Here is a 57,671-nt window from a genome sequence, read left to right on the forward strand (position 1 = left end):
AGCCATGTTTCTATTATGTCTAGCTCAACTTTGGCTTTTGATATTGATGCTTGGCCTGAGAGCGAAGAAAAGGTGAGGCGAACCATTCGGCAGCTATGCAAGGAGATGCTGGCACAAAATATCGATACCTTGGTGTTGGCTTGCACTCATTATCCTCTGGTGAAATATTTGTTTGAACAAATCCTTAAGAATGAATGCGAGATTATTGAGCCTAGTGAAGGTGTGGTAGCCCAGGTGATTCGTCGCCTCTCCGAGTCTTATCCAGATGATATGTGCCAACTACTTAAGATAGGTATAAAGGAGCAAGGTAGTATAGAACTTTGCAGCTCCCTTGGCTTTGACAATATGCAACGTCTGTTGTCATGGGTAACATCTTCGGACGCGATTAAAGATCGAAGACACGTATCGATTTATTGATCATTTTCTGCTCTCAAAGAAAGTGATAATTCGATCTTTTTCCCACATAGCGTCTTTATAACCTAATTCTATCAAAGCTCGACAATACTGGGGCGTAAAAAGTAAGTAACTTGCCGCGGAACTAATTTTGTCTCTTGTTGAGCCTCCAGCTGCTTTTAGTAATACCCGAATATTCTTAGGTAATGTGGTTATGTAATGGTGGGCTATTTCATTGAGTTCTTCAGAAGGAGATATGATTAATGTCTCTGTTGGAAGATTCAGGTGATTGGCTTGTTTGTCTTTTGGTAAATCTCGTATTAGCCGATTCATTATTTCTAACTGGTAGATGTCATCTTCTAGATTATCGATAAACGCACTGTTTAATAGTTGACCCAGAATTTGTGCCATACTTGGCGCACCGCTATTGATGTCTTTTTCCTGTGTTGCCCATTTTTGTGCGCTTCGGTTACCGCTTACCCCAATGATGAATAATTTATCTGCACCTAGTTTAAGTGCTGGATAAATCGCTGATTTTTGACGTATTGCGCCATCGCCATAATAATGATTATGTATATTATGGGCTGGAAATATCGTCGGAATAGCACTGGAAGCTAGAAGATGATCAACATTTAAAGCGGTTTTTACCCCTTTACGTCTGTTTCCTTGCCAAGGTTGTAAATCTAAGGCGCCTTGAAAAAAAGTGGTAGACTCTCCTGTACTGTAGCTCATAGCTGTAATCGCCAAAGCTTTGAGTTGCTGCTTGTCGATTGCATCGCCAATTTTCGAAAAGTCTAAATGATTCGTTAATAGTTCTTTTAATGGCGTGTTATCCATCAGGGCAATGGAACTATTTTGCTTGTGGAGATGAAATAAGGATAACAAGGTTTTGGTTAGGGAGCTTGCCACAGGCCATCGACCGATCGTGTAAATTTGGTCGGGGGTTAAATGACGCCAAACAAACGCAAGAGACGACACTGCTTTAGAGAAATTGTCGGCATAAGAAGCAAGCATGGTGGCATTTAATGCACCGGCTGAAGTGCCGCACAATATAGGGAAGGGTAAGGGTGAGTGTTTGGGAAGAATTTTTCCCATTGCTGATAACACACCTACTTGGTAGGCCGCACGGGCTCCACCACCAGATAAAATTAATGCGTTATTATTGTTCATAAAAGCTCGCTTATTTTGAGATGTTCATCGCTCAATGTATCTCATAGCTACGGGTTTTTTCTATTAAAACAATTAGTCACTTATTGGGAAGTATGATCTATTTGCTCAAAAAATCCATGACTTGATATAAGTATTTTGGATAATGTTATGCCTTAGTTATTACTAATGGTGGACTGTATAGGCAATCTATTCCACAATTCCATCTATACTCTTTAAAACAGTCGATACACAAGAAACACGTAAATATTTTTCGAATAATAAAAAAAGGATAATTCCATGAATGCTTCTGTTGTCATTAGCGGAGTTGGTCTATGGACTCCAATACACAGTATTACTAATGAAGAATTAGTAGACAGTTATAACGCCTGGGCTGATCAATTTAACGCCAAAAACTCTGATGCCATAGCGGAAGGCGAGATAGAGGCCAAGCCGCTTTCAAGTGCGGCTTTTATCGAAAAAGCATCAGGCATAAAAAGCCGGTATATTTATTCAAAAGAAGGGGCGTTAGACATCAATCGTATGCGTCCCGTACTTGAAGTGCGTAGAGATGATGAGCTTTCTGATCAGGCTGAAATGGCGATTGCCGCTGCTAAGAAAGCACTCACGGCGGCAAATAAAAACGCTAATGATATAGATATGGTAATTGTGTCTTGTGCTTATACGCAGCGGTCTTATCCTGCTATTGCCATTGAAGTGCAGTCGGCTCTTGGAATTGAAGGTTTTGGCTTTGATATGCTGGTTGCTTGCTCTGCTGCTACCTTTGGCCTTCAACGGGCCGTTGATGCAATAAAAGCAGGCTCCTCAAAAGGGGTTCTGGTGATCAATCCTGAACTCACATCACCTCAAGTGAATTATATGGATAGGGATTCGCATTTTATCTTTGGAGATGTAGCAACCGCCGTAGTAGTTGAAAACAGCGAGACGTGCCAATCAGCTCATTCTTTCGATGTATTAAGCACTAAATGCATTACCTCATACTCTAATAATATTCGCTCTAATTTTGGTTATACGACGCGTGTAACTGATCAAGACCCTTATTCGGACGATATGCTATTCCATCAAAATGGTCGAAAAGTTTTTAAAGAAGTTTGTCCAATGGCGGCGGAGCACATTGAAAGTCATTTGAATAGCCAAGGCATCCAGGTGGAAGATTTAAAGCGTTGGTGGCTACACCAAGCTAATATCAATATGAATTTATTAATCAGTAAGCGCTTGTTAGGTCGTGATGCCACGATTGAAGAAGCGCCGGTAGTTCTTGATGAATACGCAAATACGGCTTCAGCAGGCTCTATTATCGCCTTTGCGAAGTATCATGATGATTTGTCGGCTGGTGATATCGGTGTAATTTGCTCATTTGGCGCGGGTTACTCTATCGGCAGTTTAATTCTTCGTAAGCGTTAATTACTTATTGTTTGCAATCCGGAGCAAATTGTCTAAGTTCAGTAATAGCCAAGTTAAGTCATTGAAACTGGTGTGATTATAAGGGAGACTAATTAGACCAGTATTCATGACTTAATAGGGCATTTTTAATATGGCAATTCATCCTCAAGCAGGGCAGCTTGCTTCTCACGATTTACTAGTGAACCTACCAGAGCTTATGTCGGCTTATTATTTAAGAAAGCCCCGCGTGACAACTCATCCAGACGAACGAGTTAGTTTTGGAACGTCAGGCCACCGTGGTAGCGCCTTGTTAAACAGCTTCAATGAAAATCATATACGGGCGATAGCGCAAGCCATTGCTGAGTACCGCCAAGCCCATAAGGTAACTGGCCCTTTGTACTTGGGTAAAGATACTCATGCCTTGTCCGAGGCGGCTTTTCAAACAACAGTGAGCGTGCTCACAGCAAATGGTGTGCGGGTTCGTGTTCAATTAAATGGTGGCTACACTCCTACGCCTGTTATTTCCCATGCTGTGCTAACGCATAACAAAACAGAATTGGATATGAGCGATGGTATTGTTATTACGCCATCTCATAACCCTCCGGAAGACGGTGGTATTAAATACAATTCCAGCAAAGGTGGCCCAGCAGATAAAGACATTACCGATTGGGTGGCGAAAAGGGCGAACGCATTACTAGAAGTCGATCTGGAAGGAGTTAATGTTTTTACTCCAGAGGAAGCGGGCGCTAGTGGCTTAATTGAACCTTTTGATTATATTAATCATTATGTAGACGATCTTGAAAATGTCATAGATATGAAAGCCATCGCCGATGCGAAGATTCGTATTGGTGTTGACCCTATGGGCGGTTCAGGTATTCACTACTGGCAGCCCATTGCAAAAAAGTACGGATTGGACATTACTGTGGTGAATAGCGAAGTGGACCCCACTTTCCGTTTTGTACCGAGAGATAAAGATGGCCGTATTCGTATGGACTGTTCATCACCCTATTCAATGCGGGGACTGTTGACTTTAAAAGATGACTTTGACATCGCAGTAGGTAATGATCCTGATTATGATCGACATGGAATTGTTTGTGCTCGGTTTGGGTTAATGAATCCAAATGCATATTTAGCGGTGGCGATCGAATATTTGTCGCAACACAGAAAACAGTGGCCACAAGATATTCAGTTTGGTAAGACGCTGGTTTCCAGTGGCATGATTGACCGCGTAGTTGCAGGGCTTGGTCGTAAACTTTGCGAGGTGCCGGTTGGATTCAAATGGTACGTAGAAGGTTTATGCAAGGGTTCGATGGCATTTGGCGGTGAAGAAAGTGCAGGGGCGTCGTTCTTACGTAAAGATGCGAGCGTTTGGACGACTGATAAAGACGGCTTCATTATGGCCTTGCTTGCCGCAGAGATTCTGGCGGTAACAGGTAAGGATCCACAGGCGTTTTATGAGGCTCAAGTTGTAAAGTATGGAAAACCTTTCTATAAACGTATTGATGTAACTGCAACATCAGCACAAAAAGCATTGCTCGGTGCGTTAGACGCAAAAGACGTGACGCAAACAGAATTAGCAGGTGAAGCAATTGTGTCTGTATTAACTCATGCTCCGGGGAATGGTGCTGCCATTGGGGGACTAAAAGTCTCTACCGAAAATGGTTGGTTTGCTGCTAGGCCATCGGGCACGGAAAATGTCTATAAAATTTATTTAGAGAGCTTTGTTTCAGAAGATCATCTTGTTGAGTTAGAAAAAGAAGCTAAGAGCTTAGTTGACCACGTTCTCAATTCATAACCCCCTCCATTTCTATAAAAAATGCCGCTTATGCTAGCGGCATTTTTGTTTCTACGAACCTCAATCCCTGCTAATAATCTGCGAATAATGATGAAATGTAGGTTTTCCTACATTTTCTTTACATTAATTTGAGAGAGAGTGTTGACTGCTAGCTATAAATGTAAATAATAACCGAAATCATTTACACCATTCCTACTAACTTTGTAAGTTGTATTTAATTAAGGTTTCTTAACGTGAATAAAAATGTAAGCAGTAGTTTATTAGAAAATACTTGTCGCCACCCTTTAATGCTAACAGGAATCGCTATTGCTGTTTCCGCTGCATTATCGAGTCAAGTAAGAGCGGAAGAAGCGGATCTAAATACCCTAGTGATAGAAGAGACAGAGCTGGCGAGTGATGCGAACCCTTATGGTGAGCAAGGTGCGCCATATAAAGCTAAAAAAATGTCTGACTCTAAATACACCCGTGATATCGCAGAGACACCAAAAACGATTACCGTATTAACAAAAGATGCGATTGAAGAGTCTGGTAAAACAGATCTAGAGAGTATTTTGAGCGCCCAACCAGGTATTACTTTGGGAACAGGTGAGGGCGGTAACTCTTTTGGTGATCGTTACATTATTCGTGGTTATGAAGCGCGTAGCGATGTTTATACCGATGGTTTACGTGAGCCAGGTTTGATTTCTCGTGAGACCTTTGCCCTTGAGCAAGTAGAAATTTCTAAAGGCCCAAGTTCAACATTTGGTGGCCGTGGTACTACCGGCGGTGCGGTTAACTCTGTAACTAAAAAGCCTTCTTATGATGAAGATTTCTCTATTATTAGCGGTACACTTGGAACGGATAATAAGCAACGATATACCCTTGATACAAACAAGGCGATTAATGATGAAGTCGCTGTACGCTTTAACGCGTTGTATTCAGAGGCTGATGTCCCAAATCGTGCACCAGCAGGGATTGAGCATAAAGGGTTCTTATTATCTGGTGTTTATGAGCCAAATGCGGATGTTGCCATTAATGCTGATTATTACTATTTCCGAGGCGATGATAAAGAAGATGTTGGACATGCTTTTAATCGTACAACAGAATCATTTAATAAGTATGATTATGTTGGTCAAAAAGGGCTAGATTTCAAAAAAAGTGAAGCGGATGTCGCAACGATAAAAGTGAGTGCTTATCTTACCGATGACTTACAAGTAGAAAACAAAACTCGTTATGGTGAGACAAAAAATGACTATGTTGTCTCTGCTTATCAAAGTGGGTGGTCTAGAGGTGTAATTACAAACCTGCGTAATTTCGATGCTTGGCAAGAAAATAAATATCTTGGAAACCAGACGAATTTTATCTGGGATACGGATTTATTTGGTAAGCGCAACACTATCGTTACTGGTGTTGAGTATGCAAATGAACAAACTAAGATTGGTGATCACGACTATAATTCAACAAATAGCGCTACTCTTGATGATCCATATAATGCAGATAACAATTTGTTTCAGGGGACAGTGACTAGAAACTCAGCTTCTAGCAAATTGACGCTTGAAACTCTTTCTGTTTATTTAATGGATACAGTAACCTTATCTGATGATTGGGAAGTTCACGGTGGTGCTCGTTATGACTATTTTGATTACAAATTGAATGATATTGACAATAGTACAAAATATCAATATTCAGATGGTGTTTGGAATGGGCATTTAGGTGCTGTCTACTCTCCATGGGAGCATGGTAATGTGTACGCTACTTGGTCGACTTCCTCCAATATTAATGGCGGTGAAATTGACGCAGGAACAAGTTGTGGCTATGGCGGCTTGTGTAGCGACGCAAATGGCAATTATAAGGTTGCTAAACCAGAAACCTCAACGAATTTAGAGTTGGGCACAAAATGGAACTTAATGAATCACAAGTTGCTACTCACTGCAGCTTTGTTTCAGATTACTAAAAGTGATGTTATTGAATCAGGAGTTGATTCATATAATTCTGGCGGAACGTTTAATACTGGCGAGAACAGAGTTCGCGGTGTTGAGTTAGGCTTGTCTGGTAATCTTACTGAGAAATTAAGTGGTCAGGCTGGTTTAGCGATTATGGATTCTGAAACACTGAAATCTTACTGGGATGGGACTCATGCAAGTACAGGTCGTGGCGGTGCTATCTCATACCCTAACCGCGTAGGTGGCGCAAAAGCAAACTTTGCAGAACAAAGTTTTAATGTCCAACTGAAGTATCAATTCACGCCTGCTTTTGCATTTGGCGCCATTGCCACTCATTCTAGCGAAATGCTTGGTGGACAGCCTGATGAAGGGTCATTGGATACTAATGTAATTAAGACTCCTGCATATACTGTTTACGATGTTTTTGCGACCTACCAAGTGAACAAGAATTTCGATATTCAGGCTAACGTACAAAACTTAACGGATAAAGAGTACTATACAGCCATTTATCGTGGCGGCAGTATTGCTTATCTTGGTGCCGGTCGCTCTGCTAGCGTGACAGCAAAATATAAGTTTTAATAACTTTATAATTATAAGCTCTAACCATAAACACAATTAGGAGTGATCCTAATTGTGTTTATCTGTTTCTAGTGAGAGGAAGTATGGTCATCACGATTCCTAAGGTATTATCTGAGCATGAGCTCAAACAATACCGAGAGCATTTGCAGTCCGCCGATTGGGAAAGTGGTTTAAATAGTGCTGGCGAGCAATCGGTTCATGTTAAACAAAATCTACAGCTGAACCCGGAAGGAAAATTAGCTCAACAATTAGGCGAGCATATATTGCAAGTATTATCCGAAGCGGCTAAATTTTTTTCAGCGGCGTTACCTCTGAAAATATCCCCTCCTATGTTTAATTGTTATCAAAACAATGGCCATTATGGTTGGCATGTTGATAATGCCATTCGCATTATTCCTGGAACGCCAGTTCGCCTTCGAACTGATTTATCGGCAACCATATTTTTGAATGACCCGAGTGAATACGAAGGTGGTGAACTTTGCATTAAAGATACCTATGGTGAGCATCAGATAAAATTACAGGCAGGTGATATGGTTTTATATCCTTCTACCAGTTTGCATCAAGTATTACCTGTAACAAAAGGCCAGCGACTTGCCAGTTTTCTATGGATTGAAAGCATGGTGAGAGATCATGAACAACGTGAGATTTTATTCGATCTTGATCAAAACATTCAGGTGTTAGGCACTGAGCACGGTTTAGATAACCCTCAAGTGGTTAGTTTAAGTGCTTTATACCACCGTTTAATTCGACTACATGTAGATACTTAAATGACAGCTTCGACTATTCCAAATGACGTTCTTTGTGTCGCTGACTATCAGCGGCTTGCAAAAGAAGTATTACCTCATTCAATTTATGAATATATTTATGGTGGTGGTGGCGATGAGCTGACGCTCAAGCAAAATCACTCCGCGCTTAACGCGATTCAACTGTGGCCTAGAGTGCTAAACGACGTCACTCAAGGCACGACCGCGACAACCGTACTTGGCGAACTTTGGCGCTCGCCTATTATGCTAGCGCCAGTTGCCTTTCAAACCATGGTGCATCAAGAAGGTGAAATTGCTACGGCAAGAGCCGCAAGCGCTTTAGATGTGGGAATGATGGTAAGTACCTTGGCTAGCCATTCTATTGAGGGTATATCTGAGTGCCTATCTAGCCCAAAATGGTTTCAGTTGTATTGGCAATTGGATCGAGGCTTCAATTTAGAACTTGTTCGTCGAGCGGAGCAGTCAGGTTATACCGCTCTTGTTGTCACTGTAGATTCGGCCATTCACGGAATCCGTAATCGTGCACAAAGAGCACATTTTACTTTACCAGAAGGGATTACGGCTATTAATCTTGCTAATCGCCCTCCGTTACCCTCTAACTCTTTTACACCGGATCAAAGTATTGTTTTTCAAGGTATGATGAGCGAAGCCCCAACTTGGGAAGACATCGCTTGGCTAATAAAACAAACTGAATTACCGGTAGTTGTAAAAGGTATTTTACATCCTTCTGATGCAATTAAAGCTAAGTCTATAGGGGCAAAAGGTGTGGTTGTATCAAATCATGGTGGTCGAACATTAGACTGTGTGCCAAGTGCGATTGAAGTTTTACCCGATATTCGTCAAGCGGTAGGAGAGAGTTTTACGCTCTTAATGGATGGTGGTATACAGCGTGGAACCGATGTTTTTAAGGCTGTTGCACTCGGTGCTAATGCTGTTTTGATTGGGAGGCCACAGATTTATGCATTGGCTGTTGCGGGAGCAGCAGGGGTTGCGCATATGTTGCGTATTCTTCGAGAAGAATTAGAGGTTGCCATGGCGTTAGCTGGGGCGGCCACAATTGAAGACATTTCTCCTGTGTCCCTGTACAAGCGTCGCTAGTTTAAAGTGAATGAATTAAATGCCAGCTTCCTTATTAAGGTAGCTGGCATTTTTATCGCACTATTGGAAAGAGCGATGGTCTTACTTCCAGCCACCCTTATTCATTAACTCTACGGCCAATCTATTGTTTTCACCCAACACATTTAGTGACAAAGTGTCTGCTTTAAATTCGCCAAATGGTTGTAAGCTTTTAGGTGGCGCTATTCCTTCAACGACAGGGTATTCGGTATTCGCTTGAGCATACCAAGTTTGGCTTTCCTCATTTGTTAGGAAGTCAACTAAGCGACGAGCGTTACGTACATTGGATGCAGATGCCGTCATAGCAATACCACTCACATTTACATGGGCTCCGCGCTCGTTTTCACCTTGATTGGGCCAAAATAACGCAACTTTATTATAAATTTCACGTTCTTTCGCGTCACTACTTTGTCCAAGTCGGCCGTAGTAGTACGAATTAGCCAGGGTAATATCACAGACGCCGACAGATACCGCATTAAGTAAATCGGTATCGCCACCAAAAGGAGGACGAGATAAATTGCTAACAAATCCTTTGATCCACTCTAAGGTTTTTTCTTGGCCGTTCGCCGCTATCATAGAGGCAACCAGAGATTGATTATAAATATTAGAAGAAGATCGAGTGCATAAGCGGCCCTTCCATTTTGAATCCGCTAGGTCTTCATAAGTAGATAACTCTTCTTTGGTCACTTTTTTAGGGTTGTAAAAAATGATTCTTGCTCGCTGTGATAAGCCATACCAATAACCTTCGGGGTCTTTTAGGTGGGCAGGGACTGCTTCATCTAATGTATCCGTTTCAAAGGCTCTTAATACACCTGCTTCTTTTGCACGATAAAGTCGTCCAGCATCCACGGTAATGAAAATGTCAGCAGGACTTGCGTCGCCTTCGGCCTTGAGTTTATTTAACAACATGTCAGCATCACCAGTAATAAGGTTGACATTGACTCGGTATTTTTTTGAGTAGGCATCCAGTGCTGGTGCAATAAGTGCTTCTTTTCGGGCTGAATAAATATTTACTTCACCACTAGCAAATGAAATAGAGGGGAAAGCTGTTAATAATGCTGTTCCTAAAGTTGTTATAGCAGGAGCGCAGAAGCGAGAGGTGCGTTTAATTTGTTTCATATTAATATTAAGTGCCGTTAATCTTTAAAATAAAATTAATTGATGTGAGCATTGACTGATGACATCAATTCACTTAGATAATTCTAAATGAAAACTATTTGTATTCAATAGTCGTTTCGCTCACTAAGGCGGTTTATTTTATAAATACGGTGAAATTAAGGCTAAAACTACTTAAATATCCTTACTAAATGCCAGATAAACGAGAAAGCCATTTTGTTAACTGAAATCCCATTTTATCGCTGAGCTTTTGCGCGCTGGCCTTGAGCTCTTTAGCGTTATTGTGGTTTCTTGATTTACCTGCAATGACTACCCAGTTACCGCTTCCTGTATCCAATGCTCGAACATCGTTAAAATGCTGTTTGATAATAGCGGTGAGATCATGGTTGGTTTTTTGGTCTATCCAGCAATTTAATGCCAGCCAACCATCTTCTTTAATATTTTTCGCGCAATTTTCAATAAAGCTTGCTTGGAGAACAGAGCGATCCATTCCTTGTGTGTTATAAAGATCCGTCATCAGTAAATCAACTTTTTTAGGCAGTCCTTCTGCCATGTAATCGATGGCATTGGCAACATCTAAATTGATGCGTTTGCCTGTCGGCAGTTTAAAATACATTTGCGCTGCATCCATTACTTCTTGACGCAATTCAACTGCAGTTAGGTGAATAGCAGGCACGGTATGATGAAGAGCACTCAATAAGGTGCCACCACCAAGTCCCAATATACAGGCTCGTTTTGGAGAGCAAAATAATAAAGGCAACATCATAGCTTGAGTGTATTCGTGTTGCAGTATATGAGGCGTGGAAAGGCGAATTCTGCTCTGTTCGTCACCTTCAGCAAAAGACAGAATGCGATATTGGCCATCATCAAAAATGCGAATAGGGCCAAGCTCATCGGCGCTGTCATGTAGTAAATTTTGGTGACTCATAGTGTCCCTTTTAAAAATAAAATAGCTGAATTATATAAAAGAGAAGGCTCGGAATTCCGAGCCTTCTTCATGATACTCGATTAAGAGTATGTATTAATCTACCCGTGCTTCTCTGAGATGTTTCAAAAGTGCCTGAACTGGGTGGGGGATGGCAACATCATCAAAACGCTTTGTCTGGCTGCGACAAGAGTAGCCAGTTGCTACTAATTTTCCGAGTAACCCTGGATCCGTTACTTTTTCTTTCCATGACAAGGCATAAATTGTTTTAGAGTTCTCTTTATTTACCGTTTCATGGCCATAGGTTCCAGCCATACCACAGCAACCTACGTTTTCGACTTTTAGCTCAAGACCAAGAATACTGTAGACCTTTTGCCAATCTTTAATAGATGCTGCAGCATTCGTTTTTTCTGTGCAGTGGGTCATTAAGTGATAAGTTGAGCTGTCACACATTAAAGGTTGCTTAGTAAGGTGTTCGCTTTTTTTTATTAGCCACTCTTGCATCAAATGGATGTTAGGGATTTGTCGAGAATCGCTAAAGGCTTTGGTGTACTCCGCTCGGTAGGTTAGTGTCATCGAAGGGTCAATACCTATAAAGGGTAAGCCGTAGAAAGCCAAACTTTGAAGCATGTCTAAGTTTTTACGTGCGGTGCGATTAAAAGCCTTAATGAAGCCATGTACATGCAACGGCTTGCCATTAGGCATATAAGGCGCAAGGTAAGCTTGGAAACCTAAACGACTGAGTGTTTCCATAGTATCCAGTACTAGCTCGGTTTCAAAATAACTAGTGAAAGCATCTTGCACAACAATGACAGCGCGGGTTCTGTCTTTTGGACTTAGGGCTTCAATGGCTAATGGTGTAGCTAAACGAATACCACGGCGAGACATTTCTTTTTTTAGGTTGAGCTTGCTCAGTGCTGGGTTATCAGTCAGGCCTATATATTTACTGCTAAAGTGATTAACCCAACGACGGCTTACTAACCAATTGTAAGGCTGCGGCAATATCGCCATGGTGGGCATCATAAACTCTAACGAGCCGATCAAGTAATCTTTGGCTGGTCGAAGATAGCGGCTGTAGTAAAGTTCCAAGAATTTTGCTCTGAAATCTGGTACATCAACTTTTATTGGGCACTGTCCTAGGCAAGATTTACAGGCCAAGCAGCCCATCATAGATTCGTGGACTTCGTTGGAGAAATCATAGTCTCCGCGACGTTTCGCTAGCGTGTTTTTAAGCCTCGGCAAGAAGTTGAAAAAAAAGTTGCTGTCTTTGGCGTCTTTGCTTGCTTTCACGGTATCAATGCCTTGTTGGCTCATTCCGCGCAGCCATTCGCGCATTAAAGAGGCACGCCCTTTTGGTGAGTGACGGCGATCTCGTGTGCCTTTCCAAGAAGGGCACATGGCATCATTTGGATCGTAGTTATAACATGCACCGTTGCCGTTGCAATACATGCCTTCTTGAAACTGGTCACGGTTTTGAAGTGGAATCTGGCGATCAAATTGACCACGCAGCGGCACCTCATCGATTTTTAATAAATCTGCACCGAGTTCAAATGGGGTGGCAATTTTCCCAGGGTTTAATTGGTTTCTTGGGTCAAAAGCACCTTTCACTTGTTGAATGCTTGAATACAGCTCACCGAAAAAAGCTGGCGCGTATTCAGAGCGGACGCCTTTGCCATGTTCGCCCCACAGTAAGCCATTATATTTTGTGGTGAGTGCGACTACCTTGTCGGTGATCTCTCGGATCATAGGTTCTTGTGATTCATCTTTAAGGTCAAGCGCAGGGCGAACATGCAATACACCGGCATCCACATGACCGAACATGCCATATTCCACATTGTAGCTGTCTAGCACAGCGCGAAATTCCATAATATAGTCGGCAAGATTTTCTGGCGGCACCGCGGTATCTTCTACGAAGGGAATCGGGCGTTTTTCACCCTTAGCGTTGCCTAACAAGCCAACAGACTTCTTGCGCATCGCCCAAAGTTTGTTGACGCTGTCGTGTCCCATAGCAATGGTATAACCAAGAGCGCTACTACCGCCTTGTTTGGCTAAGGCATCTAGCTTATCGGTTAGGATCTTAATTTTATCGGCAACTTCTCGTTCATCATTACCTGTGTATTCGACTAGGTTAATGCCTTGAATATTTTCCCCTATGTTTTCTGGGAAAAATTCAGATACAGAGTTCCAAATAATGTCGCCTTTAGCGAGCCCGAGAACTTTAGAGTCGACTGTTTCGATCGATGTTGGCTTAGCCGTAAGTAGCTCACGAGCATGACGAAGGGAATCTTCAAAGCTGTCGTAACGAATATTGACTAATGCAGCATAGGCTGGAATAGGCAGAAGGTTTACTTTTGCCTCTACAATAAAGCCTAACGTCCCTTCTGATCCGCAAAGCACTGAGTTTATATTGAATTGGCCAGTTTCTGTGCGAATGTGGGCTAAGTCATAACCAGTTAGGCAGCGGTTTAATTCAGGGAAAGTGTCTGTAATTTCTTGAGCTTTGTTTTTTTGAATAGTATCGACAACCCGGTGAGCATTAGCAGAATAATCGCTGCCGCTTTGGATGTCAGTAAGAGTCTCGTCATCAATAGGGGAGGATTCTAGGAGATGCCCATCTAATAAGACGGTTTTGAGAGAAAGCACATGGTCGCGGGTTTTTCCGTACATTACCGAGCCTTGTCCGCTGGCGTCGGTATTGATCATACCGCCAATGGTAGCTCGGTTGCTGGTAGACAGTTCAGGTGCAAAAAATAAGCCGTGAGATTGAATCGCTTTATTAAGTTGATCTTTTACCACGCCAGCTTCGACACGAGCCCAACCTTCTTTGGCGTTGATTTCCAATATGCGGTTCATGTGCTTAGATAAATCAATCACTAAGCCGCCGGTTAATGATTGACCGTTGGTACCAGTACCACCGCCTCTTGGACTTAACACAATATCGTTAAATTTTTCTTGATTGGATAGTTCGGCCAATAATTGAATATCTTGCGTATTCTTTGGGAAAATAATCCCTTGAGGTAATACTTGATAAATAGAGTTGTCAGTTGATAAAACCACGCGGTTGGCATAGTCAGGGGAAGTGTCTCCTGAAAAACCTGAAGCTTTCAATTGCTCGATAAAATGAAGGTATTTAGCCTGAATCGGCGAAACTTCAGAAAGCTTTGGAATCATATTCCATCTCCACAAATGATGAGTACGTAGATTTTAACAAAGAAACGCTTATTGGAGTGATTTTTCTAAGTTGAAAAAAGTGTGTGATAACACTCTAAAAACTCATGTTACTATGCAGCGTCTCTCTATTTTTTGCCACTGGGTCTATTTGTGTCTTTTATTCAGCCAATTACCTTACCGTCAGCTTGTCTGCAACCGTTCAATATTCAATATAAGTTAGATATTTATCGTGGAGACCTTGAGCACCCTAATGCTCCTGGGAATAAATGGCATAAGTTACAACATCATCTCAAGCAAGCTGAAAGCCAAGGGGCATCTGTCATCGGGACCTTTGGTGGGCCGTTTTCAAATCATCTACATGCTTTTGGAGCAACGCTTAAAAGTATGCCATTTAAAGCAATCGCAATCGTTCGAGGTGAGTTACAACCTCAATTAACGCCGACATTAAGAGATGTGGTAGAAGATGGTGTTGAGTTATGGCCTTCATCAAGAGCCGATTATCGATTTGGAATGGATGCTCAAATAGTGAGTGAGATAAACCAGTGTTATGGCAATGTTTACTGGATTCCAGAAGGAGGTGGCGGTGTGCTTGGTGCTATGGGCTGTCATGATTGGGCAAATGATATTAGCACTATTGATGAAGAGTACGATGCATGGGTTGTGTCGTCTGGAACAGGGACTACTGCCGCAGGGATACTATCTAATGTTAAAGCGCCGCATTTACATGTGTTCAGTGCCTTAAAAGGCGAGCCTAATCAAAGAGTATTAATTTCAACTTTGGCAGGTGAGTTGGCAGGTGAGTCCATGTCGAAAGAGCAACTTGATGCAAAATTGTTTTTTTATTCCGATTGTCACGAAGGTGGGTACGCTAAACAAAGCCCATTATTAAAAGCCTTTATGAAAGAGTTTGCCCACAACAACCCGAATCACCCACTTGACCCTGTTTATACCTGTAAAAGCATGTTTGCTGTTCTAGGTGCGATGAAAAAGGGCGCTTGGCCGTATCGCCGTACACTATTTATCCATACAGGGGGGTTGCAAGGCTGGCGAGGATATTCAAAAGATACTAATCCCTATGCGTGCTCTTAACGAGATGGCGATAGCTGTCGTCTTCATGTTAAAGTTGCGCAACTTATGTAAAACCCATGCAAAAAATAAAAACCGTGAAACTAACTTAGTGGGTTGATTTATTTACATCGACAGACGGGAAGAGAATGACACATGAGTCTTTTTAGGCGTGTTGGTATTATTGCTCGATTAGATAAACCTCAGATTCTTGATACGGTTAAGAAGCTGATGGAGTATCTTCAGGAAAAAGACATTGCGCCAGTACTTGAAGATCAATTGGCGACTATGATGCCGGGCGTTAAAGTTGCATCATCGGCATTAAAAGAGTTAGGTGACCACTGTGATATGGTTATGGTAGTGGGGGGCGATGGTAGTTTCCTTGGTGCTGCCAGAGCAATATGTAATTATGACATTCCTGTATTAGGTATTAACCGAGGTACGCTGGGTTTTCTAACGGATATTTCTCCACACAACCTTCAAGAAGAACTAGACCCTATTTTTCGTGGCGAATACCATGAAGAAAAGCGCTTTATGATTGAAGCAAAAATCAAACGCCAAAATCGCCCTAGTGGTGAGGGGATTGCACTCAATGATTTGGTTCTTCATCCTGGCAAGTCTGCTCGAATGATTCGATTTGATCTATTTATAGATGATCAGTTTGTAATGAACCAAAAATCCGACGGGTTAATTGTAGCTACGCCAACCGGTTCAACCGCCTACGCTCTGTCTGCTGGTGGCCCGATTATGCTGCCTAAACTAGATGCCTTAGTTTTGGTGCCTATGCATCCACATACGTTAAGTAATCGACCTATCGTGATTGATGCTAATGCCAGAATCCGTATTGTAGTATGTGAGTCAAATCTAACTTATCCAAGCGTCAGTTGCGATGGTCAGCTTAATATTACAGCGGCACCGGGGGATGAGATTCACATTACTAAAAAAGCCGGTGGCATCCGATTAATACACCCCAAAAATCATGATTTCTATAACGTGTGTCGTGACAAGCTAGGCTGGCAATCCAGTTACCGCCCTTAATATGGCGGGGTTTGGTTAAGTTTTAATTATTTTATAAATATATCCTCTTTAGGGGTTCCATGTATTTTGTTTATCAGTTCAAAGAAACAGAAGACCCTAAAGGGTTAACCGAAGCCTTGTGGCACCATAAAGTGGCACATCAAATTATTTTTGAAAATGGTCACAATGAATTGTGGCTTTTGGACCCCAGCCAATTGCCAGCTGTTGAACAGCTTATGAACATTTGGAAAGATGATCCGGCTTTGTTGCAACAAGCCCAAGCCGCGCCTGTTGTTAGAGCAAACTCTAGCGGTGGAATCCTTTCTCAGCTAAGACGCTCACCAGCTACATCAATCTTATTGTTGTTAACCTTACTGGTGGCAGTCATTACTCAACTTGGCGCAGACATCAAAACAGTTGGCTACTTTGCCATTAGTCCATTTGATATCAAAAATGGTCATATATACTTTTATGATTTAGCAGAAGTCTTTTCTAAAGGTGAATATTGGCGATTTTTCACTCCAGCATTATTGCATTTTAGTGTGATCCATATTGCCTTTAATACCCTATGGATCTGGGATATTGGCGGCAAATTAGAACGAATACTAGGGCCTGTTGTTTGGGTTTTTGGTGTGGTCATCACTGCTGTATTGAGCAATGTTTTACAGTATCAAATAAGCGGCTACCCTTTATTTGGTGGTTTATCCGGTGTGGTCTATGGTTTTATTGGCTTTGCATGGCTTTTGCCAATATTAAACAAGCGGTGGCCGACCCTCATCAGTAAGCCGTTGATGGTGTTCTTTGTCGTTTGGTTAGGTATAGGTTACACGCCTTTTCCCGAAATATTAGGACTTGGTAGTATTGCCAATACAGCCCATACCATTGGCTTGCTTTCAGGGTTGGTGCTGGGTGTTATTTACTGGCTCGTGACCAAATACCGTCAGAGTTAGTTGCACACGGTGTGTGCCTTATAGTTTTCTTATCAGATTTTAACAGCAGCCTGCTTAAGCGCGGGGAGATACAAAAATGAATTTTAAAGAAATGATCGACAATATGTCGCCTGAAGTTTATGTCAGGCTGAAACAAGCGGTAGAGCTTGGTAAATGGCCCAATGGTGTTAGATTGACAGCAGAGCAAACAGAGCTGTGTCTACAAGCTGTCATTACTTACGACTACAGCAACAAAGAAGAAAAAGACCGCGTTGGCTATATCGATACTACTGGCCACAAAAACGTCGAAAAGAAAGACCCAGCCAAAGAACAAGACACCATTAAATGGGTTGGCGATGGTCCTGAGGGACAAGCTTGATGTTGCAGGGCAGCCTAAAAAAAATGTTGACTGAGGTTGAAGGTGGCCAAGTCTATTACCATCTGAATCTAGAAAATGATCGTGTGCTGGTTAATGATTTGCTGGGTAAAAAAGTCTCTTTGCATCTTGATGGAAGGATTTTTTGTGTTAATTGCGGCAAGGCGACTAAAAAATCGTTTAGCCAAGGGTTTTGCTTTAACTGCTTTCGAAAGTTGGCCGCTTGTGACACTTGTATTATGAGCCCAGAAAAGTGCCACTTTCATCTGGGGACCTGTCGGGAGCCTGAGTGGGCCGAGCAGTATTGCATGCAAAGTCATTATGTTTATTTGGCCAATTCATCAGCCTTAAAAGTCGGCATTACTCGTGGCGATCAATTGCCTACTCGATGGATTGACCAAGGCGCCACTCAGGCGCGAGCCTTGTTTCGGGTACAAAATCGTAGAATGTCAGGTCTAGTTGAAACTTTATTTAAAACCCAAGTGGCGGATAAAACCAATTGGCGTAATATGCTCAAAGGATCATCAATCGAGATGGACCTTGAATATGAGCAAGAGCGTTTAATTGATCGACTTTATGAAGGACTGGACTCCTTGCAGCATGAGTTTGGTTTGCAGTCCATTACCGATTTGTCCGATGAAAATGAAACTCATGAATTTACCTACCCAGTGTTAGAATACCCAACCAAAGTGACCAGCCTTAATGCAGAAAAAACGCCACTGATCGAAGGTACTTTGATGGGAATTAAAGGTCAATATTGGATGTTAGATACTGGCGTGATAAACATTCGTAAATACACAGGTTACCAAGCGACATTGACATTTTAGGAGATAAGAACAAATGAAAGAGAGTCAGCCATCAGCGATTTATTTAAAAGACTATAAAGTTCCTCCTTTTCTTATTGATAAAACAGAGCTTACATTTGATCTAGACGAAGCAACAACCATTGTCACTTCACGTTTACATATGCGCCGAAATCCAGCATTCGGTAAATCAACAGCCCCTTTAATTTTAGACGGTGGTGAAGACGTTAAATTGATTGGTGTTGCCATGGATGACTATGCATTGCCGCCAGAAGAATACCGTATCAGTGAAGACAAATTAATTATTACTGCGACCGCTGACGAATTTGTTCTAACTTGTGAAACCTTAATAGAGCCGCAAAACAACACCCGCCTAGAAGGTCTTTATCGTTCGTCCTCTATGTTCTGTACGCAATGCGAAGCTGAAGGCTTTCGTCACATTACCTATTACCTGGATCGTCCTGACGTAATGTCTGTGTTTACCACAACTATCATTGCCGACGAAAATCGCTATCCCGTTATGTTGTCTAATGGTAATGAAGTAGAGCGTGGAAAAACGGACGAAGGTAAAACCGTTGTCGTATGGCACGATCCTTTCCCTAAGCCAGCGTACCTTTTTGCCTTGGTTGCCGGTGATTTAGCAGTAAAAAATGATGTGTTCACGACGCAAAGTAAGCGTGATATCAAACTGCAAATTTTTACCGAGGCACATAACCTTGATAAGGTTGATTATGCAATGGAGGCGCTGAAACGCTCTATGCGTTGGGACGAAGAAACCTACGGCCGAGAATACGATCTGGATATTTTTATGATCGTTGCCGTGGATGACTTCAATATGGGCGCGATGGAAAACAAAGGTCTGAATATTTTCAATTCTTCATGCTTGTTGGCCAGCCCAGAAACAACAACAGATGATACTTACTTACGTGTAGAAGCCATTGTGGCGCATGAATATTTCCATAACTGGTCAGGTAATCGTGTTACTTGTCGTGATTGGTTTCAGTTAAGCTTAAAAGAAGGCTTTACTGTATTCCGTGATCAAACCTTCTCTGCGGATATGCATTCAGAAACAGTGAAACGTGTCGAAGATGTTTCTTTCCTGAAAACAGCTCAGTTTGCAGAAGATGCTGGCCCAATGGCTCATCCTGTGCGTCCGGCTTCTTTTATTGAGATCTCAAATTTCTACACGCTGACCGTCTATGAAAAAGGCTCAGAAATTGTCCGCATGATCCATACCTTGTTAGGGGCAGAAAAGTTCCGTGCTGGTTCAGATTTATACTTTGATCGTCATGATGGGCAAGCGGTTACCTGTGATGATTTTATTGCTGCAATGCAAGATGCTTCGGGTTTTGATCTTTCTCAATTCAAGCGCTGGTACTCTCAAGCGGGTACCCCAATTGTGAAAGTGAAAGATAGCTTTGACGAAGCGACGGGGACATATCGCTTAACTATGTTGCAAGACACACCGGCTACTCCAGGCCAGCCAACAAAATTACCACTGCATATTCCTGTGCGCGTTGGTTTGCTAGATGAGCAGGGTAATGCCTTGTCTGCTGAATTAAATGGAGTGGCAGCAAAAGATCATGTGTTACATTTGCAATCTAGTGAACAAGAATTTGAGTTTAGCGGTTTAGCGGCGAAACCTGTGCCTTCTTTGTTACGTGGTTTTTCGGCACCAGTGAAATTGCATTATGACTATTCTTCAAAAGATTTGTTGTTATTGTTGTCTTCAGACACAGATGGCTTTAATCGTTGGAGTGCATCTCAACAACTGGCGGTAAATGAACTTACCACCTTGATCAATCAGGCTATTGAAGGGAAAAAGCTGTCGTTCGATTCTCAGTTGGTTCATGGGTTTAAAACGTTATTAAATGATGAAACATTAGACCCCGCTATGGTTGCCTTGATTCTTGCTTTGCCTAGTCAAGCATATTTGTCTGAGTTGGCAAATCCTATTTATCCTGCGGCAATTAAACAAGCACGCCAACATTTAAAATCGCAATTGGCTCATGCCTTGTCAGCAGATTTTGAACGAGTGTATCGCGAGCATAAGATCCAAGGTGAATACCAAGCGACCGCGAAAGATATAGCGCATCGCTCACTGAAGAACATAGCTCTATCTTATTGGGTTGAAACAAACAGTGAACTGGCTCAGCAGGAGCTTGTGGCGCAATTCCAGACAGCAAATAATATGACAGACCAATTTGCAGCCTTGTCTATAGCTGTTAACTCACAACATAAGCAAGCGGCAGAGCTATTGGCGGCTTTCTATGAGCAGTGGAAAGAAGAGCCATTGGTAGTGAATAAATGGCTGATGTTAAGTGCTAGTCAAGAGCAAGAAAGGGCATTGGCTACTGTGAAAGGCTTAATGGAGCATCCAGCTTTTGACCTGAAGAACCCGAATAAAGTTCGTTCTGTGCTCGGAGGTTTTGGGCAAAGTGTGACTGGCTTTCATAAAGCGGACGGCAGCGGTTATCACTTCTTAGCGGACCAAATTATTTTATTAAACAAACGCAATCCGCAAATTGCTTCTCGACTTTGTACACCATTAACCCGCTGGAAAAAATTGCAGCCAGAGTTAAGTGTGAAAATGAAAAGCGAACTAGAGCGTATTCTAGCGGAAGATTTGTCTAAAGATGTTTACGAAGTGATTTCTAAAAGCCTTGCTTAGCACTTAGAAGACATATAGCTCAGTAATTCAAAGCCCTTGCGGATTTTTCCTCACGGGCTTTTTTTGATTTGTTTGATACTGTTTCGAGTGTGGACTTTACTACTTCTTTGCATTCTATATTTAAATCTGGCATAAGAGTAAGGACGGTGAAAATAAGTCCTCTGTCTTTGTATGCGGATAAAAGCTTGTTATTAGAGGCGAGTACCGAATGTGAATAATGGTTTTATTATCGAGGTGCTCAACAAAGAGTTTAGGCTTTTAAATCATGCCCTACGGGTCACTCAGAGAAACTGAGCCTTAGCAGATTTATTCGCACCTTCTTTTACCTACTTGTCGACCTTGAGTTTATTAAGGAGCGAAAAATGAAAGCACGTACGACGATTTTGATTCCTCTTGCCTTTGGCTTGATGATTGCTGGATGTACATCGTCCTCACGTCAACAGACAGAGTCTCTGATTGATGAAACCACTAGCTCAGCAGAATCAGTCTCTCAAACTCCCCAAAACTCTATTGTCAGCGAAAAAGAAATCAAATTAGAAAAAGAGTTAGCGTCAAAAAGTTCTCTTATTAATTCCCTTCAACAGAAACTTGCGGATAACAAAAAGCAGCTAGCTTCATTAAATATATCCCTAGATGAAAAAGATGCCATTATCGCAAATTTGCAGAATACACCTTCTAGCGCAAAATCTTTAGCCGCATTAGAAGAGCAAAAGAAGCAACGTGAAATGCTTGAAGCTCGCTATGCAGCATTAAAGTTAGATAATAATTTATTAACTCGGCGTATTGGTCAGCTAGAAAATGAGAATACATCGTTAAAACAGCAAGTTTCTACTTTAGAAAATATGCCAACGACACAAGATGGCTTCAAGCAAAGTTATTTTAATTTGTTGGATGAAAATACTCAGCTACAAGGCAAGTACGCTAATTTAGAATCCGACAATCAAGCCAATCAAAAACGTCTAGCGGCTCTGAAAAAAGAAAACCTTATGTTGGGTGGCGCTTTATCAGAGGCGAGAGCCCAGCATCAAGTTTTGTGGGATAAAATTCATTCATTAGGTGGTGATGATTCTTCTCGCTCCGAAAAAATGCCGCAATTAGCTACTTCAATTACTCAACCTGTTGTGAATGATAATTCAGATTACGAGCGTCAAGATACACAGATGCAGATTGAGTTGGCCGATTTGAAAAATCAGCTGCTCAAGCAGAAAGCGCTTGTTGATCAATATAAGAGTGATATCTTGGAACTAGAGGCCGATCTTGATGAAGGGGCTAATTTTGAGTCGCGTTGGAAAGAGCTTGATAATAAATTGGCTCAAGCGCAACAAAAAAATGCCGCATTGACCGCTCAGCTTAATGCACTTGGAGAAGAATTGAATGCAAGTCAAACGGAGCTGAGCGTCTTGTCGGCTCGGCTTGCAAGTACAAAACAGGAGTTAGAGACAAAAGAAAATAGTGGCATTTCAGTTACCGCTGCAATAGAAGCCTTGCAGTTGCAAATGAGCTCCTCATTACACAATGTACAGTGGGAGCTACCTAATGAAATTGCTTTGCATGATAATTTTGAAATTTTGGTGTCTGCTGACGTTCGTCCGTCACTTTCTGAGCAAGCCTACCAAGCAGAATTAGTCACCGACAGTGATATTCAAATGATCAGTGACAAGACGGCTAGTGCTGTGGTTCAGAATGGGCGTTTGCAATGGCGTTGGCGTGTAGCAGGCTTAAACGAGAAGCCAGAAGCACAACTAAATTTATTTGTAAGTCAGCAAATCTCTTTTCAAAACCAAACTATTCAGCGACAAGTGTACCGAGGTAATGAAACCCTATCTTTGATAAATACTAATTTGTTTGAGAAATACGGTTATTGGGGAGGCGCTATTTTGCTTGGTTTGTTAGGTGGCTTTCTTGTGGGTCGCATGAACAAATCAAAAAGCAACCAAGATTTGAACGTTTAGAGTCACAGCTGCATGGTACAAAAAAAGCGAAGCTCGCCTTAATTGGCGCGTTTCGCTTTTTTTTCCTCGGATCATTCAACTCCTCATTACTTTTTTTCAACGCGACAACGGTGACTTTTCGGTATAGTACGTTTGCATATTCTTTTTTGAGGTGGTGAGAGTGGTAAAGTCCGATTCGTATTCTATTATTGAGAAGCGATTAGCTGAAAACGTATTGATACTAGATGGCGCCATGGGCACCATGATTCAGGGGTATAAATTAGAAGAACAAGATTATCGCGGTGAACGTTTTGCAGATTGGAATAGTGATTTAAAAGGTAATAATGACCTACTTTCCTTGACTCAGCCAAAGATTATCAAAGATATTTATTCCAGTTATCTTGCTGCTGGCGCGGACATCATTGAAACCAACACTTTTAACGCCAATTACATTTCCATGCTGGATTATCACATGGAAGACCTAAGCTATGAACTAAATTTCGAATCGGCTCGTTTAGCTCGTGAAGCCGCAGACGAATTCACTAAACAAAACCCAAATAAGCCACGATTTGTTGCTGGCGCGGTTGGTCCAACTAGCCGTACTTGTACTATTTCTCCTGACGTAAACGATCCAGGTTTTCGTAATATACATTTTGATGAGTTAGTCGACGCTTATACAACGGCCGTTGATGGCTTAATCAAGGGTGGGGTCGATATTCTGTTAATCGAAACTATTTTTGATACCTTGAATGCAAAAGCGGCTATTTACGCGGTTCTGGATTATTTTGAAAAAAATAGTGTTCGTTTTCCAATTATGATTTCTGGCACCATTACGGATGCCTCTGGCCGCACCTTATCGGGTCAAACAACGGAAGCATTCTGGAATTCTATTTCTCATGCCAAACCTATTTCTGTCGGTTTGAACTGCGCTTTAGGGCCAAAAGAATTACGTCAGTACGTGGAAGAGCTTTCACGTATTGCGGATACACATGTGTCAGCTCACCCGAATGCAGGCTTGCCTAATGCGTTTGGTGAATACGACGAATCACCAGAAGAGATGCTGGAAGAGATTCAGGGCTGGGTAGATTCTGGCTTTTTGAACATCATCGGTGGTTGTTGTGGTACCGCTCCGTCACATATTGAAACCTTTGCTAAAGCCTTCGCAGATTCAAAGCCTCGAGTTATTCCTATTGTCGAAAAAGCGTGTCGATTGTCTGGCCTTGAACCCTTCAATATCGATAGCAATAGCTTGTTTGTGAACGTGGGCGAAAGAACCAACGTGACCGGTTCGGCAATGTTCAAACGTCTTATTAAAGAAGGTGATTTCGATACTGCACTGGATGTAGCTCGCCAGCAAGTTGAAAACGGCGCACAGATTATCGACATCAATATGGATGAAGGCATGCTGGACTCTCAGGCTGCGATGGAGCGTTTCCTTAAGCTCATTGCGTCTGAACCTGATATTTCACGTGTACCTATCATGTTGGATTCTTCTAAGTGGGAAATCTTAGAAGCCGGATTGAAGTGGATCCAAGGGAAAGGCGTCGTTAACTCTATCAGTATGAAAGAGGGCGAAGATAAATTTCGTGAGCAAGCGCGCAAACTAATGAAGTATGGCGCGGCGGTCATTGTCATGGCGTTTGACGAAGTTGGCCAAGCGGATACACGTGCTCGTAAAATCGAAATTTGCCGACGCTCGTACCATATTTTAGTGGATGAAGTAGGCTATCCACCAGAAGATATTATTTTTGATCCGAATATTTTTGCCATCGCAACAGGGATTGAAGAGCACAACCGTTATGCTTTGGACTTTATCGAGGCGACAGGTGATATCACTCGTGAATTACCTTACGCCAAAGTCTCTGGTGGTGTTTCTAACGTCTCTTTCTCTTTTCGTGGTAATAACCCTGTTCGTGAAGCGATTCATGCGGTGTTTTTATACCACGCCATCAAACAAGGTATGACGATGGGTATCGTTAATGCAGGGCAGCTTGCCTTGTATGAGGATATTCCACCTAAGCTTCGTAATGCAGTAGAAGATGCCGTGTTGAACCGCACGCCAGATGCAACGGACAATTTGTTAGCTATCGCTGGAGAATTTGCGGGAACGGGTGAAGTTGCGGAAAAAGAAACCCAAGAATGGCGTGGGTTACCTGTGTCAGAGCGCCTTAGTCACGCGCTAGTTAAAGGTATAACAGAATTCATTGATGAAGATACTGAAGAAGCACGCCAAGCCTTTGCTCGACCTTTAGAAGTAATTGAAGGGCCATTAATGGATGGTATGAGCATAGTCGGCGACTTGTTTGGTTCCGGTAAAATGTTCTTGCCGCAAGTCGTTAAATCCGCACGAGTCATGAAAAAAGCCGTTGCCTACTTGATGCCTTATATCGAAGAAGAAAAACGCCTTAACATGGATACCGCATCGTCTAGTAATGGCAAGATCGTTATGGCGACAGTGAAGGGGGACGTACATGATATCGGTAAAAATATTGTAGGCGTTGTTCTGCAATGTAATAACTTTGAAGTGATTGATCTTGGTGTCATGGTGCCTGCCGAGAAAATTTTGCGTACAGCAAAAGACGAAGGCGCGGACATGATTGGTCTTTCTGGCCTTATTACACCCTCGCTTGATGAAATGGTGCACGTAGCAAAAGAGATGGAACGACAAGGGTTTGATCTGCCAGTGATGATCGGTGGTGCAACTACATCGAAAGCACATACAGCGGTAAAAATCGAGCAGAACTATAAGCGTAATCAAGTGGTACATGTTACCAATGCGTCGCGAAGTGTTGGTGTAGCGAGTGCTTTGTTAAGCAAAGACAAAGAGCGTCGTCAAACATTTGTTGATGAAATTAAATCGGATTACGAAAAAACACGTATTCGTTATAAAGACCGTGTCAAAGCGGGTCGTCGAGTCTCCTTGGATAAAGCCCGTCAGAATAAAGGCCCTATTGCGTTTGATGCTAGTAACGTAGTTCAACCTAAAAAGCTTGGTATTACCGTGCTCACTGAAAACGATATCGATCTTAAACAGGTCAAAGAGTATATAGATTGGACGCCATTCTTCCAAACATGGGAACTGGCTGGCGCCTATCCGCGGATTCTTACTGATGAAGTAGTCGGTGCTGAGGCAACACGTGTTTTTGAAGATGCATTGAAGATGCTAGATGAAGTAATCGCTACTAAGTGCTTGCAGGCTCGCGCAGTGGTTGGTTTATTCCCTGCTAACCAAGTAAATCATGATGATATTGAAATCTATACAGACGAGTCTCGTAGTGACGTCGTTGAGCGCTTGTCATTCCTTCGAATTCAGAACGAATTAACAGCGCCAGGTAAATATAACCACAGTCTAGCGGACTTTGTGGCACCAAAAGAAAGTGGTGTCGCGGATTATATTGGTGCTTTTGCCTGCGCTGCAGGGTTTGGTATTGATCCTCTTGTGGAGAAATATGAAGCAGATCATGATGATTATAACTCTATTATGATCAAGGCAGTGGCGGATCGATTGGCTGAAGCAACTGCAGAATATTTACACGAAAAGGTGCGTAAAGAATTTTGGGGTTATGCAGAAGCTGAAGAGCTAACCAATGCGCAATTGATCAAAGAGAAGTACCAAGGCATTCGTCCGGCACCAGGCTATCCAGCTTGCCCTGATCACACTGAGAAAGCCAAGCTGTGGACCTTGCTGGATGTCAAAGAAAAGATTGATATGGAGATCACTGAGAGCTTTGCTATGCTGCCTACAGCGGCAGTAAGCGGCTGGTACTTTGCCCATCCAGATGCCACTTATTTTGGTGTCGGCAAGATAGGTCCAGATCAAGTGGACAGTTATGCAGAGCGTAAGGGGATGAGTAAAGATGATGCCGAGCGTTGGTTAGCACCAAATCTTGGTTATGATCCTGAAGATGACCGCATTTAATTTTCTTCTCCGCCACTAATATTCAAATAAATCTAATCTGCGACACTCGCCATCGCAGATTAGATTTTGCTCTTTTTCAAGGATATTTTTATGTCAAAAACCATTAAAGATCCAGATCAGCATAAAAGACGCATGCAAGCAATTAAATCGCATGTTGATAAACGTATTGCTAAAGCCCAAGAGGATAAAGGAACGTTTGTTCTGCTGACTGGCAATGGCAAGGGGAAGTCCAGTTCTGCACTGGGGATGGTAGCTCGTGCTTTAGGTCATGGTATGAAGGTGGGCGTAGTTCAATTCTTGAAAGGGGAATGGAATACGGGCGAAATTGATTTTTTCAAGCAGCAAGCTAATGTGCAATGGGAAATTATGCCTGCAGGATTTACTTGGGAAACACAAAATCGTGATTCGGATATTGTTTCCTCTGAACAAGCGTGGGAAAAAGCCGCCACTATGTTGTCTGATCCAAGTATCGATTTAGTTGTTCTAGACGAGTTAACCTACTTGCTACATTACGAGTATTTACTTGAAGATACTGTGCTTGGCGCACTTATGAATCGTCCTGAGAGTCAGCACCTTGTGGTGACTGGCCGTGGCGCGTCAGATGCTTTAATTGAGCTGGCAGACACGGTTAGTGAGATAAAAGAAGTAAAACATGCATTTAAGCGCGGCATTAAAGCGCAAAAAGGGCTGGAGTTTTAATGCTGTGTCGTTTTATATTAGTCGCCCTATAGTTTTCTAGAGAATATTATAGGGCATATTCTAATAATAAAATTATGATTTTTCACACTCAATTTAATAGAGGTTTTTATGGCAACAATTGAACGCATGGAAGTTGGTCAGCGCATGAGTCGTATCGTTAAGCACAATGAAACGGTCTATCTTTGCGGACAAGTTGGTGCTGACGCAAATACTGACATTACTGAGCAAACCAAAACTATGCTGGATAAAGTAGATGTTTTGTTAGAGCAAGCTGGAACAGATAGATCCTATATTTTATCAGCAACTATTTACCTTCGTGATATGAAGGATTTTACAGCAATGAATGCTGTTTGGGATGCGTGGATCCCTGAAGGCCATGCTCCAGCTAGAGCCTGTGTTGAAGCTAGGTTGGCGCGACCTGAGTTATTGGTCGAAATATCTGTCGTTGCCGCTTTAAAATAATGATGCCAGGTAGGCTGGAGTCGTTTTGCTCCAGTCTATTTTATTTTGCGCCCTTAAAGCTTTTGTTATTTTAGTTTCTTTTTACAACTACATTGCTTTCAACCAAGGCATTACTCAATACCCGAATAGTTCTTGCCATATCGCGCGATAAGTTCATCAGCAAAATCCCAAAATCAAATGGGTATTTATCGTGAAAGTCGCTGAATAGCTGGCTGGATATTTCAAGCAGCAAACTGTCTTCAAGCGCACATAGACTGCCAACACGTTCATGCAAGGCAATCATCGATACAAAGCCAATGGCTTCCCCGAAGCAGATCGTTCTGGTTCGCAGCTTTTTCTCTCCATGTTGCTTATAAAAATCTAGCTTTCCATGCAAAACTGCATGAAAACTCTCCCCCTTACTACCATAGGAAAAAATTTCATCGCCCTTAGTGACTTTGTGCAAAACACCTTCATTTAATAAAAACTGAATAGATGTTTCTGATAGGGCGCCAAAAATAGAGCCTTCTTTTAAATGCGCTGGCGATGTGTCGTATTGTATTTCTCTTGCTTGGACGGTTTTCATTGTTTTCTCCGTCTATGTCAGTTCTTTATATATCATCGGCCAAACTCTTTATTTCTGAATAGCCGAGAGACTTATATTAGTTTTAGGCTGATTTTGGCTAAAAGAGTAGTATCGTTTTGTATTCTATTGATAGCTTTTGGACTCTGTCTGTAACAGTAAGTTCGGCTTTTTTAGGTAATAAGCAGTTTCACCCTTAAAGAGTCTACTCAATCTGTGCGATAATGTATGAATAAGCTTTGCTCTGACGGCTGAGTCCACTAAGAGCACCATTATTTACCTCATGATAAACGGAAGAATACTTTGTTAACGACGGCTAACATCACCATGCAATTTGGTGCAAAACCTCTTTTTGAAAACGTCTCTGTTAAATTTGGAGAAGGAAAGCGTTACGGTCTTATCGGCGCAAATGGATGTGGTAAATCCACTTTTATGAAAATTCTAGGTGGTGACTTGGAACCAAGCTCAGGCAACGTTTCAAAAGATCCAAATGAGCGTCTTGGTAAATTGAAACAGGATCAATTTGCTTACGAAGAGTATTCTGTTATTGATACCGTTATCATGGGTCACACAGAGCTTTGGGCTATCAAGTCTGAAAAAGATGCTATCTATGCTAACCTTGAAATGACTGAAGCGGACGGTTTACGTGCTGGCGACCTAGAAGCCGAATTTGCCGAAATGGACGGTTACACTGCGGATGCTCGTGCAGGAGAGTTGTTGCTAGGCGTTGGGATTCCTACAGAGCAACATTACGGCTTGATGAGTGAAGTTGCTCCAGGTTTAAAGCTTCGAGTCTTGTTGGCTCAAGCCTTGTTCTCTGATCCTGAAATTCTGTTGCTTGATGAGCCAACAAACAACTTGGACATCAATACTATCCGTTGGTTAGAGGGTGTGTTAGTAGAGCGTAATTGCACCATGATCATCATTTCCCATGACCGTCACTTTTTAAACTCTGTTTGTACCAACATGGCAGATTTGGATTACGGTGAGTTGCGTTTGTTCTCAGGCAATTATGATGAGTATATGACAGCGGCAACACAGGCTCGTGAGCGTCTATTATCTGACAATGCGAAGAAAAAAGCTCAAATCAATGAATTGAAATCTTTCGTTAGTCGTTTTTCTGCCAACGCGTCTAAATCTAAGCAAGCGACATCTCGTGCTAAGCAAATTGATAAAATTCAACTTGAAGAAGTTAAGCCTTCCAGCCGTCAAAACCCATTTATTCGCTTTGAGCAAGAAAAGAAACTGCATCGTATGGCCGTGCAAATTGAAAATGTTGCCAAATCATACGACGAAGAGTTATTCAGTGGTTTAAATATGATGCTTGAAGTCGGTGAGCGTGTTGCGGTTATCGGGCCAAACGGTATCGGTAAAACCACATTGCTTAAGTGTTTGGTTGGTGACACCGATTTAACCAAAGGTGAAGTGAAGTGGTCCGAAAATGCCAATATTGGTTATTATGCTCAGGATCATGCTCATGAATTTGAAAAAGACGTTGATTTGATTGAATGGATGGGGCAATGGGGTCAAGAGGGCGATGATGAGCAAGTGATTCGTGGCACCTTGGGTCGCCTTTTGTTTTCTCAGAGTGACATCAAGAAATCTGTCAAAGTACTTTCTGGTGGTGAACAAGGGCGCATGCTGTTTGGTAAGTTGATGCTACAAAAACCTAACGTTCTTGTTATGGATGAGCCAACTAACCACATGGACATGGAGTCGATAGAATCGTTGAACTTAGCGCTTGAAAACTATCCAGGTACTTTGATTTTTGTCAGTCATGACCGTGAATTCGTGTCGTCTTTGGCAACTCGTATTGTAGAAGTGACTAGTGAGGGCATTGTCGACTTCCATGGTACTTACGATGAGTACTTGGCTAAAATAGACGCTTAAACTGAGAGATCATATTCTTGGAATAAAAAAAGAAGGCCGAGAGCCTTCTTTTTTATGTGCTTATAATGGTAAAAATAGATGGGGGGTGATTTAAAGTATTTAGCCCTTACGTCTGTCTACATATAATTCTGGTTCTTTGTATTCAAGAACTTCAACCTCGTCACCCACGTGCACAGCTCCAGTGTTAAGTGCAACCATATTAAGGCCAAAAGTAATACTTTCCTTTCCTAGTAAGCGAAATTTAGCTAGAGTTTTAAGTGGTTCGCCTTTTTTACTTCGTTGGGCTGTATTTGGGTTTAATGTTGTGAAAATACAGCGGTCACAAGGCTTAACGTTCTCAAACTCCACCTCACCAATACGAATTCGCTTCCAGCTGTCTTCTTCAAACGGCTTATTGCCTTTAATTACCAAATTTGGACGGAATTGAGCCATTTTAATATCTTCAGGGCATGTTCTATTGAGCTCAGTCAGAGAGGCTTCCGTCGTCAATAAAAAAGGATATCCATCGGCAAAGCTTACAGGGACTTCAGGTCTTCTCTTAGTAAAACGCTCTGATTTTTCACCAAAATACACTAATTTTACTGTTTCTCCTGCTATCTCGCTAAACCACGCATTAGCGTTCTCTTGTGTTCGCTGCGCGTTGACTAAATTTTCCCAAACGGTGACTTCTGCATAATTACTAGAAAAGGTGGGTAAATTTAGAGATAGACCATGAATGAGATTAGGATGAGAAAGTTGCCACGCACCGTCTTTGCTAGGCTTGGCCGTTACTAATGTTAGGTTAGGATGCTTTCGCCCCGTGACGAATTCGCCATCAGGTTTTACTATCATATAGCGTCGATCTCCACAGAGCCCGGCGCTTTCGACTTCACTTGATAATAAGGAAATACCCTGAATGGACTTGATAGGATAGATGACGAGTTCACTTAGGGTATACGACATGAAAAGTCCCATTTTGTGCTGTAGATAAAAAATAGGCTATTATTGCTTAACGAGAAAGTCATTCCAAATAAAAAAGCCTCAGAAAATAAATTTCTGAGGCTTTTTTAGTTTAAGCAAACTACTTACAAGTAGTATGACGCTAAAGGTGGGAAGCCATTAAACTCTACCGCACTATAGGTTGTTGTGTATGCGCCAGTTGATAACCAGTACATACGATCGCCAATTGCCAAATTCAATGGCAGGCCATATTTGTAGTTTTCATACATAATGTCGGCGCTATCGCAGGTTGGCCCAGCGATAATGACTTCTTCTAATTCACCGCCTTTATCAACGTGAATCGGGTATTTGATCGATTCATCTAGGGTTTCAATTAAACCAGAGAATTTACCAACGTCTGTGAATACCCAGCGATTTAGTGCTGTATGTGATTTACGAGAAATCAATACGACTTCGCTGACAAGTACACCAGCGTTCGAGATCAAAGAGCGACCCGGTTCTAGAATAATACGAGGCAAATCCGTGCCAAAATCTTCTTCTAAGAAGCGTGTGATTTCTTCTGCATAAGTGGCTAAGTCATTGGTGCGAGCAATGTAGTTTGCAGGGAACCCGCCTCCCATATTGATCATTTCTAATACGATACCATCTTCTTCTTTAAGGCGTTCAAAAATGACTTTCACACTAGCAATAGCAGCATCCCATGCGCCAATATCACGTTGTTGAGAACCAACATGGAACGAGATGCCATAAGGTATTAAACCTAACTCTTTGGCAAGCACAAGCAAGTCCATCGCCATGTCAGGTCGGCAGCCGAACTTACGTGAAAGAGGCCAGTCAGCTGTCACAGTACCTTCTGTCAAAATACGAACATAAACACGTGAGCCGGGGGCGGCTTTTGCTATGTTGCGTAAGTCTGCTTCAGAATCAGTTGCAAACATGCGTACGCCTTTTTCATAAAAGTAACGCACATCTTTGGCTTTCTTGATGGTGTTGCCATAGCTAACTTGATCTGGTGAAATACCACCGATTGCAAATAGCTTATCCAATTCATAACGTGATGCCACATCAAAATTTGAGCCACGATCACGTAATAAAGTCAGAATTTCTGGCGCTGGGTTAGCTTTAATCGCGTAAAAAATATCAGCGACAGGAAAGCCTTTTGTTAGTTCTGTGTAGGCCTCATCGATAATATCTGTATCGATTACAACAAAAGGGGTGTCTTTGGTTTCTGCAAACGCTTTAAAACGGGCGAAACGCTCAGGTGTGTAGAAAGAATTGACGTCAGTAGTCATGGATTTAAGGCTCCTTAATTATGCAAAACATAAACCGATTTAATAAGTAAACGCCTTTACCTTCTCCCGTCCTACTTATGGCTGTTACTTATCCGGCATTAGAGCCTTAAGCGACGAGCGCAGCAGTTGAAGCGGTGCGGATTATGTTCAGCAATGACGCGGGCGAAATTTAAGGTGCAAGAGGTCTTGGGTCAAGCGTTTTTTCATATTTTAGATTAAAAAAAAGAGACTATAAAAGTCTCCGGATTTTTATATCTATTTTTGCGTGATCCGAGTCTGAAAATAATGTAATCCACTACCTACAATTAAGGCGGCAACAAAGTAAAAGCCCTCACTTGGGTTATTAACTAAAGCGGTTAGTCCAGGTCCTGGACAATAGCCACTAATTCCCCAGCCGATGCCAAAAAGTGATGATCCAATAATTAGTTTTGAGTCAATATGGCGCAGAGTGGGAACTTGCCATTTGCTGGCTAACATCGGAGCCATACGTTTTCGTTTTACAGCGTAACCAATCATACCGACAGTAATGGCACTTGCCATGACAATGATTAAAGATGGGTTCCATTCACCGAAAATATCTAAGAAACCCAGCACCACTGTTGGGTTGGTCATTTCTGAAAACGCTAGACCTAAGCCAAATAATAAACCCGCGGCGAGAGTAACAATTGCATACATTAGTTTTCTCCTAATTAAGAACAGCGACAGTAATTATAGCGGCAGCCATAAAAATTAAGGTTGCGATGATTGAACGGGGAGAAAGCCGTGATATACCACAAACACCGTGACCACTTGTACATCCACCGCCAAGTCGTGTTCCATAGCCGACGAGCAAGCCAGATACGATTAAAAGTATAGGGCTTCTAGTTTCAGGGAAGGCAACTGTTTTTTCGGTTAAAATGCCATAGGCACCACCACCGACAATTAACCCTGCAATGAACAAGAAGGGCAAAAAACGTTCTTTGTTAAAAAGTAATTGAGATAATATTCCACTAATGCCAATCACTTTACCAATAGCAAGAAGGTAGATTGTGGCGGTTAGGCCTATTAGTAGACCCCCCGCGAGAGGGTTGAAAATGGTATCCATAATTGGGGCTCTCTCATTAATATAAGTATATTCTAATATATATTCATGAGAAAAGTCTAATATAAAGTAAGAAACGCAACCCTGTCTTTTGTTTGTTGAGAGTTCCACAGTCTTTACCTATTGCCTAGAGGATATTAAAAGGCTCTCATTGTATTCTTATGGCATTAAGGAGTAGTAAATGAACGATTTGTGGCTGGGTGCTGGCATTGGTGAGGCTGATTATGTGTTTGTTTTGCCAAATAAGCCCGTTTTACCCAGGTTTTTTGATACGTCATTTTTAAATAGGCCTAATGTCTCTTTATTAATTGAACTAAATGGTAATCATTGGCGTAAAATCTTTACTATCATGGCAAAGTTGACGGCGCCTCGTTATGATTCGTGGAAATCATTCCGTGATAAAGAGTTACTAACCAAAGTGGGGATCGCCTTTTCTCTAGATCAACTGCATGATTACGAAGGCTTGGTTTTTGTTGTTGGTAATACATTTAGGGATGAGCTACCAGTTGATTCTTCTGCACACAAAGTAGGTAACGTACATACTTCATTTGTGTACCCACCGTATGTTTGGTGTCCATATTTAGATTACCGACAATTCCCTAATACCTTAATTGAAGCTCTACGCGAGTATATTTTGGAGAAAAAATGTTAAACGCTTTAAAAAGTCTTTTTAGTTTTCCTGTAGAGCAGGGTGAGCAAATATCTTATCAGAAAGCTGTGGCTGCTCTACTCATGGAAGTGATGCTGGCTGACAATGAAATTAATGAGATGGAAGTAAATCAAGTTAAGCGTTTTCTTCGTGAGGTGAGTGAGTTGGGAGATGATATAGATATTCTCTACGAGGAAGCTCGAACAGGTGTAGATGCTGCTAACGACCTTTATCAATTCACTAAGGTGATTAACGAAACGGCAAATTTAGAGCAGAAGATGTTACTTTTAAAAGCTCTGTGGCGTGTTGCCCTTGCTGATGGTGATATTGACTCATATGAAGATCATCGTATCCGCACTATTAGTGAATTGCTATTTATGCCTCACTCTGAATTTATTCAAGCAAAATTATTTGTCTTGGACGAGATGAAAACCGATAAATGAGAAGCAAAAAAAACGCGGCCATTGCCGCGTTTTTTGACTGGTCTTACTCAACTATTTATATAAATAGAATCAAGCTGAGAAATTTGCTGCCGCAAATTCCCAGTTAGCTAGCGCCCAGAAACCTTTTAGGTAGTCAGGGCGAACATTGCGGTAATCAATGTAGTAAGCATGCTCCCAAAGGTCCACAGTAATGATAGCTGTTTGACCGTTTGTCATTGGCGTTGCTGCATTACTTGTGTTTACGATCTCTAGAGAGCCGTCAGCATTTTTAACTAGCCAAGTCCAGCTAGAGCCAAAGTTGTTAACCGCTTTGTCATTAAATGCGGCTTGGAATTCTGCAAAAGAACCCCATTTCGCATTAATTGCTTCTGCTAAAGCGCCTGTTGGTTCGCCGCCGCCGTTAGGATTTAGGCTATTCCAAAAGAAAGTGTGGTTCCAGATTTGCGCTGCGTTATTGAAAACAGGGCCAGCTGGAGCAGATGCAATGATCTCTTCAAGTGTTTTATTTTCGTATTCAGAACCAGGAACTAAGCCGTTTAATTTGACAACATAAGTGTTGTGATGCTTGCCATGATGGTATTCAAGCGTCTCAACAGACATATGAGGCTCTAGTGCATCTTTAGCATAAGGAAGAGCGGGTAATTCAAAAGCCATTTCAATTCTCCTTGCTTTTAATTAACGAAAAATGCTTGTTATCAAGCAGTTAATGGTGCTTATATAGTAGCACTGAACAACTGAAGATAATATTCTTTAGCCTTGTTCACCGAAGAATTTCCATAATTTCTATTAATAGCGACTATATAAGATTTTCCATGCGTAGAGACGATGATGTTGAGATCCCAAGCCTGACTCTGGATCAAGATGAAGTCAGCGACAGAAGGCCACAAGGTGCGACAGCACAAAAAGGTCACACTAACCCCACCCCTGCCAAACCAGCTCATGCACCGACAGTTGTCCATAAGAAGCCTAATTTAGCGGGTATTTATATTTTGTTAATTCTCATATTAATGGCTTCTGCGGGTGCTGGGTATTGGTTATGGCAGCAAAATATGCAGCTTCGTAATGAGCTGTATGGTGCGAAAAGCGAAATAAAAAATTTAGATCACCAGCTGCTGGCTGCGGATGTTTCGGCTAATAAGCAAGGTGAAACCCTAGAAGAAACACTAAAAAATCACGAGAGTGAAATTCGCAAGCTCTGGGGTGTTGCTTATGACACCAATAGAAAATCAATAGCGAGCAATGATGCTGCTATTGACGAACTCCAGAAAAAACTGACGTCGTTACGAGATACTATTTCGACTCAATCTAAACGAATTGCAGTGCAAGCTGAAGCGTTTAATGAGGTTGAAGCTGGATATAATAAACTTGTTCCTTCTGTGGCTTCTATTGAAGAAACAGTAAAGGCTGTTGAATTAACACAGAAAGATCAAGCAACACGACTGCAATCATCTGAAAAGCAAATCCTTGCCCAAGCGGGACAGAATGAGGCACAAGCTTTGAGTCTTGATCAAGTTTTACAGGATCTAAGCGCTCTACAGAAAAAAGTGGCCGCCATAGAAAAGCGTTCTGCAGGGGCCAGTTCTACAGATGTGGCTAATATCCAAGATACTTTAGAAAAGCATCAAGATGCTATTAACTCAAGTGATGCTTTTAGGACTCAGGTGAACGGTGAAATTATTCGCCTTCGTAAGCAGATTAATCAGCTTATGTTAGAGCAGCAATTTAACTCTCAGTAAATTCCTTCTGATCTAACAAAAAAGGCCGATATCTCGGCCTTTTTTTGTTTTTAATATGGTCAGTATTTCATTCTTAAAAAACCATCCAGTGACTTGTATAAAGGTTTTACTTATAAAGCTTTTTTAATATGCATATTCTACTAAAGTCTAAATGTGGTGCTTTTTATAACCTAAAGGCATGTTATAGTTCAAAAAATGCTGAAGCCTGACAACAGAGATGGGAAATTATGACAGAGGCAAGACTTACTCACTTAAAACAGCTAGAAGCCGAAAGTATTCACATTATACGCGAAGTTGCTGCTGAATTTGATAACCCAGTAATGCTTTACTCCATTGGTAAGGACTCAGCAGTAATGCTGCATCTTGCTATGAAAGCATTTTACCCTGGCAAACCGCCGTTTCCCCTAATGCATGTGGATACTGGTTGGAAATTTAAAGAAATGATCAGTTTTCGTGATGAATTGGTTGCTAAGCTTGGTTTGGAACTTATTGTTCACCAGAATCAGGAAGGGATTGATCAAGGCATTGGTCCATTTACTCATGGTAGTTCAAAGCATACTGATGTAATGAAAACTCAGGGACTTAAGCAAGCCTTAGATAAATATGGTTTTGATGCTGCTTTTGGTGGTGCACGCCGAGATGAAGAGAAATCTCGTGCAAAAGAGCGAGTTTACTCTTTCCGTGATAAACAGCATCGCTGGGATCCAAAAAATCAGCGCCCAGAGTTGTGGAATATCTATAACGGAAAAGTGAATAAAGGTGAGAGCATTCGTGTTTTTCCATTATCAAACTGGACTGAGCTGGATATTTGGCAATACATTTATTTGGAAAGCATTCCTATTGTTCCTCTTTATTTTTCTGCGAAACGTCCAGTGCTTGAGCGTGATGGTACTTTGATCATGGTTGATGATGAGCGTATGCCTCTAAACGGTGAAGTGCCTGAGATGAAATCTGTACGCTTCCGCACACTAGGTTGCTACCCATTGACAGGAGCGGTTGAATCTGAAGCGGCATCTTTACCTGAAATTATTCAGGAAATGTTGCTGACAAAAAGTTCAGAACGTCAAGGGCGAATGATTGACCATGATTCATCCGGGTCAATGGAAGAGAAGAAGAAACAAGGCTATTTCTAAGTTTGGAGTAAAGAAAGAATGTCTCACCAATCAGAATTGATCAGCCAAGACATACTTGGTTATTTGAAACAGCATGAAGAAAAAGACTTATTACGTCTTCTTACTTGCGGCAATGTCGATGATGGAAAAAGTACATTAATCGGTCGTTTGCTTCATGATTCCAAGTTGATTTATGAAGATCACTTGGATGCTGTGAAGCGCGACAGTAAAAAGTCTGGTACCCAGGGGGAAGAAGTAGATCTCGCTTTGCTAGTTGATGGTCTTCAAGCTGAGCGAGAGCAGGGCATCACTATCGATGTGGCCTATCGCTATTTCTCTACTGAGAAGCGTAAATTTATTATCGCGGACACACCAGGTCATGAACAATACACTCGTAACATGGCAACCGGTGCATCCACTTGTGATCTTGCTATTATCTTGATTGATGCGCGCTACGGCGTGCAAACTCAGACCCGTCGCCACAGCTATATTGCTTCGCTATTGGGTATTAAACATGTTGTGGTTGCTATTAATAAAATGGACTTGGTCGATTTTTCTGAAGCAACATTTAATCAGATAAAAAATGACTACCTTAAGTTTGTTGATCAACTTGGTGATCGCAAACCTGAAGATATTCATTTTGTGCCAATGTCGGCGCTACGTGGTGATAATGTAGTAAATGCCTCTGAAAGCATGCCTTGGTATCAAGGTGCTCCATTGATGTCTATTTTGGAAATGGTGCAAATAAATCGTGATGTTAAACGTGACGCTTTTCGTTTTCCAGTTCAATATGTCAATCGCCCTAATTTAGATTTTCGTGGTTTCTCCGGCACAATTGCTGCCGGAGCAGTGAAGCCAGGAGATCAAGTGGTAGCTTTGCCTTCAGGCAAGACCTCTACTGTTGATAGAATTGTGACATTTGATGGTGATCTAGAAGCGGCAAAAGCAGGCCAAGCTGTCACTATTACCTTAAAGGACGAAATAGATATTAGTCGTGGCGGTATGCTTGCTCATGTTGGTCAACAGCCGCTAATCGCGACTACACTTCGCTCTTCTATTGTTTGGATGGCTGACCACCCACTGGTTCCCGGCAAACTCTATGACTTTAAGTTAGGAACGCAAACTGTTCCCGGTAAAGTGCATCACTTTAATCATCGTATTGATGTTAACACGCTTGAAGTGAGTAAAATTGATGCTTTGGAACTGAATGGCATTGGCGATGCGGTTATTCAGTTTGATGCTCCTGTTGCATTTGATGAATACACGGATAGTCGTTTTACTGGCGCTTTGATTATCATTGATCGTTTGACCAATGTAACAGTTGGCGCTGGCATGGTTGAAGAAGCTGTTGCTGAACTTGACCATGACACAATTGTTAGTGCAGAAGACCGTGCGGCGCGACTTGGTCAAAAGCCAGCTGTCATTGCATTGGCTGATAGCATTTTGCAACAAGGTAATGCGCTTGAGCGCTTATTGTTACGTCAAGGTGTTGTGGCCTTGGTTAAGGCTGATGCTACGGCGCAAGAAGCGGCATTAATTCGTCAAACAGGAGTGGCTTTCTTAGTAGCTGATGTCACAATTGCTGACTCTCAAATTACAGAATCCTCATTGGATGAAGCGGTAGAGTTGATTGTAGAAAGTATTCAGTTATAGCCCGTGATAAAATATAAAAAACCAGCTCATTGAGCTGGTTTTTTGTTTTTGAATCGCAGATTCTTTAAGCCGCTGTTTCTGTGTCTATTCGTTTGACTTCTTTGTGCTGGTCTTCATTACTACCTAATTTCCAGTAGCTAGAGATATAGAAATTTTCTTTTTCTACCTTTACGTCATTTTTAAAAAAAGCACGCAATGTTTTCATGCCACTGAATTCACACGCGGCCCAAACAGATACGCTGCCCTCAAGCCATGATAGTGACTGTATTTGACTCAGCAGCAAATTAGAGCTTTCTCCTGGGTGAGGGTTTACAACCCATTTTAGCTCAATGCCTTCAGGGTGCTTTAAAGGCTGAATGTCTTCCTCAGACATAACTTCAAGTATCGCATACCCTTTTGCGTCCATAGGTAGCTTTTCAAGGTTGACACTAATAGCCGGCAGGGCCGTCATGTCTCCCACGAAGATTTGCCAGTCCGTAGATTCTTCAATTAGTTTTTTGGGACCTGGGCCTCCCACTAAAATGGTGTCATTAGGTTGAGTTTGTTTAGCCCATGTTGACGCGGGGCCGCCATCGTCATGCAATACAAAATCAATGTCTATTTCATTGGCGCGTTGGTTGCGAATTGTATAAGTTCGTATTAATGGCTTTTGTTCTGCTTTTGGGAATATTAGTTTTACATAGCCACTTTCTTGGTCGGCTGGGATGGTTTGTATATTGTTGCCACCCAGTGTTATTCGTAACATGTTTGTCGTTATAAAGGATTTTCTAATAACTGTTAGTTCGCGTGGTTGTGGTTTGCTCATTGTTAACTCCTAACCGTGATTATCGCAAAACGGGGACTGATTAAGGTTATTCACCATTATTTCCGAGATGTGTATAAAGTCTTCTATCTGTTGATCTGTTAAGTTCTGCGTCATATTCTGGGCTGCAACTCGATCCAACATCGTAATTCTGGTCAATAATTCTGAGCCACGCTTTGTGAGACTCAATAATTGGCTGCGATGGTTGTCTGGGCTCCGAATTTTTTCAACGTAACCTGAACTAACTAGCTCTTTTAATACTCGAGTAATTTGAGATTTATCAAGTGAAAGTCTATCTGCAATGTCTTTGGCGCTGCAGTTTGTAATTTTATTGATGCATTTAAGTGAACGAATATGGCTAACAGGAATTAAGATACCCGATTTAGCCGCCGTTTCGCGAACTTGATGTCGGTAGTGATGCATTAATTTGTGGAGCGACTCGCCAATGTTTTCTTTCATTCAGCCTTCTTAAATTTGATAATTCATTTGAGAATCGTTATCAATATAGGGTCTTAAGTTGACTGTGTCAACTAAGGTTTTTGGCAAATTAATGAAATCGTATTTTTTGTCATTTTGTAGGTTGTATGGCAAAGGCGAAGTAATGGTTTTTCTTATTGAGGTGAATCATTACAATGAAAAAATTAAAACCAAAAGATCGAGTTGTAATGGATAAGTATGATGTACATAAAACTGTTACCTCTGCATTGTTGAGTCGCTACGAGACCGCTAAATGGGCTGCGAAACAGGCCCATGAGGCAGCGACAAATGAAGAAAGTGTGGCAGAAAATAAATATGACACTTTTGGGTTGGAGGCATCTTACCTAGCTCATGGGCAATCACAGCGAGTATTAGAATGTGAAAAGGATTGGTTGCTTTTTGATAAGAAACAGCCTGTTATGTGTAATGAGGAAGAGGGTGTTGATTTGTGGTCATTAGTAACATTGGTAGACTTGGAGTCATCCTGTGTTTGTGAAAAGTACTTTTTTATTTCCCCTTGTGCCGGAGGGCTCAGCGTCGAAATAAGTAAAAAGATAGTTTATCTTGTGACACCTTCTAGTCCAGTTGGAAAGGTATTACTTGGTAAAATGGTCGATGATGAGGTCGAATTACGTCAAAGTGGGAAGCAAATGGCTTACGAAATAACCACTATTGAATAAAGCGAGCATTGTGAAGGACAAATTTTGCTCCAGCTCTAGAGAGTCAGGGTTTGTTCGCATATAATGTTTTGCCTTTAAATATTCTGTTCTTCTATTTGATGTATAAAACTCAGTTTACATTACTGATCAAATAGAAAACGTTCTAAGAAAAAATCACTCTCTTACTGAGAAAGTAATAGGAAAGAAATTATGCGCAGCCATTATTGCGGCGAGTTAAATGCTTCTAACATTTCACAAGAAATTACCCTTTGCGGTTGGGTTCATCGTCGTCGTGACCACGGCGGTGTTATATTCTTAGACGTTCGTGACCGCGAAGGGATTACTCAAGTTGTTTTTGATCCTGATCGTGCCGAAAGTTTTGCCCTTGCCGACAGTGTTCGTAATGAGTTTGTTGTTAAGCTGAAAGGTTTGGTTCGAGCGCGTCCAGAAGGCACAGTGAACCCGAATATGAATACGGGCGAAATTGAAGTGCTTGGTACAGAGCTTGAAATTTTAAATGCCGCACAAACGCCGCCATTTCAATTGGATGATCACCAAAACGTTGGTGAAGATGTTCGATTAAAAAACCGTTTTATCGATTTGCGTCGTCCAGAAGTTCAGCAAAAAATGCGTTTTCGTTCAAAAGTAACCTCTGTGCTTCGTCGTTACTTAGATGACAATGGCTTCCTAGATATTGAAACACCAATTTTGACTCGTGCAACCCCAGAAGGTGCTCGTGACTATCTGGTACCAAGCCGTACGCAGCAAGGTAGTTTCTTTGCATTGCCGCAGTCACCACAGCTATTTAAACAATTATTGATGGTGTCTGGTTTCGATCGTTATTACCAAATCGCCAAGTGCTTCCGTGATGAAGATTTACGTGCTGATCGTCAGCCAGAATTTACTCAGGTGGATATCGAAACATCCTTCATGAGCGAAGAGCAAATCATGGTCATGACTGAGAACATGATTGGCGACTTGTTTAAAGAATTAATGAATGTTGATTTGGGTGCTTTCCCTCGCATGCCTTATTCCGAAGCAATGGAAACATACGGCAGTGATAAGCCAGATCTTCGTATTCCATTAACGATTGTGACTGTGTCTGACTTGATGAAAGAGGTTGATTTCAAAGTCTTCTCTGGCCCTGCAACAGACCCTAAAGGCCGTGTAGCGGCGTTGAAAGTGCCTGGCGGCAACAGCTTAACACGTAAACAAATTGATGATTACACTAAGTTTGTTAGCATTTATGGTGCGAAAGGCTTGGCTTACATTAAGGTCAACGATAAATCGAACCTTGAAGAAGGCTTGCAGTCACCAATTGTTAAATTCTTGCCTATTGAAGTTCGTGCGGCGCTACTAGAGCGTCTAGAAGCTCAAGATGGCGACTTAATCTTCTTCGGTGCAGATTCAACGAAAGTGGTAAATGAAGCATTAGGTGCTCTACGTTGCAAGCTTGGCGAAGACATGGATCTTTATACTTGTGAATGGGCACCATTATGGGTTGTTGATTTCCCAATGTTCGAAGAAACCAGTGATGGTGGTATTACTGCGATTCACCACCCATTCACCGCTCCTTCTTGCTCTCCTGAGGCGCTAAAAGCAGATCCATTGAATGCTTTGTCTCAAGCATACGATATGGTACTAAATGGAACTGAACTTGGTGGCGGTTCTATTCGTATTCACCAAGTGTCAATGCAGGAAGTGGTGTTTGAGTTGCTAAACATCAGTGAAGAAGAGCAACAAGAGAAGTTTGGCTTCTTATTGGATGCGTTGAAGTTTGGTGCGCCGCCACATGGTGGTTTGGCATTTGGCCTTGACCGTTTGGTTATGTTGATGACGGGCTCTAGCTCTATTCGTGACGTCATTGCTTTCCCTAAAACACAAAGTGCGACCTGCCTTTTGACTCAAGCGCCAGGTGAGGTAAGCGAGAAACAGTTAAAAGAGTTGAGTATCCGCGTCAGAAAACCAGTGGTTGAATCCTAGAAGTGGCTCTTAAACTTATTTTAGAACAGTAAGTTATGTTAAGAGATTGAAAGAAAAACGTAAAAGGCCGCGTATTAGCGGCCTTTTTTATGTTTTGCCATTGCATACTTTGTAAAGGGCTGTTGAAATATACAGTAATTGTATAAGGCGCAAAATGTTATGCCCACGACTAGGATTTTAGCAATTGACCCCGGCTCGCGAATAACTGGCTTTGGTATCATCGATATTGTAAATGGTAAATCTGTTTACGTTAATAGTGGCTGTATACGATTACCTGATGAGGCGCTGTCTGTTAGGTTAAAACATATATTTCAGAATGTTTCAGCTTTATTGGACGAATATAAGCCAAACGAGTTTGCAATTGAGGAGGTGTTTTTAGCCAAGAATGCAAATTCGGCGTTAAAACTAGGGCAGGCAAGAGGTGCCGCTATTGTTGCAGCCTCTATTCAGGAGCTAACAGTGCATGAATATGCTGCACGACGTGTTAAGCAGTCTGTTGTTGGCAACGGTAATGCAGATAAAATGCAAGTACAAATGATGGTTCAGCTTTTGTTGAATCTAACTTCCAAGCCGCAAGCAGACGCGGCTGATGCTTTAGCAATTGCTTTGTGTCATGCTAATACTCGAACTTCCGGCGGATTGGAATACGGCGTTGGTAAACGAGCGGGGCGTGCCTCTAAGCGTTGGACAGAATTAGACGTAAGGAAAACTGTGTGATCGGACGAATTGTCGGCACCTTGATAGAAAAGACTCCACCAGAATTGATGGTTGATGTTAATGGTATTGGTTATGAAGTCAGTGCTTCAATGACTACAGTCTACGATTTGCCTCAAATTGGAGGGCAGGTGACATTATTTACTCATCTGTTAGTTAAAGAGGATTCCCATACACTTTATGGGTTTATAGATAAAAATGAGCGCGCACTGTTTCGTATTCTGATTAAAGTCAATGGAATTGGTCCAAAGATGGCATTGGCAATTTTGTCCAGCATTTCATCTGAGGAGCTAATTAGTAATGTACAAGAATCGGACGTGACCGCTCTTACTCGCATACCTGGTGTTGGCAAAAAAACAGCCGAACGACTAATTGTTGAATTGAGAGATAAGCTCGGACAGGCGGCAAAAACTGACTTGTTCTCAGCTCCTGCCGTGTTGCGCCAAGTTCAGGCTGACCCTAGACAAGAGGCTGAAGCGGCACTTATTTCACTTGGTTATAAGCCTCAAGAAGCGGCTAAGGCGATTGCGAGCGTACCTGTGGATGCAGCTAATAGTGAAGAGGTTATCAAAGCCGCTTTGAAAGGTATGCTAAGGAAATAAAGCATGATTGAACAAGATCGTATTATTTCTGCTGAGCTTAAAGGTAATGACCGTCAAATAGATCGCGCTATACGTCCGCAAGCGCTTGCTGAGTATATTGGTCAGCCTATCGTTCGAGAGCAAATGGAAATTTTTATTCAAGCTGCACGTCAGCGTGAAGAGCCCCTCGATCATACTCTAATATTTGGGCCTCCTGGTTTAGGTAAAACAACTCTTGCCAATATTATTGGTAATGAAATGGGGGCGGAAGTCAGAACAACATCCGGTCCTGTCTTAGAGCGGGCTGGAGATTTAGCAGCATTACTAACGAATTTAAATGAAGGCGACATTTTATTTATTGATGAGATACATAGGTTAAGCCCGGCAATTGAAGAGGTGCTTTATCCCGCCATGGAGGATTATCAGCTAGATATAATGATTGGTGAGGGGCCAGCAGCTAGGTCAATTAAAATTGAACTCCCACCGTTCACACTTGTCGGAGCAACAACAAGGGCAGGATTATTAACATCCCCCCTGCGGGATCGCTTTGGTATTGTGCAGCGTTTAGAGTTTTATGATGTTGAGTCGCTAACAACAATTGTGGCACGTTCAGCAAATAAAATGGGCATGGAGCTAGACCATTCAGGCTGTTTTGAAGTGGCAAGAAGGTCAAGAGGGACGCCAAGAATTGCCAATCGGCTGTTGCGTCGAGTTAGAGATGTGGCGCAAGTTAGCGGAGAGACGCTTGTCGGACAAAAGGTTGCTCAGAAGGCGCTAGATATGTTAAGTGTAGATAGTCAGGGGTTTGATCACTTAGATAGACGTATGTTATTGACTATGATAGAAAAGTTTGACGGAAGGCCCGTTGGTCTAGATAGTGTCTCAGCCGCCTTAGGTGAAGACAAAGATACTATCGAAGACGTCATAGAGCCGTTTTTGATACAGCAAGGTTTTATAATTAGGACGCCAAGAGGGCGCCAAGTTACAAAACGTGCTTACGAACATTTTAATTACCAACTACCTTCAGATTTAAAATAGAGGTTAATAATGTCAATTTGGGGACTGATCGCCAGTGCTAGTTTTGTGGTTCAGCTTGTGATGCTGATTCTACTAGCTGCTTCTGTATTATCATGGATTGTAATATTTCAAAGAATCCGTGTGCTAAAAGAAGCGAAAAAAGTTCGTACATCCTTTGAAGAAAATTTTTGGTCTGGTATTGATCTTAGTCAACTTTATCGAAAACTCACACAAGAAGGTCGTAAAGTAGAAGGTATAGAGAATATTTTTACGTCAGGTATTAAAGAATTTACTCGATTACGACAGAGCCACAATGTTGATCCTGAAGCTATTATGGACGGTGTTCAAAGGGCGATGCGCGTAGCTCTATATCGTGAAGAAGAAAAGCTCGATCAACACCTGCCGTTTTTAGCAACGGTTGGTTCCACCAGTCCTTATATCGGCTTATTTGGTACTGTTTGGGGGATAATGCATTCTTTTATTGGTCTTGCAGAAGTTCAGCAAGCCACATTGGCAACCGTTGCTCCAGGCATTGCAGAAGCTCTAATTGCAACAGCCATTGGTTTGGCAGCGGCAATCCCAGCTGTTATTGCATATAACCGATTTTCTTCTACAGCGGAGTCTCTTGGCTCTAGTTATGAGAATTTTGCGGATGAATTTACTAGCATCTTACACCGTAAGGTACATGTAAGAGAGGGAGGCGCTGTATAGTGGCTCGCTCAAGAAGAAGAAACAAGCGTCGTCCAATGGCCGAAATTAATGTCGTCCCTTATATCGATGTTATGTTGGTTCTGCTGGTGATTTTTATGATTACTGCGCCAATGCTTACTCAAGGTGTGGATGTCGAATTGCCCAATGCGAATGCGTCACCAATACAAGATACTGAAAATGATGTCATGATTGCCTCAGTCGATTCCGATGGTAAGTACTATTTAGATGTCGGTGGCAAACAAGAGTCGATAGCCTTATCTCAGATACAAGATAGAGTAAGGAAGGTGTTGAATCAAAATCCTAAGATGTCTGTATTGGTAAGAGGGGACAAAAACGTCTCTTATGGTGACGTTATTGGTCTTATGGTGACATTGCAGGGCGCAGGTGTTCCAAATGTAGGTTTAGTGACAGAACCGGATAAAAACTAATGAAATGGTTGCGCAGTGATAGTTATAGTATTCCAACGGTGCTGGCTATAAGTTTGCATGCGGGTATTGTTATTGCCGGCTTGGTTGCGATCGATTTTAGTGATACTGAGGCTCCAAAACCAAAACGTCCTCCTATCGTTAATGCTACTGTTATTGATATTTCTGAAACTATAATAGGTAAAAGAGAGTCTGAGGAGAAAGCCGCAAAGCAGCAGGCAGCCCTAGCAGAAAAAAAGAAAAAAGAAGCTGAACAGCGTAGAAAAAAAGAAACTAAGCGCAAGGCTTTAGAAGAAAAGCAAAAGCAACTTGCTCAAGCTAAGCAGGCAAAAGAAAAGGCAGAAGCAGCGCGTCAAGAAGCAGCAAGAAAGAAAAAAGCAGCGGAACAAAAGCGTGTTATGCAAGAGGCAGAAAACAAGCGACTGGCTAAAGAGCAAGCCGAAAATAAACGCTTAGCTGAAAAAAAGCGCCTAGCTGAAAAAGAGGCGAATGAAAAGCAGCGTAAAGAACTTGCTCGTAAGGCCGAGGCTGACCGTTTAGCGGAAGAAGAGCGAAAGCGCCAAGAGGAGGCAGCAAGGCTTGCTGAACAAAAGAAAGCCGAGGAGGCGGCTGCCAAAGCGGCGGCACTTGAAGCTGAGCAACGTAAAGTGCAAGAAGCTCAAATGGTTCAATCTATTAGTGGTTTAATAAATGATAGGGTCGCCGCAGCCTGGATTCGTCCACCGAGTGCGCGAAACAACATGAAAGCCCAATTGCGCATTTATTTTTTACCGAATGGTGAAGTGATGAATGTTCAAATCACCAAAAGTAGTGGTGATGCCTTATTCGATCAGCGAACAGTGGACGCTGTTTATAAGGTCAGGAAAATTGAAGAGTTATCGGAAGTTGACTCATACGTTTTTGAGCGAAATTTTCGACAAGTAGATTTGATTTTTAACCCGCAAGATTTGAGAAATTAATGATGTTAAAAAAATGGTTAAGTATATTATTCTCTTGTTTAATATTTATAGGTTCAGCTAGGGCTCAGTTAGTTATTGAAATAACGAGTGGTGCGGATCAGCTACTACCGATAGCCGTAGTTCCTTTTGGCTATGATGGTGTGGATGCGCTGCCAGAGGATATTGCTCAAATTGTTGAGGCGGATTTGGCCCGTAGCGGTTTATTTCAAGCAATTCCTCGCTCTAATATGCTAAGTATGCCAACCAAAGAATCAGATGTGTTTTATAGGGATTGGCGCCTTCTAAAAAGTGATTATGTTGTCATTGGCACAGTAAAGAAACTACCCAGTAATCAATATAGAATAGGTTTTGAGCTATTAAATGTTTTAAGTCAGAAGCCTGTTCAAAAGCATAGTTCTATTGATGTTAGTGCAAATAATTTTCGTGATGCTGCGCATTATATAAGCGATAAAGTCTACGAGTTATTGACTGGAACTAGGGGCGCGTTTAGCACAAGAATATTATATGTTACTGCAGAAGGAGACAAAAAAGCGCCATTATTTAAATTACAAGTCGCCGATGCAGATGGACATCGTCCGCAAGTTGTTGTTGAATCGAAAGAACCAATATTATCTCCCTCATGGAGTATGGATGGTCGAAAAATTGCTTATGTTATGTTTCGTAATCGACGTCCAAATATTTTCATTCAAGAATTGGCTACAGGTAAGCGTCAGCAAATAGCACAATTTAGAGGATTAAATGGAGCGCCTTCATGGTCACCCGATGGAAAAAAATTAGCATTGGTACTTTCTAAAGACAATAACCCTGAAATTTATACTTTAGAGATCGCAACACAAAAATTGGAGCGAATGACAAACCATTATGCAATTGATACCGAACCAAGCTGGGAGCCAGATGGTAAGGGGATTGTATTTACATCTGATCGTGGTGGTAATCCCCAAATATACCGATTAGATGTAAATAGTAAGCGTGTAGAGCGAGTGACTTTTGAAGGAGAGCTGAATACCAGAGCAAGAATGACGCCTGATGGTCGTTATCTTGTTACTGTTCAAAAGAACAATGGTAATTATCATATTGCGCTTCAGGATATGAAAACAGGTCGAGTTCAAGTTCTTACAGAGACTTACTTAGATGAATCGCCAAGCATTGCGCCAAATGGTAGCATGGTGATGTATGCCACAACCTATCAAGGGAAGGGTATCTTAGGCGTAGTATCCGTTGATGGCCTTGTAAAATATAGGTTACCATCAGCAGACGGAGATGTACGAGAACCATCTTGGTCACCGTATTTCAAATAAAGACATTGAGGAGTGAATAATGAGTGTAACAAAACTAGGTAAGTTTGCTGTAATTGGTTTATCTGCAGCATGGATTGCAGGTTGTAGTACAACAGCAACAGATACTGATTCTTCAACTGTTGCTGAAGATGCCACTTCAACCGAGCAAGCCAATGAGACGGCTGCTGAAAACTCTGATCAAGCATTTGGTGCAGGTCAAGGTGATGCAATGACCAGTGTTATTGTTGAAGAAGATGTTGCGACTAACGACGATAACGGTATGGATTCTCTAGCGGGTGTAGAAACTGTATTTTACTTTGATTTTGATAAATCAATTGTACGTCCAGAATCTCGTGAAGCTTTAGCTAAACATGCTGAATATTTGGTATCACACCCTGATGCTCGTGCTGTTCTAGAAGGGCATGCGGATGAGCGTGGTACTCGTGAATACAACATGGCTCTAGGTGAGCGTCGTGCTAAAGCTATTAGCCGTTATTTGACTATTCAAGGTGTTGCTGCTTCTCAAATCGAAACAGTTAGCTTTGGCGAAGAAGTTCCTGTTGCCTTCGGTCATGACAGCAATGCTTGGCAGCTAAACCGCCGTGTTGAAATCCGTTACGAATAATGGCATCTAAAGACTTAAAAGTTCGCTCTTTTGCAATGGTGCTGTTTTTTACAGCACCATTTGCATTAGCTGAGGCTCAACAGGCAAGCGGAGGTCTTTCTCCAAGTGCCGCTGCGGATCTGCTTTTTCAATTGGAAACACTGCAACAGGAGGTTCAAAGCCTCCGTGGACAATTAGAAAACCAGGGTCATGAGTTGAAGTTAATGAAAGAGAGTCAACGTGATCGCTATATTGATCTTGATAAGCGCATTTCTATACTGATGTCAGCTTCTGCGAATGAACCTAAGTATGCATCTACTCCAGCACAAAGTGCGGGACGTCCAGTTGCAGCTGAAACAGTAGTAACTAGAAATGTTCCTTCAGTTAGTTCTTTGGTTTCCTCTCCTTTAGCACCTGTTAATCTACAGCCACTAACAGCTAAATCTCAGCAGGCTTATAATGAGGCTTACAATCTTATTCCTCAAAGAAAATTTGATGAAGCAGAAGTCGCATTAACAAAGTTTGTAAAAGATTATCCAAATAACACCTTAACGGGTAATGGCTATTATTGGCTGGGTGAAGTTAAGTTGGTTCAAGGAAAGTCTCAAGAAGCAATAGATGCGTTCTCTACTGTAATTAAAAACTTTCCGGGGCATAACAAAGAGCAAGACTCACTGTATAAGTTAGGTACTGTAACAGATCAACTTGGGGATACAGTAAAGGCTAAGTCTTATTTACAGGATGTAATTAGGCGTTTCCCTGATAGTAAGGCAGCTAAACTAGCAGCAGGATATTTAAGTAAAATTAAATAGCTTGCAATCCTCAGCGGGCTCTGTATTATACGCAACCCGTTGGGTCGTTAGCTCAGTTGGTAGAGCAGTTGACTTTTAATCAATTGGTCACTGGTTCGAATCCAGTACGACCCACCAACATCTTTTTATTCCTTTTGTGATTTTTGGGTCGTTAGCTCAGTTGGTAGAGCAGTTGACTTTTAATCAATTGGTCACTGGTTCGAATCCAGTACGACCCACCAAAAACACTCATTCCGCTCCCAGTTTCTTAAGGGGTAATGATATGTCTGAACTTTTCAATAAAGCAGCACTGCGCGATACGGTTCAAAAGTATTTATTTGAAGCTGAAAAGAGCCTCGAAATAACATCTGTTGACGATGATCAAATCCGCTCTGAGATTAAATCTTTACTTAAGCAAAAGAATGCCGTCTTAGTTGCCCATTACTACACTGAGGATGCTATTCAAGAGCTCGCAGAAGAAACGGGTGGCATAATCGCTGACTCCTTAGAAATGGCACGTTTTGGAGCAAACCATGAAGCTAAAACACTTGTTGTTGCAGGTGTTAAATTCATGGGTGAAACGGCAAAAATACTAAGCCCAGAAAAAACAATTTTAATGCCTACTTTAGAGGCGACCTGTTCATTAGATATTGGTTGTCCAATAGAAGAATTCTCTGCTTTCTGTGATCAATATCCTGATCGAAAAGTTGTGGTATACGCCAATACATCTGCTGCAGTGAAAGCGCGGGCAGACTGGGTAGTCACTTCTAGTATCGCTTTAGATGTCGTTAACCACCTTGTAGAGCAGGGTGAGAAGATTATTTGGGCGCCAGATCAGCACTTAGGTGGGTATATTCAGCGAGAAACTGGGGCTGACATGATACTTTGGGACGGCGCCTGTATTGTTCACGAAGAATTCAAAGCAAAAGGGATTTTAGATTTAAAAGCTATTTACCCAGACGCTGCCGTTCTGGTGCACCCAGAATCGCCTGAAGCAGTGGTTGAAGTTGCAGATGTAGTGGGTTCAACGTCACAGCTGCTAAATGCTTCAAAGAAGATGACAAATGATACCTTTATTGTTGCTACCGACAGGGGTATTTTTTACAAAATGAAACAGGCATCACCGAATAAGCGTTTTATAGAGGCGCCTACAGCCGGCTCAGGCGCAAACTGCCGTAGCTGTGCGCACTGCCCTTGGATGGCGCTAAATAGTTTGGAAATGCTTCGAGATTCATTAAAAAATAGTACAGGTGAAATTCAAGTACCAGATAGCACTAGAGTAAAAGCCCTGATACCACTACAACGAATGCTTGATTTTCAAGTTAAATAAATTAGACCTTTATTTAGGGACTACTAATTATTTAGAGTCCCTAAATATTTCATTTCTAAATCTGAAAATGCCAATTGTAAACGATCACATTCAAGGCTCTTCTTGTTATATGTGACTCTAAGGGCCTGATAATCTTTGTGTGCTATTGAGTCTAATAGCTGCTTTTTCAGTTCGGTTGTTACCTGAGCCAATTGTCGATTTTTTTCTCTTTGTTCAATAAGAGGTTTTGACTGAGTTGTTAGGCTTTGACTGGAGCCCCCGGCAAGCGCAGTAACTTTTTCTTTCAGTTCATTATTGGTGTTTTCAGCAGTTTCTAACTCTTGTGCTAAGAGCGTGACACAAGTTTCTGACTCTTGAAGTAAGCGTTCAAGTGCTCTGGCGTCCTTATCCTGCTCAATTAAGTTTTCTGTTGACTGATTTTCAAGTGCCGTATTTAGTTCATCGCGTAATGAACCTAAAGTTTCTTTCTTATTTGCACTTAATGCTTGCAGGTTGCCAATCGCTGTTTCATTGCTTTTGTCTAATTGCTCTTCTAATTCAGCAAGCTTGGCATCCTTCAAGCTAATATCCTGTCGTAATGTTGCAATGGATAAGTTTGATGTTTCTAATTCTGCTTCTAGTTGTGATATGAGTGTTTGCGATTCTTTAGATATTCGTTCCATTTTGGAAATGGCGACTTTTTGCGCTTCTAGAGCTGCATGTGAATTATTGTTTTTATGAGCCTTGTCAATTTCATTTTTCAATTGCTCTATGACCATTTTTTGGCGGTCAGAAAGGCTGCTTAAGCTAGACATTTGTTTGAAAGATGCGCTGTGGACCGATTTGTCTTGTTTTTGTGCCTTTGGTGCCTGAAGACTGAATGCAGCAAAGTTTCCTATCTTTTCAGGTTGTTTCTGCTCGAGCTTTTTTATTTTTTCCTTAAGGTCATTAATTTCAATTTCTAAGCGTTGCTGCTCTGCTTGCTTAATAGCCAATCGATTGATACGGGTTTTGGCACGGTCAATATTTTTCTGTAAGTCCTCATTTAACAAAGACTGATTTTTTGATAGCGATTCTTTGGTGATCAGTAACTCTGAGGCTTGATAAAACTCATCTTCCATTTCCTTTAGGTTTTGATGCAATTCATTAGCATTGGTTGTTTGTAGTTTTGGTGCTGAGAGTGCATATAAAAGGCTAGATAAAAATCGGTTTAAGATAGGTTTCGGTTTTTCATTTGCTTGGTTCAGTAAAATAGCTCTTTCGGCCTTAAGTACAGTTCCCCAGATTTTTAATCTATTAACTTCATGTTGATCTAGTTTATTGGAAGTAATAGAGGCAGCAGCGAAATTGATCTGCAGATCCATATAATGCGCCAAACCTTTATAGGCCTTTGTGTCACTGTCACCTGATTTGCTGCTGTTTTCTAGAGAGGGGGAGGTTTTGGTTGCTTCCTTAGTTTCTTCTTTAGATGCTTCTTGTGCTTTTTTCACAAGCGAATGTGACAGCCATAAAAAAACAGCATTGGCCAATAAAAGAAAGGTGCTCAATTCAAGCAACGCCCAAATCAACCATTTTGACATAAAAACTCCTAGACGCTAAACCGATAGATGTGATATCCATTATCATTAAACTATAGCAAATCATCATTTTAACTTGCTGTTTTTCTTATGTTAGCGGAATTAAATATTTTATGAGTAAAGAAACTTTAACATTCATACGTAATCGTGTATCCCACCCTGCACTCGACTTACCTGCACCAAGCAAAACTGAATGGGAGTCTATTTTGGAAGCGGCAAGTCGAGCTGCTGATCATGGCAACCTAAAACCGTGGCGCTTTTGCGTCTTTGAAGGTGAAGGTCGGGCAAAACTAGGACAAATTTATTGGCACCATGCTCTATCTGAAGTTGATTCCATGCCAGATAGCAAGAAAGAAGCTTTTATTAAAAAGGCATATCGAGCACCTGCAGTTCTATTGGTTTATGCTCGAATCCAGGATCACCCTAAAGTTCCCGCAATAGAGCAGGTTATGGCGGCTTCAGCGGCGGCTCAGCAAGTTTTATTGGGATTAGATGCTCTTGGTTATGGTGGTATGTGGCGAAGCGGCCCTGCATGCTTCACTCAAAAAACCAAAGATCTTTTGGGGCTAGAGGAGAATGATCAAATCATTGGTCTCATTTATGCTGGAACCCCTAAAGAGAAATCGTCTTCCATTCCAAAAGTGGAGCTCGGTGATCACTTGAAATGGATAAGAGATTAATTTTTAAGACTAATTTGATAAAACTAGTTGCAATCTTTATTCTCTATCACTAGAATACGCGCACAAATTACGCACTGCGTATATAAAGTTTTGGTGAGCTGTCCGAGTGGCCGAAGGAGCACGCCTGGAAAGCGTGTATGTCGAAAGGCATCAAGAGTTCGAATCTCTTGCTCACCGCCATTATCCCTCTAGAATCATGGGTTACAGAGTGTTTCTAGAAATTGTACATCAAAAAGTACATCAATAGAAAACCAGTTGGATTAGCTTCTAACTGGTTTTTTTTGTTTTCTACACTATAAAAAGTCTAGGCTCTTTTTGCTAATCTAATACCTTCACTCTGATATGTTGCTATCAAAATTACATCATGCGTCACCAGTGGTAGTCTTGATCATGAGAGCTGATCTTCCAAGCTGGTTTCTAGTTAGCTGCAAAGTACCAAGGTGCGCTCCCATAAAGCGAATTCTCCAGCTGAAAGTATTTAATTGAAATAGTGGAGTTTGTAAAATAACTCGATCCGATATCGATACGTTGCTCTAATTTATATCGTTGATTCCTATAAATACCAGTAGCTTTAGTGTTGTTTCTGGAATAAGGGTCAGGGCTTCGCAGGGAGCACGCTCTCGCTTGTTTAATAAAAGTAGAGGGCCGAGAGGCAAGGAGCATGCGAATAAGCCCTCCTCATGAGACAATCTCGTTTTAAGTCTTAGAGCCTCAACCATGTCACATCAACTCACTTCATCTGACAGTGAGCTCACAAAAAACACCATAAAATTTGTAAAAAAATGCTTCTTTCTCGCACGCATGAGTTGATCCCTTGGGATCAGCTTGAATCGGTTATTGAGCCGTTTTATGCCAAAGCTGGGAAAGGTAGAAGATCTTATCCGCTATCTAGCATGTTCCGTATTCACTGTATGTGGCATTGATACAATATGAGTAATCCTACCATGGAAGATGCCTTGTGTGAGATTGCTTCTATGCACTTATTTGCTGGCTTGTCATTGGATAGTCTCATTCCTAATCACGCCACTATCTGTATGTTCAAGAATAAGAGTTTTACGAGTTGATGATTAATAAGTACATCAATAGATTACAGATTTTCTGTAATCTATTGATGTTTCAATAAGATTGAAAGCTGTTCGAGTGCTTTCGTTAGCATTAAATTTCTTTCTTCAAGTGAGCTAATCTTATTGCGTATTTCTTCTAATTGCTCTTCCTTTTGCTGAGTTTTTGTCTTTAGTAAGTCAAAATTATTGAGTTGTCTATTCAGTGAAGCTTTGTCTTTTTCAAGCCTGAGTATCTTTCTTCTATGTAGTATTCCCTCGATAATTAATCCTACAGATTGTCCTAGGTTATCTAATCCATGTTCTTTCTTAATGCTCGCAAGAACTTTGTGGGTGCTGTCATCGACATAGACAGGGTGCGATCTTTTAATGCCTTTTTTTCTGCGGCAGTACTGTGCCCAAGACTGTTTCATCTTCGGCAGTTTTTCTTCCGATGAGTTTTGGTGCCGTATGCTAGAAAAATAGTTTTTGGCTTGTTCCAAAACACCTTGCTCGAAAACACCTTGTTCCGAAGAATAGGTGTTTATTTCTTCTATGGAAATCAATCTTCTAGGGATCCCTTTTTTAATAAAATAATTACTTACCCATCGGGTCATATTTCGGTCCTTGCAATTTATCCAATCCAGAAATTCATCCAATTCTATAGTCATTTATTTCCTCTTATCTTGTTTAGTTACATGTAGCTTTACATGTAATTTACTAGCTGTCAAAAACTATGGTATTATAAATATAATAGGTATTATAAAGTGAATGTATGATGAATATGGATATACTTCTACAGCCTTGGGAAGGTTTAAAGCCCCAAGATAAGGTCACATATATACGATGGCTATTATTTGCTAATGAGCAAGGAGGTAGTCAATGCTCAATTGCATCTCTGGCTGAAAAGCTAAGGATCAAAGATTCTACAGTTCGCAGTTCGGTAGCTCGCTTGTATTCAAATGATAAGCTGGCTTCTAATGATGAACAGTCATCGGGTGCTATCGTTTATCCTCAAGTTACTTACAACACTCAAGCGCAACTGGCCGCCATATTTCAAATACTAGGTGTTGGATTAGTACTAACCAGTGAGCGTGCAGAAGAGTTGGCAAAGCGATTACTTAAAGCTGTATTGGTTTCTTTAGCTGATGAATTGGGTATCATTAAAAGCGTTAGTTATTCTTATCTTTCCTCTATCACAGGAATGACGGTGCAGAGATTGCGTCGTTACAAAAATGAGTTGATGGATGATGGATTTATTTTGAAATTTATAACTGGTGGTAATGCTCCGAAGCTATACAAAAAAAGTAGCTCGATTTGTATCATTGATCCAAAAATATTTGGCGGCAGTAGGATTGAACTACAGGGTTTTAAAGCAGAGACACTTTTAAGATGTCAGCCTAATCAACGAATGACTAGTTGGTCAAATGTCACCCAAAATAAATTTGGCTTTTTAGTGAGTGAGATAAATCAACATAGACTCGCTGACAGGCTGTACCACTTTTTTGACGAGCTAGTTTCGCAAAGTATTCGAAAAAAACTAACACCAGGGCTCCAATCTCATAATCGCGAGATCATTTCGATGACGGACTCAGAGTCAGTCAATAAAGCTCTTAGTGATATTTGGACTAGAGATATTGATATTTTTTCTGATTTTTTCTTATATATCGTTCTTCTGCAGATCGAAAAAAATAAGTCAAAGGGCTCTTTTGATATCTATTTCATAAGAACTGAAAACTCTTGTTACTTACTGTCTAATATAGGTGGTTCATACACCGGCGATATCAAAGTTATTGATAGTGATTCTGTTGTATTTCGGCCAGATTCTAATGAACAACCTTGGGAGATTTAAGGTAGAGGATTTGGTATGTCTTCCCTAAATAGCTTTTTTGATTGTGCTTTATCATCAAGGGCGCGTATTAATTAAAAAGATTAAATCTTAATAAATACGATAAAAAGATGGATAAGAGGTCATCTCCGTGCAAAGTTAGATATGCACGAACTAGAGAGCAGGGCACATTAATGTATGGCTGCTATAAACAAAGATATTCTTTGCTAAACCATTATCAATGGTGCATGAATAAGTGCTTTAGGCTGTAATGAGGAACTAGTCTCGGATTGGGTCTAGTACCAGATTTGATGTTTATCCAAATACGGACGGATAGAAATAAAAGTGTTTCCCGTCGAGGTAGTTAGTGTTTTACCGAATGCCTGTAACTGAATATGGATTATTTTGACCTATGGTCGTATTTTTCAGCCTAAGGACACCACTTTATCGTTAAGTAACTTCAGACTGATTTTTGTATGATTATGTTGTCACCAGTGTCTCTATTGCTGGCTTGTAGTCTGGCAAGATGATGTTGGTAGTGGCGGTATGGTTAATATAACTAACTAGCACTAACGTATAAGACACTAATTTATCCAAGTAGAGTAAAGCTTAGTTAATCTGTAAAAAAATAATATGACTGGGGATACCTGTGAACAAATAACACTGGTATTACTCAT

At 41.5% G+C, this 57,671-nt stretch carries 51 protein-coding genes, 3 tRNA genes and 1 pseudogene (2 of these 55 only partly in view); 41 read left to right on the forward strand and 14 right to left on the reverse strand.

Annotated features, from left to right (window positions below; all coding sequences use genetic code 11):
• A protein-coding gene (gene murI, locus DFP80_RS04165) for a glutamate racemase (protein WP_113915564.1) crosses the window boundary here: on the forward strand, positions 1–417 show its 3' portion. The gene continues 396 nt to the left of window position 1, outside the view; 417 of the gene's 813 nt are visible here — the last part of the coding sequence; its start codon lies beyond the left edge, outside the window; its stop codon occupies positions 415–417.
• Here murI and DFP80_RS04170 read toward each other — a convergent pair whose 3' ends face one another.
• A complete protein-coding gene (locus DFP80_RS04170; RefSeq protein WP_113915565.1) occupies positions 418–1,563 on the reverse strand; it encodes a patatin-like phospholipase family protein in 1,146 nt (381 codons plus the stop codon).
• A 276-nt stretch (positions 1,564–1,839) separates the two neighbouring features.
• Here DFP80_RS04170 and DFP80_RS04175 point away from each other — a divergent pair, with 276 nt between their 5' ends.
• The 5 genes from DFP80_RS04175 (at position 1,840) to DFP80_RS04195 (ending at position 9,101) form a co-directional block, all read left to right on the forward strand.
• The gene (locus tag DFP80_RS04175) at positions 1,840–2,964 is read left to right on the forward strand and encodes a beta-ketoacyl-ACP synthase III (RefSeq protein ID WP_113915566.1); all 1,125 of its coding nucleotides are present in this window, start codon (positions 1,840–1,842) and stop codon (positions 2,962–2,964) included.
• Between the two features lie 130 nt (positions 2,965–3,094).
• A complete protein-coding gene (gene pgm, locus DFP80_RS04180) occupies positions 3,095–4,738 on the forward strand; it encodes a phosphoglucomutase (alpha-D-glucose-1,6-bisphosphate-dependent) (RefSeq protein WP_113915567.1) in 1,644 nt (547 codons plus the stop codon).
• Between the two features lie 233 nt (positions 4,739–4,971).
• A complete protein-coding gene (locus DFP80_RS04185; RefSeq protein ID WP_113915568.1) occupies positions 4,972–7,239 on the forward strand; it encodes a TonB-dependent receptor in 2,268 nt (755 codons plus the stop codon).
• 83 nt (positions 7,240–7,322) lie between these two features.
• A complete protein-coding gene (locus DFP80_RS04190) occupies positions 7,323–8,006 on the forward strand; it encodes a Fe2+-dependent dioxygenase (protein WP_113915569.1) in 684 nt (227 codons plus the stop codon).
• On the forward strand, positions 8,007–9,101 hold the full coding sequence (locus DFP80_RS04195) for an alpha-hydroxy acid oxidase (RefSeq protein ID WP_113915570.1): 1,095 nt from the start codon (positions 8,007–8,009) through the stop codon (positions 9,099–9,101).
• Positions 9,102–9,182: 81 nt separating this feature from the next.
• On the opposite strand, the gene DFP80_RS04200 is transcribed toward DFP80_RS04195, so the two are convergent.
• From DFP80_RS04200 to ydiJ, 3 genes are all read right to left on the reverse strand, one after another.
• The gene (locus tag DFP80_RS04200; protein WP_113915571.1) at positions 9,183–10,238 is read right to left on the reverse strand and encodes an extracellular solute-binding protein; all 1,056 of its coding nucleotides are present in this window, start codon (positions 10,236–10,238) and stop codon (positions 9,183–9,185) included.
• A gap of 184 nt (positions 10,239–10,422) precedes the next feature.
• Entirely contained in the window at positions 10,423–11,163 is a 741-nt protein-coding gene (locus DFP80_RS04205) for a spermidine synthase (protein WP_113915572.1), read from the reverse strand.
• Between the two features lie 93 nt (positions 11,164–11,256).
• Entirely contained in the window at positions 11,257–14,331 is a 3,075-nt protein-coding gene (gene ydiJ / locus DFP80_RS04210) for a D-2-hydroxyglutarate dehydrogenase YdiJ (protein ID WP_113915573.1), read from the reverse strand.
• A gap of 150 nt (positions 14,332–14,481) precedes the next feature.
• On the opposite strand from ydiJ, the gene DFP80_RS04215 reads away from it, so the two are divergent.
• The 10 genes from DFP80_RS04215 (at position 14,482) to DFP80_RS04260 (ending at position 28,203) form a co-directional block, all read left to right on the forward strand.
• Positions 14,482–15,420: a 1-aminocyclopropane-1-carboxylate deaminase/D-cysteine desulfhydrase gene (locus DFP80_RS04215; protein WP_113915574.1), complete on the forward strand. Its 939-nt coding sequence runs from the start codon at positions 14,482–14,484 to the stop codon at positions 15,418–15,420.
• Positions 15,421–15,552: 132 nt separating this feature from the next.
• Positions 15,553–16,434, forward strand: coding sequence for an NAD(+) kinase (locus tag DFP80_RS04220; RefSeq protein WP_012069864.1), 882 nt, complete (start codon positions 15,553–15,555; stop codon positions 16,432–16,434).
• Positions 16,435–16,493: 59 nt separating this feature from the next.
• Positions 16,494–17,363 (forward strand): rhomboid family intramembrane serine protease, encoded by an 870-nt coding sequence (locus tag DFP80_RS04225; protein ID WP_113915575.1) that lies wholly within the window; start codon positions 16,494–16,496, stop codon positions 17,361–17,363.
• A 76-nt stretch (positions 17,364–17,439) separates the two neighbouring features.
• Complete coding sequence (locus DFP80_RS04230; protein ID WP_113915576.1) at positions 17,440–17,721, forward strand: YeaC family protein; 282 nt, start codon at positions 17,440–17,442, stop codon at positions 17,719–17,721.
• Complete coding sequence (locus DFP80_RS04235; RefSeq protein WP_113915577.1) at positions 17,721–18,545, forward strand: DUF2797 domain-containing protein; 825 nt, start codon at positions 17,721–17,723, stop codon at positions 18,543–18,545. Before DFP80_RS04230 ends, DFP80_RS04235 begins: the two co-directional genes overlap by 1 nt.
• Positions 18,546–18,558: 13 nt before the next feature.
• Complete coding sequence (gene pepN / locus DFP80_RS04240; protein ID WP_113915578.1) at positions 18,559–21,192, forward strand: aminopeptidase N; 2,634 nt, start codon at positions 18,559–18,561, stop codon at positions 21,190–21,192.
• Positions 21,193–21,554: 362 nt separating this feature from the next.
• Positions 21,555–23,144, forward strand: a complete 1,590-nt coding sequence (locus DFP80_RS04245) for a coiled-coil domain-containing protein (protein WP_113915579.1) — start codon at positions 21,555–21,557, stop codon at positions 23,142–23,144.
• 160 nt (positions 23,145–23,304) lie between these two features.
• Positions 23,305–27,042 (forward strand): methionine synthase, encoded by a 3,738-nt coding sequence (metH, locus tag DFP80_RS04250; RefSeq protein WP_113915580.1) that lies wholly within the window; start codon positions 23,305–23,307, stop codon positions 27,040–27,042.
• Between the two features lie 90 nt (positions 27,043–27,132).
• Complete coding sequence (gene cobO / locus DFP80_RS04255) at positions 27,133–27,741, forward strand: cob(I)yrinic acid a,c-diamide adenosyltransferase (RefSeq protein ID WP_113915581.1); 609 nt, start codon at positions 27,133–27,135, stop codon at positions 27,739–27,741.
• Between the two features lie 108 nt (positions 27,742–27,849).
• A complete protein-coding gene (locus DFP80_RS04260) occupies positions 27,850–28,203 on the forward strand; it encodes a RidA family protein (protein WP_113915582.1) in 354 nt (117 codons plus the stop codon).
• Between the two features lie 70 nt (positions 28,204–28,273).
• On the opposite strand, the gene DFP80_RS04265 is transcribed toward DFP80_RS04260, so the two are convergent.
• Complete coding sequence (locus DFP80_RS04265) at positions 28,274–28,768, reverse strand: cyclic nucleotide-binding domain-containing protein (protein ID WP_113915583.1); 495 nt, start codon at positions 28,766–28,768, stop codon at positions 28,274–28,276.
• Between the two features lie 300 nt (positions 28,769–29,068).
• Between DFP80_RS04265 and DFP80_RS04270 the strand changes: the two genes are divergently transcribed.
• The gene (locus DFP80_RS04270) at positions 29,069–30,655 is read left to right on the forward strand and encodes an ABC-F family ATPase (protein ID WP_113915584.1); all 1,587 of its coding nucleotides are present in this window, start codon (positions 29,069–29,071) and stop codon (positions 30,653–30,655) included.
• 99 nt (positions 30,656–30,754) lie between these two features.
• Here the strand turns inward: DFP80_RS04270 and DFP80_RS04275 are convergent, their stop codons facing one another.
• The 4 genes from DFP80_RS04275 to DFP80_RS04290 all read right to left on the reverse strand — a co-directional run bounded on the left by DFP80_RS04275 (position 30,755) and on the right by DFP80_RS04290 (position 33,970).
• Complete coding sequence (locus tag DFP80_RS04275; protein WP_113915585.1) at positions 30,755–31,597, reverse strand: MOSC domain-containing protein; 843 nt, start codon at positions 31,595–31,597, stop codon at positions 30,755–30,757.
• A gap of 122 nt (positions 31,598–31,719) precedes the next feature.
• Positions 31,720–32,886: a type III PLP-dependent enzyme gene (locus DFP80_RS04280; RefSeq protein WP_113915586.1), complete on the reverse strand. Its 1,167-nt coding sequence runs from the start codon at positions 32,884–32,886 to the stop codon at positions 31,720–31,722.
• A 255-nt stretch (positions 32,887–33,141) separates the two neighbouring features.
• Positions 33,142–33,561: a DUF6691 family protein gene (locus tag DFP80_RS04285; protein WP_113915587.1), complete on the reverse strand. Its 420-nt coding sequence runs from the start codon at positions 33,559–33,561 to the stop codon at positions 33,142–33,144.
• 10 nt (positions 33,562–33,571) lie between these two features.
• A complete protein-coding gene (locus DFP80_RS04290; RefSeq protein WP_113915588.1) occupies positions 33,572–33,970 on the reverse strand; it encodes a YeeE/YedE family protein in 399 nt (132 codons plus the stop codon).
• Positions 33,971–34,148: 178 nt separating this feature from the next.
• Between DFP80_RS04290 and DFP80_RS04295 the strand changes: the two genes are divergently transcribed.
• Positions 34,149–34,619 carry a DUF6942 family protein gene (locus DFP80_RS04295; RefSeq protein ID WP_113915589.1) on the forward strand — a complete coding sequence of 157 codons (471 nt, stop codon included), beginning with the start codon at positions 34,149–34,151 and terminating at the stop codon, positions 34,617–34,619.
• Positions 34,613–35,059: a tellurite resistance TerB family protein gene (locus DFP80_RS04300; RefSeq protein ID WP_113915590.1), complete on the forward strand. Its 447-nt coding sequence runs from the start codon at positions 34,613–34,615 to the stop codon at positions 35,057–35,059. Before DFP80_RS04295 ends, DFP80_RS04300 begins: the two co-directional genes overlap by 7 nt.
• A gap of 69 nt (positions 35,060–35,128) precedes the next feature.
• On the opposite strand, the gene DFP80_RS04305 is transcribed toward DFP80_RS04300, so the two are convergent.
• Positions 35,129–35,713, reverse strand: a complete 585-nt coding sequence (locus DFP80_RS04305) for a superoxide dismutase (protein WP_113915591.1) — start codon at positions 35,711–35,713, stop codon at positions 35,129–35,131.
• A gap of 158 nt (positions 35,714–35,871) precedes the next feature.
• Between DFP80_RS04305 and DFP80_RS04310 the strand changes: the two genes are divergently transcribed.
• The 3 genes from DFP80_RS04310 to cysN all read left to right on the forward strand — a co-directional run bounded on the left by DFP80_RS04310 (position 35,872) and on the right by cysN (position 39,560).
• Complete coding sequence (locus DFP80_RS04310; RefSeq protein WP_113915592.1) at positions 35,872–36,795, forward strand: hypothetical protein; 924 nt, start codon at positions 35,872–35,874, stop codon at positions 36,793–36,795.
• A gap of 227 nt (positions 36,796–37,022) precedes the next feature.
• The gene (cysD, locus tag DFP80_RS04315) at positions 37,023–37,928 is read left to right on the forward strand and encodes a sulfate adenylyltransferase subunit CysD (RefSeq protein ID WP_113915593.1); all 906 of its coding nucleotides are present in this window, start codon (positions 37,023–37,025) and stop codon (positions 37,926–37,928) included.
• Between the two features lie 18 nt (positions 37,929–37,946).
• Positions 37,947–39,560 (forward strand): sulfate adenylyltransferase subunit CysN, encoded by a 1,614-nt coding sequence (cysN, locus tag DFP80_RS04320; RefSeq protein WP_113915594.1) that lies wholly within the window; start codon positions 37,947–37,949, stop codon positions 39,558–39,560.
• A gap of 64 nt (positions 39,561–39,624) precedes the next feature.
• On the opposite strand, the gene DFP80_RS04325 is transcribed toward cysN, so the two are convergent.
• Both DFP80_RS04325 and DFP80_RS04330 read right to left on the reverse strand, forming a co-directional pair.
• On the reverse strand, positions 39,625–40,365 hold the full coding sequence (locus DFP80_RS04325; protein ID WP_113915595.1) for a siderophore-interacting protein: 741 nt from the start codon (positions 40,363–40,365) through the stop codon (positions 39,625–39,627).
• 9 nt (positions 40,366–40,374) lie between these two features.
• The gene (locus DFP80_RS04330) at positions 40,375–40,821 is read right to left on the reverse strand and encodes a MarR family winged helix-turn-helix transcriptional regulator (RefSeq protein ID WP_113915596.1); all 447 of its coding nucleotides are present in this window, start codon (positions 40,819–40,821) and stop codon (positions 40,375–40,377) included.
• 173 nt (positions 40,822–40,994) lie between these two features.
• Here DFP80_RS04330 and DFP80_RS04335 point away from each other — a divergent pair, with 173 nt between their 5' ends.
• The 14 genes from DFP80_RS04335 to nadA all read left to right on the forward strand — a co-directional run bounded on the left by DFP80_RS04335 (position 40,995) and on the right by nadA (position 51,890).
• On the forward strand, positions 40,995–41,519 hold the full coding sequence (locus DFP80_RS04335; protein WP_113915597.1) for a GreA/GreB family elongation factor: 525 nt from the start codon (positions 40,995–40,997) through the stop codon (positions 41,517–41,519).
• Between the two features lie 189 nt (positions 41,520–41,708).
• Positions 41,709–43,481: an aspartate--tRNA ligase gene (gene aspS / locus DFP80_RS04340; RefSeq protein ID WP_113915598.1), complete on the forward strand. Its 1,773-nt coding sequence runs from the start codon at positions 41,709–41,711 to the stop codon at positions 43,479–43,481.
• Between the two features lie 159 nt (positions 43,482–43,640).
• Positions 43,641–44,198 carry a crossover junction endodeoxyribonuclease RuvC gene (gene ruvC, locus DFP80_RS04345; RefSeq protein ID WP_113915599.1) on the forward strand — a complete coding sequence of 186 codons (558 nt, stop codon included), beginning with the start codon at positions 43,641–43,643 and terminating at the stop codon, positions 44,196–44,198.
• On the forward strand, positions 44,195–44,797 hold the full coding sequence (ruvA, locus tag DFP80_RS04350; RefSeq protein WP_113915600.1) for a Holliday junction branch migration protein RuvA: 603 nt from the start codon (positions 44,195–44,197) through the stop codon (positions 44,795–44,797). The genes ruvC and ruvA overlap by 4 nt, the downstream gene beginning before the upstream one ends.
• Positions 44,798–44,800: 3 nt before the next feature.
• A complete protein-coding gene (ruvB, locus tag DFP80_RS04355) occupies positions 44,801–45,814 on the forward strand; it encodes a Holliday junction branch migration DNA helicase RuvB (RefSeq protein ID WP_113915601.1) in 1,014 nt (337 codons plus the stop codon).
• A 9-nt stretch (positions 45,815–45,823) separates the two neighbouring features.
• On the forward strand, positions 45,824–46,504 hold the full coding sequence (gene tolQ / locus DFP80_RS04360; RefSeq protein ID WP_113915602.1) for a protein TolQ: 681 nt from the start codon (positions 45,824–45,826) through the stop codon (positions 46,502–46,504).
• Positions 46,504–46,932, forward strand: coding sequence for a protein TolR (gene tolR, locus DFP80_RS04365; RefSeq protein WP_113915603.1), 429 nt, complete (start codon positions 46,504–46,506; stop codon positions 46,930–46,932). The genes tolQ and tolR overlap by 1 nt, the downstream gene beginning before the upstream one ends.
• Positions 46,932–47,888 carry a cell envelope integrity protein TolA gene (gene tolA, locus DFP80_RS04370; RefSeq protein WP_113915604.1) on the forward strand — a complete coding sequence of 319 codons (957 nt, stop codon included), beginning with the start codon at positions 46,932–46,934 and terminating at the stop codon, positions 47,886–47,888. Before tolR ends, tolA begins: the two co-directional genes overlap by 1 nt.
• Positions 47,888–49,186 carry a Tol-Pal system beta propeller repeat protein TolB gene (gene tolB, locus DFP80_RS04375; protein WP_113915605.1) on the forward strand — a complete coding sequence of 433 codons (1,299 nt, stop codon included), beginning with the start codon at positions 47,888–47,890 and terminating at the stop codon, positions 49,184–49,186. Before tolA ends, tolB begins: the two co-directional genes overlap by 1 nt.
• Positions 49,187–49,205: 19 nt before the next feature.
• Positions 49,206–49,790 carry a peptidoglycan-associated lipoprotein Pal gene (pal, locus tag DFP80_RS04380; protein WP_113915606.1) on the forward strand — a complete coding sequence of 195 codons (585 nt, stop codon included), beginning with the start codon at positions 49,206–49,208 and terminating at the stop codon, positions 49,788–49,790.
• Positions 49,790–50,581: a tol-pal system protein YbgF gene (gene ybgF / locus DFP80_RS04385; protein ID WP_113915607.1), complete on the forward strand. Its 792-nt coding sequence runs from the start codon at positions 49,790–49,792 to the stop codon at positions 50,579–50,581. Before pal ends, ybgF begins: the two co-directional genes overlap by 1 nt.
• Before the next feature lie 41 nt (positions 50,582–50,622).
• A tRNA-Lys gene (locus tag DFP80_RS04390) sits at positions 50,623–50,698 on the forward strand.
• 28 nt (positions 50,699–50,726) lie between these two features.
• Positions 50,727–50,802 (forward strand) — tRNA-Lys (locus tag DFP80_RS04395).
• A 41-nt stretch (positions 50,803–50,843) separates the two neighbouring features.
• Complete coding sequence (nadA, locus tag DFP80_RS04400; protein WP_113915608.1) at positions 50,844–51,890, forward strand: quinolinate synthase NadA; 1,047 nt, start codon at positions 50,844–50,846, stop codon at positions 51,888–51,890.
• Positions 51,891–51,913: 23 nt separating this feature from the next.
• Here the strand turns inward: nadA and DFP80_RS04405 are convergent, their stop codons facing one another.
• Complete coding sequence (locus DFP80_RS04405; RefSeq protein WP_113915609.1) at positions 51,914–53,449, reverse strand: coiled-coil domain-containing protein; 1,536 nt, start codon at positions 53,447–53,449, stop codon at positions 51,914–51,916.
• Positions 53,450–53,559: 110 nt separating this feature from the next.
• Between DFP80_RS04405 and DFP80_RS04410 the strand changes: the two genes are divergently transcribed.
• From DFP80_RS04410 to DFP80_RS21130, 3 genes and pseudogenes are all read left to right on the forward strand, one after another.
• Positions 53,560–54,126, forward strand: coding sequence for a nitroreductase family protein (locus tag DFP80_RS04410; protein ID WP_113915610.1), 567 nt, complete (start codon positions 53,560–53,562; stop codon positions 54,124–54,126).
• A gap of 92 nt (positions 54,127–54,218) precedes the next feature.
• A tRNA-Ser gene (locus DFP80_RS04415) sits at positions 54,219–54,306 on the forward strand.
• A gap of 602 nt (positions 54,307–54,908) precedes the next feature.
• Positions 54,909–55,190, forward strand: a pseudogene (locus DFP80_RS21130) (transposase).
• A gap of 41 nt (positions 55,191–55,231) precedes the next feature.
• Here the strand turns inward: DFP80_RS21130 and DFP80_RS04420 are convergent.
• On the reverse strand, positions 55,232–55,837 hold the full coding sequence (locus tag DFP80_RS04420) for a hypothetical protein (protein WP_113915611.1): 606 nt from the start codon (positions 55,835–55,837) through the stop codon (positions 55,232–55,234).
• Positions 55,838–55,941: 104 nt separating this feature from the next.
• On the opposite strand from DFP80_RS04420, the gene DFP80_RS04425 reads away from it, so the two are divergent.
• Both DFP80_RS04425 and DFP80_RS21040 read left to right on the forward strand, forming a co-directional pair.
• Positions 55,942–57,018, forward strand: coding sequence for a hypothetical protein (locus tag DFP80_RS04425; protein ID WP_206610562.1), 1,077 nt, complete (start codon positions 55,942–55,944; stop codon positions 57,016–57,018).
• Positions 57,019–57,669: 651 nt separating this feature from the next.
• On the forward strand, positions 57,670–57,671 hold a 2-nt sliver of the coding sequence (locus DFP80_RS21040) for an inovirus Gp2 family protein (protein WP_113915757.1). The gene runs 655 nt beyond the window's last position; only 2 of the gene's 657 nt are visible here; the start codon is cut by the window's right edge — 2 of its three bases fall inside, at positions 57,670–57,671; the stop codon falls past the right edge of the window.

Source organism: Marinomonas rhizomae, from assembly GCF_003315485.1.
GTDB classification, from domain to species: domain Bacteria; phylum Pseudomonadota; class Gammaproteobacteria; order Pseudomonadales; family Marinomonadaceae; genus Marinomonas; species Marinomonas rhizomae.

What these genes read in the sequence shown, in the direction of transcription:
- DFP80_RS04170 (WP_113915565.1), bottom strand. Translation starts at nt 1,563, where the DNA reads ATGAACAATAATAACGCATTAATTTTATCTGGTGGTGGAGCCCGTGCG.
- DFP80_RS04175 (WP_113915566.1), top strand. Translation starts at nt 1,840, where the DNA reads ATGAATGCTTCTGTTGTCATTAGCGGAGTTGGTCTATGGACTCCAATA.
- pgm (WP_113915567.1), top strand. Translation starts at nt 3,095, where the DNA reads ATGGCAATTCATCCTCAAGCAGGGCAGCTTGCTTCTCACGATTTACTA.
- DFP80_RS04190 (WP_113915569.1), top strand. Translation starts at nt 7,323, where the DNA reads ATGGTCATCACGATTCCTAAGGTATTATCTGAGCATGAGCTCAAACAA.
- DFP80_RS04195 (WP_113915570.1), top strand. Translation starts at nt 8,007, where the DNA reads ATGACAGCTTCGACTATTCCAAATGACGTTCTTTGTGTCGCTGACTAT.
- DFP80_RS04200 (WP_113915571.1), bottom strand. Translation starts at nt 10,238, where the DNA reads ATGAAACAAATTAAACGCACCTCTCGCTTCTGCGCTCCTGCTATAACA.
- DFP80_RS04205 (WP_113915572.1), bottom strand. Translation starts at nt 11,163, where the DNA reads ATGAGTCACCAAAATTTACTACATGACAGCGCCGATGAGCTTGGCCCT.
- ydiJ (WP_113915573.1), bottom strand. Translation starts at nt 14,331, where the DNA reads ATGATTCCAAAGCTTTCTGAAGTTTCGCCGATTCAGGCTAAATACCTT.
- DFP80_RS04220 (WP_012069864.1), top strand. Translation starts at nt 15,553, where the DNA reads ATGAGTCTTTTTAGGCGTGTTGGTATTATTGCTCGATTAGATAAACCT.
- DFP80_RS04225 (WP_113915575.1), top strand. Translation starts at nt 16,494, where the DNA reads ATGTATTTTGTTTATCAGTTCAAAGAAACAGAAGACCCTAAAGGGTTA.
- DFP80_RS04230 (WP_113915576.1), top strand. Translation starts at nt 17,440, where the DNA reads ATGAATTTTAAAGAAATGATCGACAATATGTCGCCTGAAGTTTATGTC.
- DFP80_RS04235 (WP_113915577.1), top strand. Translation starts at nt 17,721, where the DNA reads ATGTTGCAGGGCAGCCTAAAAAAAATGTTGACTGAGGTTGAAGGTGGC.
- pepN (WP_113915578.1), top strand. Translation starts at nt 18,559, where the DNA reads ATGAAAGAGAGTCAGCCATCAGCGATTTATTTAAAAGACTATAAAGTT.
- DFP80_RS04245 (WP_113915579.1), top strand. Translation starts at nt 21,555, where the DNA reads ATGAAAGCACGTACGACGATTTTGATTCCTCTTGCCTTTGGCTTGATG.
- cobO (WP_113915581.1), top strand. Translation starts at nt 27,133, where the DNA reads ATGTCAAAAACCATTAAAGATCCAGATCAGCATAAAAGACGCATGCAA.
- DFP80_RS04260 (WP_113915582.1), top strand. Translation starts at nt 27,850, where the DNA reads ATGGCAACAATTGAACGCATGGAAGTTGGTCAGCGCATGAGTCGTATC.
- DFP80_RS04265 (WP_113915583.1), bottom strand. Translation starts at nt 28,768, where the DNA reads ATGAAAACCGTCCAAGCAAGAGAAATACAATACGACACATCGCCAGCG.
- DFP80_RS04275 (WP_113915585.1), bottom strand. Translation starts at nt 31,597, where the DNA reads ATGTCGTATACCCTAAGTGAACTCGTCATCTATCCTATCAAGTCCATT.
- DFP80_RS04280 (WP_113915586.1), bottom strand. Translation starts at nt 32,886, where the DNA reads ATGACTACTGACGTCAATTCTTTCTACACACCTGAGCGTTTCGCCCGT.
- DFP80_RS04285 (WP_113915587.1), bottom strand. Translation starts at nt 33,561, where the DNA reads ATGTATGCAATTGTTACTCTCGCCGCGGGTTTATTATTTGGCTTAGGT.
- DFP80_RS04290 (WP_113915588.1), bottom strand. Translation starts at nt 33,970, where the DNA reads ATGGATACCATTTTCAACCCTCTCGCGGGGGGTCTACTAATAGGCCTA.
- DFP80_RS04295 (WP_113915589.1), top strand. Translation starts at nt 34,149, where the DNA reads ATGAACGATTTGTGGCTGGGTGCTGGCATTGGTGAGGCTGATTATGTG.
- DFP80_RS04300 (WP_113915590.1), top strand. Translation starts at nt 34,613, where the DNA reads ATGTTAAACGCTTTAAAAAGTCTTTTTAGTTTTCCTGTAGAGCAGGGT.
- DFP80_RS04305 (WP_113915591.1), bottom strand. Translation starts at nt 35,713, where the DNA reads ATGGCTTTTGAATTACCCGCTCTTCCTTATGCTAAAGATGCACTAGAG.
- DFP80_RS04310 (WP_113915592.1), top strand. Translation starts at nt 35,872, where the DNA reads ATGCGTAGAGACGATGATGTTGAGATCCCAAGCCTGACTCTGGATCAA.
- cysD (WP_113915593.1), top strand. Translation starts at nt 37,023, where the DNA reads ATGACAGAGGCAAGACTTACTCACTTAAAACAGCTAGAAGCCGAAAGT.
- cysN (WP_113915594.1), top strand. Translation starts at nt 37,947, where the DNA reads ATGTCTCACCAATCAGAATTGATCAGCCAAGACATACTTGGTTATTTG.
- DFP80_RS04325 (WP_113915595.1), bottom strand. Translation starts at nt 40,365, where the DNA reads ATGAGCAAACCACAACCACGCGAACTAACAGTTATTAGAAAATCCTTT.
- DFP80_RS04330 (WP_113915596.1), bottom strand. Translation starts at nt 40,821, where the DNA reads ATGAAAGAAAACATTGGCGAGTCGCTCCACAAATTAATGCATCACTAC.
- DFP80_RS04335 (WP_113915597.1), top strand. Translation starts at nt 40,995, where the DNA reads ATGAAAAAATTAAAACCAAAAGATCGAGTTGTAATGGATAAGTATGAT.
- aspS (WP_113915598.1), top strand. Translation starts at nt 41,709, where the DNA reads ATGCGCAGCCATTATTGCGGCGAGTTAAATGCTTCTAACATTTCACAA.
- ruvC (WP_113915599.1), top strand. Translation starts at nt 43,641, where the DNA reads ATGCCCACGACTAGGATTTTAGCAATTGACCCCGGCTCGCGAATAACT.
- ruvB (WP_113915601.1), top strand. Translation starts at nt 44,801, where the DNA reads ATGATTGAACAAGATCGTATTATTTCTGCTGAGCTTAAAGGTAATGAC.
- tolQ (WP_113915602.1), top strand. Translation starts at nt 45,824, where the DNA reads ATGTCAATTTGGGGACTGATCGCCAGTGCTAGTTTTGTGGTTCAGCTT.
- tolA (WP_113915604.1), top strand. Translation starts at nt 46,932, where the DNA reads ATGAAATGGTTGCGCAGTGATAGTTATAGTATTCCAACGGTGCTGGCT.
- tolB (WP_113915605.1), top strand. Translation starts at nt 47,888, where the DNA reads ATGATGTTAAAAAAATGGTTAAGTATATTATTCTCTTGTTTAATATTT.
- pal (WP_113915606.1), top strand. Translation starts at nt 49,206, where the DNA reads ATGAGTGTAACAAAACTAGGTAAGTTTGCTGTAATTGGTTTATCTGCA.
- ybgF (WP_113915607.1), top strand. Translation starts at nt 49,790, where the DNA reads ATGGCATCTAAAGACTTAAAAGTTCGCTCTTTTGCAATGGTGCTGTTT.
- nadA (WP_113915608.1), top strand. Translation starts at nt 50,844, where the DNA reads ATGTCTGAACTTTTCAATAAAGCAGCACTGCGCGATACGGTTCAAAAG.
- DFP80_RS04405 (WP_113915609.1), bottom strand. Translation starts at nt 53,449, where the DNA reads ATGTCAAAATGGTTGATTTGGGCGTTGCTTGAATTGAGCACCTTTCTT.
- DFP80_RS04410 (WP_113915610.1), top strand. Translation starts at nt 53,560, where the DNA reads ATGAGTAAAGAAACTTTAACATTCATACGTAATCGTGTATCCCACCCT.
- DFP80_RS04420 (WP_113915611.1), bottom strand. Translation starts at nt 55,837, where the DNA reads ATGACTATAGAATTGGATGAATTTCTGGATTGGATAAATTGCAAGGAC.
- DFP80_RS04425 (WP_206610562.1), top strand. Translation starts at nt 55,942, where the DNA reads ATGATGAATATGGATATACTTCTACAGCCTTGGGAAGGTTTAAAGCCC.